Below are 54416 nucleotides of genomic sequence, written 5' to 3' on the forward strand. Positions count from 1 at the left end.
GCGATCAGTGCACCGAGGGCGATCTGCACCAGCGGCAGCGGTATGGCGCGCGGCAGCACACGGCGGATGTAGGCGCTGGCCACCACGGCCAGCAGCATAATCAGCACAACTTCAATTGAATCCATTCCCTTCCTTCTATCCCGGTAGTAAAACGGCTTAAGCTTACACTATTGGCAGTTCGGTAAAAAGTTGGGCGGTACTCTGGCGGAACGGAAATCTTTCTGTCATAATACTGCCTTCTGCGGGAGTAGCTCAGTTGGTAGAGCGCAACCTTGCCAAGGTTGAGGTCGAGAGTTCGAGACTCTTCTCCCGCTCCAGAATTCAGTAGCACATCAAAAGGAAGCCCGTGGGCTTCCTTTTTTGTTGTTTATCGTTCTCCAATACAACATCTTCCCCCTCAAAATGTGACGCGGCCCAGTGGCAAACGTTATACTGGGTGAGGACCACCGAAGGAGACGAAACCCATGAAATCTGTTCAACAGGAAGTTGATGAGCGCAGTAACCTAACCAACTCCAACAAATTCGAACTCCTCCTGTTCCGCCTGGGCGGTGACGCCAACGGCGAACATTCCGAGCTGTTCGGTATTAACGTCTTCAAAATCCGCGAGATCGTGGCAATGCCCGAAGTAACTGCTGTGGCCGGATCCCCGCCACACATGCTGGGCGTAGTGAACCTGCGCGGACAAATCATCACGGTGCTGGATTTGCCAGGCATCGTCGGTGTGACCCCAAAAACTGGTCTGAATATTATGCTGGTCACTGAATTCGCGCGCACCACGCAAGCGTTCGCGGTCGAATCGGTGGATGAAATCGTCCGTCTGGACTGGAGCCAGGTGCTGACGGCCGAAGGTACGGCTGGCGGCAAGGTCACCAGTATCGCGCGCGTCGACGGCGATACCCAGAACACCCGCCTGGCGCAGGTGCTGGACGTGGAAACCATCCTGCGTGAACTGGTGCCGCCGGAACGCGCGGACATCGATCCGGAAACCATTGGCCCGAAAGTGCTGCTGAAACCGGGCGCGGTGGTGCTGGCCGCCGACGATTCCGTGGTGGCGCGCAACCTGATCGAAAAAGGTCTGGAAGCGATGGGCGTGCACTTCATCATGACCAAGTCGGGCAAGGAAGCCTGGGATCGCCTGCAGTCGATTTCCGAAGGCGCCAAGGCCGAAGGCGTGCCAATTGGCGACCGTGTCGCCATGGTGCTGACCGACCTGGAAATGCCGGAGATGGACGGCTTTACGCTGACCCGCCTGATCAAACAGGACCCGCGCTTCGGCAAGATTCCTGTCGTGATCCACTCTTCGCTGTCCGGCAAGACCAATGAAGATCACGTCAAGGGCGTCGGCGCCGATGCGTACGTGGCCAAGTTCTCGGCAGAGGATCTGGCTGGCACCATCCGCAATGTGCTGGGCAAAGCCGCCGCCACCGCGTAATAAAAAAACAAGGTAGTATAGGAGGGCCGCAATGGAAACATTGCGGCCCTTTTCACTTCTCAGAAAGGATCTACCGTGGCAGCGAAAAAGATACTGTTTTTGACGGGCGACTTTGCAGAAGACTATGAAACCATGGTGCCGTTCCAGGCGCTGCAAGCGGTGGGCCATACGGTGCATGCGGTGTGCCCGGACAAGAAGGCCGGCGACACCGTGAAGACCGCCATCCACGATTTTGAAGGCGACCAGACCTATACCGAAAAGCCCGGCCACCTGTTTGCGCTGAATGCAAACTTCGACGACGCCGATGTCAGCAAGTACGATGCGCTGGCGATTGCCGGCGGCCGCGCGCCGGAGTACCTGCGCCTGAAGCCGCGCGTGATTGAGCTGATCCAGCAGTTCGCTGCCGCCAACAAGCCAATCGCGGCGATCTGCCATGGTGCGCAATTGCTGGCCGCAGCGGATGTCATCCGCGGCAAGACCATTTCCGCTTATCCGGCCTGCGCGCCGGAAGTCAAGCTGGCAGGCGCGCAGTATGCCGACATTCCGGTGGACCAGGCGGTCACCGACGGCATCTTCGTGACGGCGCCGGCATGGCCGGCGCACCCCGCGTGGATCGCCCAGCTGCTGCAAAAACTGGGCACGGAGATCAGGCTGTAAGATTGCGCGCGTGGAAGCGCAGGTGGTCTTCGATGAAGGTCGAGATGAAGTAGTAGCCGTGATCGTAGCGCTGGTGCCGACGTAAGGTCAGCGGCTGCGCTGCGGTCTGGCAGGCCGCTTCAAACGCTTCCGGATACAGCTGCTCCTGCAGGAATTTGTCGCCCAGGCCTTGGTCGATCAGGATGCCGTTGGGGAAGGGCGTGTGCGCCTGCACCATCAGCAGGCTGGCGTCGTAGGCCGCCCATGCGGTCTTGTCCTCGCCCAGATAACCGGTGAAGGCCTTGATCCCCCATGGGCACAGCGACGGCGCGGCGATTGGCGCAAACGCGGACACGGAACGGAACACGTCGGGCCGTTTCAGCGCCATCGTCAGGGCGCCATGGCCGCCCATCGAATGGCCGAAGATGCCGATGCGCCGGGCATCGGCAGGCAGTTCCTGGCTGACCAGTTCACGCAATTCGTGAATGTAGCTGTACATGCGATAGTGTCTGGACCACTCGGGCTGGGTGGCGTCCAGATAGAAGCCGGCGCCGAGGCCGAAGTCCCAGTGGTTGGTTTCGCCGTCCACACCGGCGCCGCGCGGGCTGGTGTCCGGCGCAATCAGCATCAGGCCCAGTTCAGCGGCCATGCGCTGTGCGCCTGCCTTGACCATGAAGGTCTCTTCGGTGCAGGTGAGGCCGGCGAGATAGAACAGCGCAGGCACGCGGCCTTGCGCCGCTTGCGGCGGAATAAAAACCGAGAAGCGCATCGGCAGGCCGATCTCGCGCGATTCGTGGCGGTAGAAGCGCTGCACCCCGCCGTAGCAGGCGTGTTCACTGACCATTTCCAGCATAATTGTTTCCTTATGTTTTCCAGCGCACAGTGATAAAGCTGGTATCAGGTCAGAATTGTACAAGTATCTTTAAAAAGGAGAAGTACATGCCGGATATTCAAGCCATCTTGGCTGATCTGGGCTGGCCGCTGGCAATTGCAGTGGCATGGCTGACGGGTGAATTCGTGCATCGCTGGACGCGCCTGCCGCGTATCAGTGTTTACGGTTTGATTGGTTTTTTACTGGCGCAGGCTTTTCCGGAAGCGCTCAGCAGCGGCGCCTCGAGCAATGTGACCATCCTGGCGAATCTCGCATTTGGTCTGATCCTGTTTGAATTTGGTTACCGCATCAATCTGCACTGGCTGCGGATTAATCCCTGGATTGCGGTCAGCGGCCTGGCGGAATCGGCGGCGACCTTCGGCGTGGTTTATCTGATCGCGCATCTCACCGGCATGCCGCCGTTGACCTCCCTGTTACTGGCGTCGCTCGCCATGTCCACTTCGCCGGCCGGCGTGCTGCGCGTGATTAATGAAGAAGACAGTTCCGGCCAGGTGACCGAGCGGGTGCTGCATCTGGTGGCGATCAATAGCGTGATTGCGCTGTTTGTATTCAAGGTGGTGGTGGGGTTCTGGGTGTTCCAGACCTCCGGCAGCCTGACGCAGGCGGTGTCGCACAGCGGCATCGAGCTGCTGGTGTCGGCGGCAATGGGCGCCGTAATGGGCTTCATCGTGCCGCCGGTGCTGCGCCGCCTGGGCGCGCTGGCGCGTGACGGTACGATTGCGTTTGCGCTGGGCGTGATCCTGCTGGTGGCTGCCTCACGCGCGTTTGACGTGTCGCCGGTGCTGGCGACGCTGACCTTCGGCCTGACGGCGCGCCACAAGCGCGTGGCGTTCAGCCGCACCGAGCGTAACTTTGGCGGCATCGGCGAGCTGCTGACCGTGCTGCTGTTTGTGTTTGCCGTCTCGACGCTGGAATGGGAGCGCGTGGTCGATGGCGCCGGCCTGGCGGCCGTGCTGCTGCTGGCGCGCTTTGTGGTCAAGGCGGTCAGCGTGGGCGCGTTCGCGCACGTCAGCGGCATCACCTGGCGCAAGGGCCTGCTGACCGGTATCGCGCTGTCGCCGATGTCGGTGTTTGTCACGCTGCTGCTGGAGCAGACGAAATACATGGGAATCGTGCTGGTGGACGAACTGGCCGCACTGGCGGCGATGACGCTGCTGCTGGAAGTGGTCGGCCCCGTCATCACGCAACGCGCGCTGCACTGGGCGGACGAAACCCCTAAGGAGGCTAAATAATGGCATTGGAAGAATTCAAATCATCGCAGCCGCTCACCATGGGCGTGGAGCTGGAGCTGCAACTGGTCAGCCTGTCGGACTTCGATCTGACGGCGTCCAGCCCGGACCTGCTGCATCTGTTGAACCGCAAGCCTTTCCCCGGCAATGTGACGCCGGAGATCACCGAGAGCATGATCGAGATTAACAGCGATGTGCACACCAATCACACCGAGCTGGTGGCGCAGCTGCAGCTGATCCGCGACACGCTGGTGCAGGCTGGCGAACAGCTCAACATAGGCATCTGCGGCGGCGGTACGCACCCGTTCCAGAAATGGGCGGAGCGGCGGATTTTCTCCAAGCCGCGCTTCAAGGAAGTGTCCGAGCTGTATGGCTATCTGGCCAAGCAGTTCACGATCTTTGGCCAGCACGTGCACATCGGCTGCGCCTCCGGTGACGATGCGCTGTTCCTGCTGCATGCGCTGAGCCGCTACGTGCCGCACTTTATCGCGCTGTCGTCGTCGTCGCCGTACGTGCAAGGTAATGACACGCTGTTCAATTCCGCGCGTCTGAATTCGGTGTTTGCATTCCCGATGAGCGGCCGCGCGCCGTTCATGCAGCATTGGTCCACATTCGAGAACGAGTATTTCTCGAAGATGGAGCACACCGGCGTGATCAAGAGCATGAAGGACTTCTACTGGGATATCCGCCCCAAGCCGGAATACGGCACCATCGAACTGCGTGTCTGCGATACGCCGCTGACGGTGGAGCGGGCGGCGGCGCTGGCGGTGTATCTGCAGGCGCTGTGCCGCTATCTGCTGGAGCGCAAGGAAGAACCACCGGCCGAAGATGACTACCTGGTCTACAACTACAACCGCTTCCAGGCTTGCCGTTTTGGCCTGGACGGCACGGTGGTACATCCGAAGACGTACGAGAGCCTGTCGCTGCGCGAGGATATCCTGACCACGCTGCGCAAGATGGAGCCGCATGGCGTGGCGCTGGGCGGCACGGCGGGCCTGCAGCATCTGGTGCAGGTCACGCACGAGGGCAGCGACGCGCATTATCTGCGCCAGCAGTTCGACAGCAGTGGCAGCGTGGAAGGCGTCGTGGACGCGGCGATTCACCGCTTCCGCGGCCGCTGATCTACCGGAAGGTGATTGCCTTGTTCAGGCGGGCGATCACCTCGTCCGGCACCGCCTTGCTGCACATGATGTAGCGTTCGGGACCGCGCGGCATGTCCTTCAATGACAGCAGGCGCAGGTTGTTGGCATCAGCTGCGTGCTGCTTGAGCAGGTAGCTGCCTTCCTCGTCCGATACGAACATGAGATCGACGGCGCCCTTGCTGACCGATTGCACCATCTTTACGGTGGACGCGGTGGACACTGCCATCACGGGATGCCACTGCCGGATGTACGCATCCAGGCCGCCATACGAATAGTTATCCTTGACCAGTACACGGATGTCGCGCTGCCGCGTGAGTTCGTCCAGCGTGGCGATGCCGCGTGCGGCAAAGGCGTCGTTGGTCAGCACCAGCCAGGTGCGATCACGGTAAATCGGCTTGGTGAACTTGGCGTATTGCAGCCGGTCCGGCAGCATGAACCAGCCGACCGCGCAGTTCAGACTTTTGGCGTCCTTGACCATCGCCAGCTGGCGGTTGGTGGGAACCTTGTGCCACTGCACGGGAATGCCGGCAGTCTTGAACGCGTGGACCGTTGGCGTACCGGTCAGGCCGGATGGCGTGCCGTCCGGCAGCGGCACCATGTACGGTGGCCGCTCGCTGTAGGCGACGTGTATCGTCTCTTCCGCAACGGTGGTCAGCGGAACAAGCAGGCTGGCAAGGATCACAGCGGCGCTACGCAGGCGATTCATGAAAATCCATCCGGTGTCACAACGACCAACAGTCTACACCGGGCGATGGCATAAGATCAAAAGACATTCATTAATTGCATCACTATTAGTCGTTTAAAAGCGTGTCTCGCGCGCGACGCGCAGGAAGTTGTCGAGGATGCCGGTGCAGTCCAGCAGCTCGACGCCGCCGGCGCGGTGGAATTCGGGGTGCCATTGGAGGCCCATCACAAACGGCGCCTTGCGGTAGCGGATGGCTTCGATCATGTTGTCGGGTACCGACAAGGCTTCCACCGACATGTCACGCCCCAGTGTCTTGACGGCCTGGTGGTGGATGGAATTCACGAGTCCCGTGCTTTTGCCTTTGAACATGCGCGCCAGCGAGGAGCCGGCCGGGAAGCTGATTTCGTGGCGGTTGCGGTCGTAGTCGTCGTTGACGTGGGCCAGTGAATCCGGCACATCGGTGGCGATGTCCTGGTACAGCGTGCCGCCAAACGCTACGTTGATGAGCTGGCAGCCACGGCAGATGCCCAGCACGGGCTTGCCCGCTTCGACAAATTCGTGCAGTAGCTCCAGTTCATACATGTCGCGCGCGCGGTCGCCGCCCCATTCAGGCCGCGTCGGCACCTCGGAATAGCTTTGGGGTGAAACGTCCGCGCCGCCTTGCAGTACCAGGCCGTCCAGGTGCCTGGCGTAGTCGCGCAGGCGGATGTTGGACGGGTGGAGCAGGCCATCCGTATTGACGGTCGGGATCATGAACACCAGCACGTCGCGCGACATCACCCATTGTGCAATCGACTCTTCAAGGTATTGCAGGTTCTTGCTGCGCAGGCCCGTGGCGCCAGGCTCGGGATGGAAGATGCGCGCGGAGACGCCGATGTGCAGCGGCCGCTGGATGATGTGCCGCGTGGCCGCCGCCGCGATGCGCCGGTAGCGCGCCATGATGACGCGGCCCCACAGGCTGAACACGGTGTCGCCAGGGTCGAGGTAGCGCGGCGTGCCACCGTCATGACGGGTCTTGCGGTCCTGCTTGCGCCGCTCACCTTGGTCGCTGGCGCGGCGATGCGGGTTGACCTGCTGCGGATCGTTGCTGTCTGGTCCGTCGCTCATGCTGATTCCTGTCTGTCTTGTATGGCATTAGTGTGCCACACGTCGAAGTCATCAGTCGCCCGGTTCAATCGGGATGCCAACCGTCTGGCTCGGCCATTGGTGACCGTGGGTCTGAATAAGCAAGGAATGTCCTACGCGGGCACAGGCTGCATGCCCTAGGTGTACCTGTCCAGAGCGCGCATCATGGCTACTCCCTGGCGTGTGCCGACAAGCGGCCTGCTAGTCCAGGAATACATTCACTTTCGGAGATACATATCATGGCAAACTCAAATCAAGGCAATCAGGGCCAAGGCAATCAAGGCAGCCAGGACAGCAAGCAATCCAAGCAAGGCGAACAGGGAGGTAAGAGCCAGCAGAGTGATACCAGCAACCGTGGTTTTGCTTCCATGGACCCTGAACGCCAGCGCGAGATTGCTGCCGAGGGCGGCCGTGCCGCCCATGCTTCCGGCAACGCGCATGAATTCACGTCGGAAGAAGCGCGCGAAGCCGGTAGCCAAAGCCACAAGAACGACGGCAATCAGCAGAGCGGCAGTTCGAGCGGTTCGCGCAGCTCCAGCGGTGACAGTGGCAGCAGCAAACAATCCGGCGGCAGCGGTAGCAGCGGTAGTGGCACCGGCGGTAGCAGCGACAGCAAATCCGGTTCGTCCGGAAGCACGCGCGGCGGCACCCCGGAACAACACGCAGAGGCAGGCCGTCAAAGCCATAAAAATGACAAATAACCGCTGTTAGTCTCGGTTGAACGGCGGCCACAGGCCGCCGTTTTTACGTTTGGATGGCATCCAGCCCGGCCAACAGTGTGGTGGCAAAGGCGGTGATCAAGGGATCAGCCTCGCGCCGTGTCGCCATGCCGACGGTGGTCATCAAGCGGCCATGCGATAGCGTGATGAAACGTACACCCGGTGGTGCGGTCAGCTGCATGCATTCCGGCACAATGGCAATCCCCAGGCCTGCTGCAATCAGATTTAGCTGCGAGGACTTACGCGACAGCGCACGGGCTGGTTTGGGGAAGAAGCCCAGTTCCAGGCACAGGTTCGCCACCAGATAGCTCAGGCCACCACGGTCTTTGTGCGGTATCGAGATAAAAGCGTATTCGCTCAACTGCGCCAGGTCCACATTCTCCAGTGCCGCGAGCGGCGAGTGCTGCGGCACGGCCACCATCAATTTTTCACTGCCGATGTCCTGCACCTGGATGTGCGGATGGCGGCGCAAGGTGGGCAGGCGCACCAGCCCGATATCCGCGCGGCCTTCTTCAATTTCCAGTGTCTGATTTTCCGACGGCAGCATGGAGACATCCAGCGTCACTCCGGCATGCACCTCCAGCGCTTGAGCCAGCGCGTTGCTGATGCGCGGTGTGAGGATCACCGAACTTGAATGCTGCAAACGGATCACGCCTTGCGCACCTTTGCCCACGTGGCGTGCCTGCACCAGCGTGTCGTCGATATCTTCCAGGATGCGTTTGCCGCGTTCGAAAAACAGCTGGCCGGCCGGCGTCAGCTCGAACTGGCGGGCGTCGCGCGTGAGCAGCGGCGTTTGCAGCTCGTCTTCCAGCTCCTTGATCTGGCGGCTCAGCGCCGACTGGGCGATGTACAGCTTTTCGGCCGCGCGCGAGTAGCTGCCGGCCTCCACGATCTCTATAAAATATTTAAACTGTTTAAGCGAAATCACCGTTATGCCGTTTCGAGATAGATGGCCGCCGTTTTTGATATTGGATCAAATCCGGCCCGGCCGTTAAAGTGAAGTGTCTCTTCTTCATATACGGAACCTGCCATGTTGGGAATGATCGGTGTACTGGGCGTGATCGGCGTGGTGCTGAGTATTGCAGTAAAAATCATCTGCGTCCAGATCGGACGTGCCGGCGGAGTCGACGACCGGGAGGATTAGGCCTCATAATGAGGGCATGACTAAACGATATGTCGTTTTCGCCCTCATGCTACTTGGCTCACTGATCGTTGCGGCATTGGCCGCATGGGGTACAGGCGCGCTGTGGTTCCAGCTGCCCGCGATCCATACCACCAGCGCCATCTTGCGCAAGCTGGCGCTGGCGGTATGGATCGCGGGCAGTCTGGCGGCCCTGGTTTTTCTGTGGCGGCGTAGCTGGCTGCCGCCTGCTGTCTGGCTGGTGGCGCTGCTGGCCATGATGGGCTGGTGGAGTACCATCAAGCCGTCCCACAATCGCCTGTGGGCGGACGATGTCGCCCGCATGGTGACCGGCACGGTGGACGGCAGCATCGTCACGCTGGACCTGGTGCGCAATTTTGACTGGCGCACGGATGACGACTATACGGTCCGCTGGGAGCCGCGCCAGTACGACCTGAATCAGCTGCGCTCCGTGGATGTGGCTCTGTCTTACTGGATGGGGCCTGCGATTGCCCATACGCTGGTGTCGTTCGGCTTTGCGGACGGACGCTATCTGACCTTCTCCATCGAGATCCGCAAGGAGCGCGGCGAAAGCTTTGATGCGCTGGCGGGCTTCTTCAAACGCTATGAAACAGTGCTGATCGCCGCCGATGAACGCGACATCCTGCGCGTGCGTACCAATGTGCGCGGCGAGGATATGTGGCTGTACCGGCTCCGGATGCCGCCGGAGATGATGCGTTCCCTGTTCCTTGCATACCTGGACGAAGGGGAGCAGCTCAAACGTGAGCCGCGTTTCTACGATACGCTGACCGCCAACTGCACCACCATCGTCTATCAGATGGCCAAGCGGATTTCACCAGGGCTGCCGCTGGACTGGCGCTTGCTGGCTTCCGGCTATCTGGGCGATTATCTGAAAGAGATTGGCGCGCTGGCCGGGCCAGGGCAGCACATCACCGACAAGGCCCGTGCCGCCGGCACAGCGCAGAACTTCTCAGACCGTATCCGTCACTGACGCCATTTGCCGGAGCTGGTGCTTGAGGATTTTGCCGCTGGCCGCAGCGGGCAGAGTGGCCATGGCGATGATACGCGCCGGGCGTTTGTACGGCGCCAGCTGGCTGGCCGCATAACGCAGCAACTCGTCCGTGCTGACGGTGTGCTGCGGGGCCAGCTCCACATACGCCACCACCTCTTCGTCGCCATCTCCAAGACTGCGGCCGACGACAGCCGATTGCGTGACGGCGGCATGAGCGTTCAACACAGTCTCCACTTCCAGCGGATAGACGTTGAAACCGGCGCGGATAATCAGCTCCTTGGTACGGCCGACGATGAACAGCGCGCCGTCGGCATCCTGGCGTACCATGTCGCCGGTATTCAGCCAGCCGTCGGCATCGATCACGGCGGCGGTCAATTCGGGTTGTCTGTAGTAGCCGCGCATGACGTTGGGGCCGCGTATCCACAGCTCGCCGGCTTCGCCGCCCGTCACGCGCACTTCGACGCCGGGAATGGCGTGGCCGACCGAGGTATCGCCGCGCGGCTGGTCGAGACGGGTCTGGCTCACGGTGGGCGCGGCTTCGGTGAGGCCGTAGCCATTGTGCAGTGGCAGGCCAAGCAGCTGTTCAACCTGCGTTTTCAATGACGGCGGCAGCGGCGATCCGCCCGCGTAGGCAAAGCGCAACTGCGTCTCGAGTTTTTGCGGTGTGCCGCCCAGCTGTTCCAGCAGGCGCGCATACATGGCGGGAACGCCCTGTACGATCGTCAGGCGGTGTGCCTGCAAGGCATGCAGCAGTCCATCAGGCGTAAAGCGCGGCGCCAGATACAGGCAGGCTCCCGCATATAAAGTCCCCAGCATGACCGATGTCAGTCCGTAGACGTGGGTAATCGGCAGCACGCCATAGGCGCGGTCGGACGGCGTCAGGCCGCGCAGCGTGCTGGAGACGGCGGCGATGAACAGCAGATTGCGGTGGGTGAGCATCACGCCTTTGGGATTGCCGGTGGTGCCAGTCGTGTAAAGCAGCGCGGCGACCTGCCCGCTGCTTGCATCCACGGGCTCCGGCGTGCAATCGGCATTCAATGCGCCCAGCATCCAGGTGCCGAGCGGGGTATCGACGGCGACAGCCGCATTGTGCCTGGCATGGGCGGCGGTCTCCGGCGAGGCGGGCGAGGCGAGGTAGATCGCCAGCCGGGCGTCGCTATGACGCAGCACAACTTCCACTTCGCGCGGCGACAGGCGGCCGTTGATGTGGACCAGCCATGCGTCCACGGCGGCCGCTGCAAAACTCAGCACCACTTGCGCGACGCAGTTTTCACCGACCACGGCCAGCCGGTCTCCGGGCCGAAGTTGCCAGCCACGCAGCTTGGCGGCCGTGTCGTCGATGGCGTTTGCCAGTTCGGCGTAGGTCCAGTGGCGTTGGCCGTCGTGCAGCACGGGCGCTTGCGGGGAGTGCGCGGCCCAGCGGCGCGGAATGTCGGAAATACGGGCGGGCAGGGATGCCAGCAGTTCAGCGGTGTTGAGGGTCTTCATTACCGCGCATTGTGGCCGATACGGCCGGCGGCGATCAAGCCTTGATGTTGATCAGGGTGCCGATATTCTGGTCTGCGGCCTGTACCACCTTGGCCGACAGGTTGAATTGCGCCTTGTAGACCAGTGAATTGGTGGTTTCGGTGGCCAGATTGGTGGCGCTGGGGGCATCCACCTTGAGCAACTCCTGGCCGCGCGTTGAAATCGAGACGCCCGTGCCGGCTGGCGTGTTTTCCGCAAACGTCGCCTGTTGGGGCTGGAAGCCCTGGGTGCCGATGTTGGCGATCGCGTGCGCGCTATTGCCCAACGCGCGTTCAGCGGCGTTGAGACCGGTAACTCCAGAGCTAAGTGCGGCGATGGCCATGTTCGTTATTTCCCTTCGGTAATATCTGTAGTGTACTCCGATGCGGGCTGAAATGCACGGATTGATTAAATTTTAGGCGAGCGGCTGTTGTAACTTTCCGGATAGCTCACACTTTACGATTTGAAACGTTTCCCATAAGAATTGTTTTTGTGCTACCCTTGCGCGCTTTATTGTTCATAAAAAACGCAATGTGGGGAAAAGTGAATGGCTTTGTTTGATTTTCTAGAAAAAGAACGCACCGTTGCCGGTGCAGGTTTTAACCGTTGGCTGGTGCCGCCGGCGGCGCTGGCAATCCATCTGTGCATCGGCATGGCGTATGGTTTTTCGGTGTTCTGGCTGCCGCTGTCCAAGGCGCTGGGCATCAAGGAATCGATTGCCTGCGCGGCTGATATCGGCCTGCTAGAACGCATCTTCTCGGCTACCTGCGACTGGCAGATTTCCATGCTGGGCTGGATGTACACCATGTTCTTCGTGTTCCTGGGCCTGGCCGCATGGCTGTTCGGCGGCTGGCTGGAGCACGCTGGTCCGCGCAAGGCCGGCGTGGTGTCGGCCGTGTGCTGGTGCGGCGGCCTGGTGATCTCGGCGCTGGGCGTGTACCAGCATCAGATCTGGCTGATGTGGCTGGGTTCGGGCGTGATCGGTGGTATCGGCCTGGGTCTGGGCTATATTTCGCCGGTATCGACGCTGATCAAATGGTTCCCTGACCGTCGCGGCATGGCGACCGGCATGGCGATCATGGGCTTCGGCGGCGGCGCCGTGATTGGCGCGCCGCTCGCGGACAAGCTGATGAAGTATTTCGCCACCCCGGCTTCTGTCGGCGTGTGGGAAACCTTCCTGGTGATGGCCGCCATCTACTTTGTCTTCATGATCGCTGGCGCGCTGGCTTACCGCGTGCCGCAGGCCGGCTGGAAACCGGAAGGCTGGACGCCACCGGTGGCCAAGGCCAATGGCATGATTACCAACCGCCACGTGCACGCCAGCAAGGTGTGGGGCATTCCGCAATTCTGGCTGGTCTGGCTGGTACTGTGCCTGAACGTTACTGCCGGTATCGGCATTCTGGGCATGGCGTCGCCGCTGCTGCAAGAGATCTTTGGCGGCCAGTTGCTTGGCGTCGCCAAAACCTTCAATGAGCTGGACGCGGGCGAGAAGGCCAAGATTGCATCGATTGCCGCCGGCTTTGCGGGCTTGCTGTCGCTGTTCAATATCTGCGGCCGCTTCGTGTGGGCCTCGTGCTCGGACTTCCTGGGCCGCAAGGCGACTTACAGCATCTTCTTCGTGCTGGGCATTGCGCTGTATGGCGCGATTCCATCGATGGCGCATAGCGGCAATCTGCAGCTGTTCGTGGCGTTCTTCTGCATCATCCTGTCGATGTATGGCGGTGGCTTTGCGACGGTGCCGGCTTACCTGGCCGACCTGTTCGGTACCCAGATGGTGGGCGCGATCCACGGCCGCCTGTTGACCGCCTGGGCCGCCGCCGGCGTGTTTGGTCCTATCCTGATCGGCTATCTGCGCGAGTATCAGCTGGCCCATGGCGTGGCAAAAGCGCAAGCCTACGATATCACCATGTACGTGCTGGCTGCCCTGCTGGTGGTTGGCCTGATCTGCAACCTGCTGGTACGCCCGGTGGCAGACAAGCACTTCATGACCGAAGCGGAACTGGCTGCCGAGAAGAAACTGGCGCATGAGCGTGATGTCGCTGCGCTCAACAGCACGACGGTGGCGTCGAATGGCAAGACCAGCCCGCTGGCGGTGGTCTTCGGCTGGCTGGCGGTGGGCATCCCGCTGGCCATCGGCATTGCCCTGACGGTGCAGAAAGCTGCTGTGCTGTTTAAATAAACCGCAGTTGTAGCTTGTTCCGACGGGGCCGCTTTGAAGCGGCCCCGTTTTTATTTGCCTGCCTAGGAATGTGGGAAGGGATGGTGTAGGAATTGTCTGGATACAGACGGATCGGCGTCGAATGGCCCCGGCATGTTTGATGCAGATCAAACGAATCGTGTGGCGCTAACGTAGCCTTGGTGTTCGCACCGCACGCGCGGTGTCGAATCTGTTGGACAAATTCCCCTGCCATTTCTCTTTCACTTTAGAGGTAAGTATGTATCCATTTTCTCAGTCTGTTACCCCAGCAGCAAAAAACCATCTGGAAGCGCAACTGTCGTTCTTTAATGACATGTCAAAGTCGCTGTTTCATACGGTTCAGCAATACAGCGATCTGAATCTGCAACTGGCCCAAACCCTGCTGGAAGAGGGGACGCAGGTCGGCCAGACCATCATCACGTCGCACCGGCCAACCGAAGCACTGGCCGCCGCCGCCGCCCATGCCCAGCCGGCAGCGGAAAAACTGCGCGCCTACCAGCAACATTTGTCGCGCATTGCCGCCGATACGCATGTTGACCTGTCCAAAGTCGCCGAAGAGCACATACAGGAAACCAGCCGCACGGCGAAAGCACTGGCGGAGGAAGTCGCCCGTGTGACGTCGGAAGAAACGGCAAAGACCCTGCGCAACCATCAGGATGCGGTCGAAAAATTCAGTGATCCTTTCTCCGTCGGTAATGGCGCCCGCTATGGTCGCGGCAATGAGAGCCGTGGCAGCCAGACCATGCAAAGTGCTACCAACGGCACGGACGGCCGTGATGGCGGTAATGTCCAAGGTGGCCACGCCGTGCCGCCGCAGGCCGCCGCGCAGGGTAGCAAGCAGCCAACGGCCCGCAAGGAGCCTTGAGCAGCCCTGTTACTGATCAAGGGTTGACGTGCCGTGCGAGGGAAGCGAGGTCCCTCGTGCGGCATTTTTTTTGTCCTTGGATTATCATGCTCAGCCTGTACTGAGCTGTTTGGAGATAAACAATGACAACCTCAAGCGCCGCGCAAACTGAGTCGCTGCATATCGTCTGCCCCCATTGCGACGCGGTCAACCGCGTACCCGCCGCCAGGCTGTCGGCCGAGCCGGTGTGCGGCAAGTGCCAGAAAGCCTTGTTCACCGGGGCGCCGGTGGACCTGAGCAGTGCACGCTTCCTCAAGCATATCGAACGTAGCGATATCCCCGTGCTGGTGGATTTCTGGGCGCCATGGTGCGGACCGTGCCGTACCATGGCGCCGTTTTATGCGCAAGCGGCGCAACGGCTGGAGCCGCAGTTCCGTGTGGTGAAGGTCGATACGGAGCAGGCCCAGGATCTGGCAGCGCGTTATGCGATCCGCAGCATTCCGACGCTGGCCCTGTTTAAGGGCGGCCGCGAAATTGCGCGCCAGCCGGGCGCGATGGATGCATCCAATATCATCGCCTGGGCGACGCAGAATATGCGCTAGGTGTCGAGTGCGCGGTCCAGCCATTTGCCGATGCCGTCCAGCGTACGGAAGTCCGCGACCGAACGCGTGGCGATCTGCGGATGACGGTTCTGCAGCATTTTCGATAGCGCGCCGCCGGGGCCAAGTTCCAGCGCGGCCGTGATGCCCGCTTCGGCTGCTGCATCCATGCAGGATAGCCAGCGGATTTTTTCTGCGAGCTGGCGCGAGAGGGTGTCGATGGCCGCGGCGCGCGTGCTGACTGGCGCAGCGCTGATCCCCGCTATCACCGGGGCTTGCATCGCCTGAAATGCGGCTGCGTCGAGCGCTGCGGCAAATGGCGATACCGCGTCCTGCATATACGGCGTATGCGACGCCACGGCCACCGGCAGCCGTTTGCTACGCGCGCCTGACGCTTCAATTGCCTGCTGCAGCGCGTCTGCCTGCGCATCAGGCCCGCCGGTGATGCAGCTGTCTTCGCCCGTTTCTATGCTGACGTGATAGCCGTAAGCGGCAGCCAGTGTGCTGGCGCTGGTCAGCGGCAAGCCGCTGATGGTGACCAGCGCCTGTCCCGGCGCAGCTCGCTGGCAATCGTCCATCAGCTGTGCGCGTTGAGTGGCAAGTGCGATGGCCTGTGCTGGCGTGACCGCCCCCGCCACGCTGTAAGCCGAGAGCTCGCCGACGCTGTAACCTGCCACCAGCGCAGGCGGCGGTGCGATATCGCGGATGGCTTCCCACATGCCCAGCGTTGCGGCCACGATGAGTGGCTGAGCATTGCGGTTGGCGTAGATGTCGGCGCTGCTCATGGCGGCAATGCCAGGCAAGCTATCCAGCAGTGCCGATGCGGCAGGACTGGTGCGCGCCAGATTGAACATGTCGGGATGCTGGTCGCCTTGTCCGGGGCACAGCAGCAGCAGGCGCGGATAGCTCATGGCTTGTCCATTGCCGCAATCGACTGCACTAGGCAGCAGGCCGCCAGCAGATCGGCCGCGCCGCCTGGCGAAAGGCGGTGCCGCACGAAGGTGCGGTGACTGTCGACCGCATGGGCAAGCCAATTGAGGTTGGCGGTGCCGCCCTGGGCCAGGAAGTGCTGCGCGTGTTCGCGGACGATCTGCGCACCGTGCGGCCCGGCGCGGTGGTAGATGTTGCTGTCGCTGATGTGGGCCATCAGCGTGTACAGCGTATCGACGCGTTCTTCGGTCACGGTGGCGCCGCGTTCGCGCGAGGCGAGCATGGCGGGCAGGCCGACTTCAAATACGGATGGCAGGCCCAATGCACCTTCCTCGCGTGCGCCGCTCACCGCATACTGCGCGGCGACGCGCAAGCCATTGCTTGGCGCGGCTCCGGCAGGGGCGGCGTGCATGGCGAGTTCCTCGCCCCAGCGTATCAGCATCGCAGCGCGCAACGCGGCCGGCGTCATGGGCGTACCTTGCGCGCGGGCGCGGCCAGCAGTGGCGCACAGCATGCCGAGGCTGAAAATCGCACCGCGGTGGGTGTTGATGCCGCTGGTCGCCTTCAGCATCGCTGTCTCGGCTGCGATGCCCAGCTGCTTCAGTTGCGCGAACGGTGCGCCATCCCATCCCGCCAGACAGATTTTCCGGAAGTAGTGCCGCAGCGAGAACATGCTGCGCATGAAAGTGCCCGCATCCATATCATCGTGACTGCCGCTGTCTACGGGCGACACCAGGCCAGGCTTGGGATACAGGCATAGCTCCGCGTGCAGGCTGCGCACCGCCAGTCGTGCCACTTCACGTGCAAATGCAGTGCGCTCAGCGTGGCTCAGGTGCGGGGCCGGGGTGACGCGTGGCGCTGGCCGCAGGCTGGATTGAGGTATCACGAGGCCTCCTGCAACGTCGCCAGCAGCGAGGCGGTATCGGCCAGCCGCACGGACTGCAATGCTTTCACCATGACCTTGGCCGGATGCGTCATCGCCAACTGCCATTCTTTCCACGATACGGCCTGGCCGCCGGGGAATACGACTTCGCCATCCAGCGGCAGCGACACAGCATGGCGGACCAGTAGCGCGATGCCTTGATCCAGCTGCTGGCGGCTGGCGGGATGAAACAGCACATCCACATCCGACCTGGGTGAAAGATAAGGCATGCCGGTCAGAGTCTGCATGGCCAGCGATCCATACACGCGCAGACCCAGAGCGCCCGCTTCCTCGCATAAGGCAGCTAAGCGCTCGCGGAAAGGGCTGGCTGATGGCAAACTGCTGCGCAGCGTGGTCGCGGGCCTTGTCTTGGCGATCTCCTCCCGGCGCACGCGCAGCGAAATGCGTATCTTGGCGCCGGTGGCTTCGTCCGGCGGCAAAGGCAGGCCCAGACAGACTTCGTCAGGCGCCGCATCGGCGTCCAGGCGGCGCACCACAAGCGGCCAGTCCTGGCTTTGCCACAGTTTCAGCGCCAGCATATGCTCGTTCTGCGCCGAGCGCATGACCGAGCGCCAGCCGGCTTCTGTCAGCCAGGCCAGCATGTGCCGCTCAACAGATTCAGTGACGCTGGACATGACCGCCAGAGACCACTGCATCAATCACCGGTTGCGCCAGACGACGCCCGCCGCGTTGCAGGCCCAGCGCGCTGCGCTGGTCTCCCTGCGTTTGCTGTGCCAGCGCTGTGCGCAAATGCGCAGCCAGGTCGCCATCCCAGATCGATTCCAGGCCGCCCATGCGCAGGTAGTTCTCCGGCCCTGGTGCAAACACTGGATTGCTCTGCGCCAGTTCAGTCAGCAGCTCTTCCGGCACCTTGGTGATGCGCGCCATGGCGGGCAGGCCCATGACGCGGATGGTCGCATCGGGCAGGGCGTGGCAGGCATCCGCCATCAGGCCGCTGGTGATGAAACCGCCCGACAGCGCCTGGTCATATACCAGACCGATGATCTTATGGCCCTGGCGGCGGGCCAGGTCCACGCACTTGCCCAGATGCGCCATATAGCTGTTGATGCCTAACATTTCATCGCGATGACGCAGGCGCTGGCCCTGCGTATCAATCAGCATCACGATCGGCATGCCGGGGAACTCACGTACCGTGCGCAGGATGGCCGTGGCTTGCGCCAGCGCGATTTCCACGCCGATGGGCGTGTGGCCGGTAGTGCCGATCACCACAACGGCTTTGCCATCCACCTGCGCGCTGCCGCACAGGAAGTCATTCTGTTCAACGATCGCGTGCCCTTCGGGGAACAGGGCATCGGCCAGTTTTTTCCAATCCATCTCAGACTCCCTGGCGGTGGGTTGCCGCCGCCGCGATAAAACTGTCGACGTCCAGCATGGGAATGTTGGACGCATCGGGCATCTGCATTGCGCTCCAGATATCCACCGGATCGGGCAGGGCGCCATAGTTGTTCAGGCGTGCTTCCAGCATCTGCTGTTCTGCTTCCAGCGCCGCCAGCGTCAACCCGGTTGGCGTGCCGTCCAGTGTGGCGACCGCTTCCTGCACGGCAGCGCGGAAGGCCGCCATGTCGTCGGCGACGATGCGCTGGCAATCGCCCAGCAGATAGCGGTGCTTGCCGCCGGAGGTGCGCCACACGAGCGCGCGGTCGCGCGAATCGAATTCCTCCACGCCGCTGGCCGTTTCAATCACTTCCGGGCCGGACATGGCCAGACGTCCTTCTTCCGACATGACGATCATATTGGCGCAGCGCGTGACGATGCCCATGCCGCCAAACGCGCCATTGGCGCCGCCCACCAGTGCGATCACGGGAATGCCGGCGTCGCGCGCATCAAGCAGCGCGCGCATGACTTCCGACACGGCGATCAGGCCGGCGTTGGCTTCGTGCAGGCGCACGCCGCCTGATTCCACCAGCAGCACCACCGCCGCCACCTTGTCGGCAACCGCCTTGCGCAGCAGGCCGACCAGTTTGGCGCCATGCACCTCGCCGACGGCGCCGCCCATGAAAGCGCCTTCCTGTGCTGCGACGTACACCGGCACGCCGCCCAGCAGCGCACGGCCGATGGCCACGCCATCGTCAAATGCCACCGGCGCATTCAACTGTGCCAGGTGCGGGCTGGTGATGCGGGCGGACGGCGGAATGAACTCTTCAAAGCTGCCGGCGTCGAACAAATGCTGCAAACGCTCGCGTGCAGTCGCTTCCTGATAACTGACAGGTCGGCTCATCATGCATCTCCCAGCATGGTTTGCACCGCCTGGTCCATGCGCAGGCTGACCACGGCCGGCGTGGCGCCCATGTCGTTGATCGAGATGCGGGTATCGGCCAGCAGCCAGCGCTGGTGGAAATCGCGCATCACGGCTTCCCAGATCGGCCCAAAGCCGACAGCGGCCGTGCTGATCTCAATGGTGCAGGCGCCGTTCAAGTCAGCTGGCTCGATCAGCACTTCCAGATTGCCCGAGCCGACCACGCCCACCACTTCGGGGGGCGCGGTGAGGCGACGGCTGCCTTGTTCAAATCGATAGTTCAGGGTTTCCATCTTTGTGCTCCTTACCAGTTGCGGAAACGCTTGGGCGGATTGTACAAACCGCCCGATGCGCGCACCAGGTCTTTCATGTTGCGGGCAGCCAGCAGGTCGCGCGTGGCCATGCGCTTGTCGATGCCCAGGTCTTCGGCGCGGGTGATGATGCCACGGTCGCGCAGGTTTTCCGCCATGCGCTGGTCGCGGCCCAGTCCGACCGGCGTGTAGCCCGCCACGCCGCGTATCGCCTGCTCGCGCTCCTCGTCGGTGCGGCACAGCAGCAGGTTGGCGATGCCTTCCTCGGTCAGGATGTGGGTGACGTCATCGCCGTAAATCATCACCGGCGGGATGGCCATTTTGGCCTGTTCCATGAGCGTCCATGCATCCAGCTTGTCAACGAAGGCCGGCTGCATATGCTCACGGAAGGTCTCGACCATCTGTACCACCAGCTTCTGGCCGCGCGGGATGGTGTTGCGGCCTTCGCGCGCCTGCTGGCCGGCTTTCAGCCATGCCGGGCTGGCGTGACGGCGGCCGCGCGCATCGGCGCCCATGTTGGAGGCGCCGCCGAAGCCGGAGATGCGGCCAGCCGTCGCGGTGGAGGAGTTACCCTGCAAGTCGATCTGCAAGGTCGAGCCGATGAACATGTCGCAGGCATAGTGACCGGCGGCCTGACACATGGCGCGGTTGCTGCGCATGGTGCCGTCCGGACCGATGGCGAAAACGTCTGGCCGCGCGTGGATGTAGTCTTCCATGCCCAGTTCGGAGCCAAAGGAATGCACCGAGCTGACAAAGCCTGCTTCAATGGCGGGTATCAGTGCCGGATGAGGATTCAGCGCCCAGTGCTTGCCGATCTTGCCGCGCAGGCCGAGCGACTCCGCATAGGTCGGCAGCAGCAGCTCGATGGCCGCCGTATCGAAGCCGATGCCGTGGTTCAGGCGCTGCACTTCGTATTCTGCATAGATGCCTTTAATTGCCATCATCGCCATCAGCACCTGGATCTCGGAAATCTGCGCCGGATCGCGCGTGAACAACGGCTCGATGTAATAGGGACGCGGCGACTGCACCACAAAGTCCACCCAGTCGCCTGGCACGTCCACGCGCGGCACCTTGTCCACCAGCTTGTTCACCTGGACGATGACGATGCCTTGCTTGAACGCCGTGGCCTCCACGATGGCAGGCGTGTCCTCGGTGTTCGGGCCGGTGTACAGATTGCCGTGACGGTCAGCCGCTTCCGCCGCGATCAGGCACACGCGCGGCGGCAGGTCGATGAAGTAGCGGCTGAACAGCTCCAGATAGGTATGGATGGCGCCGATATTCAGCTTGCCGGCCGATGCCAGCCGCGCCACGCGCGCCGCCTGCGGACCGGAGAACGAGAAATCCAGCCGTGCGGCGACCCCGCGCTCGAAGACATCCAGATGCTCCGGCAGCGCCAGCACCGACTGCAGCATGTGCAGGTTGTTGACACGTTCCGGATTCAGGTGGGCCAGCGCATGGCCGAGGAAATCGGCCTGCTTCTGGTTATTGCCTTCAAGGCAAACGCGGTCGCCGCATTCGATAACCGCATGCAGCAGATCGGCGATGCGCGCTGCTGGCAGGCTTTTGCCATCCAGTTCGCTGCCGAGCGCCGCGCGGGCGCGCTGCAATCGCGCCTCGCGATTTTGCTGCAAGGTGTTCCAGGACATTTTATTTTGCTCCCATAATCATGTCAGGCAGGCCGGTTGCAATCGAGGGGAAGAAGCACAGCAGCAGCACCGCGACCACCATCAGCAACAGGAACGGGAACACGCCCCAGATCACATCCTTGAGCGGAATGTCCGGCGCAATGTTCTTGATGACGAAAATATTCAGGCCGACCGGTGGATGGATCAACCCCATCTCCATCACCACCGTCATCACGATGCCGAACCAGATCAGGTCAAAGCCTGCTTCGCGCAGCGGCGGCAGGATGATCGGTGCTGTCATCAGGATGATGGAAACCGGCGGCAGGAAGAAGCCGAACACGATCACCATGCATAGTATCACCGCCAGCAGCACCCATTTGGACAGGTGCAGGCTGACTACCCACGCCGCGGCCGACTGGCTGATGTGCAGGTAGCTCATCACGTAGGAGTACAGCAGCGACATGCCGATGATCAGTAATAGCATGGTCGATTCCTTGATCGAGGAACCAAGGATGGGCGACAAGTCCTTCGGCTTCCACACGCCGTAGATCACGGCCAGCAGCGCCATGGCCAGCAGCGCACCCAGTCCCGCCGTTTCCGATGGGGTAGCGAAGCCGCCGTACAGTGCGACCATCACGCCGATCAGCAGCACGATGAACGGCAGCACGCGTGGCAGCATCTCCACTTTTTCTTTCAGCGTGAAGTGTTCGTCTTCCAGATAGGCCGATTTCTCGCCGCCTTTCTGGTAGATGTCCAGCGCCATGCGGTATTCCTTGCGGGCGCGGTACACGGCGTAACCGGCAAACAGCACCACCAGCAGGATGCCGGGGCCGATCCCGGCCAGGAACAGGCGGCCCAGCGATTGTTCCGCAGCGACCGCGTACAGGATCATGGTGATCGATGGCGGCAGCAGGATGCCCAGCGTGCCGCCCGCCGCGATGATGCCTGCGGCGAAGCCTGGCGAGTAGCCGCGCTTGCGCATTTCCGGGATGCCGGCCGAGCCGATGGCCGAGCAGGTAGCAGGCGAGGAGCCGGCCATGGCGGCAAACAGCGCGCACGCAAATACGTTGGCGATGCCCAGTCCACCGGGGATCTTGTGCATCCAGGTGTGGATCGCCGAATACAGGTCGCGGCCGGCCGGCGATTTGCCGATGGCGGCGCCCTTCAGAATAAACAGCGGAATCGACAGCAGCGTGATCGACGCCATCTCTTCGTAAACGTTCTGGGTAACCGTATCCAGCGACGATGCCGGCATGAAGAAGTACATAAAGCCGGTGGCCACGATGCCTAGCGCGAAGGCAATCGGCATCCCGGAAAACATCACCACCAGCGTGACGGCGCCGTACAGCGCGCCCAAGGTCAGTTCACTCATGCTGCATGCTCCGGTTTATTGGTGATGCGGGCCAGCGTTTGCAACAGCAGCTGCAAGGTCAGCAGCGTCATGCCGGCGGCCATCATGGAGTAGGGTATCCACAGCGGCGGTGCAAAAGTAGAGGAGGTGGTCTGGCCATCGACCCACGCTTCATGGAACAGCATCCACGACTTCCAGGTAAAGAAGGCGCAGAACAGCGTCGAGGCCAGGTCGACCACGAACAGGCGGATCGCGTTCACGCGGCGCGGCAGCAAGCCCGCAATCGCTTCAATGCCGATATGGCCGCGATGGTACTGGACGTAGGCGGTGCAGAAAAAGGTCACGCCGACCAGCATGAATACCGATGCCTCGTCCTGCCAGTCGGTCGGCGCCTTGAAGAAGTAGCGCGACACGACTGAGTAAGTCAGCACCAGCGCCGTCAGCACCAGGGCGATCATGGACAGCACCATGAGCGCGCGATTGAGCTTGTCCAGCCACGCCGTCAACAAGGCGATGACGGCGTTGTCCGGCGGCGCCGGACCGCGCGATGGCGTGAGTTCGACGCCGTGGCTCACAGGGTTTTCTCCGCCAGCTTCAGCAGGTTGGCGCAGCTTGGATTTTTCTCGCTGTAGTCTTTCCATGCGGTGGCCTTGGCGATGGCCTGCCATTTTTTCAGTGCGGCCGGGTTCATATCCACCACCTTGGAACCAGTCTTCTGGTAGACGTTGGCGACTTGCTGGTCGTCTTCCTTGGACGATTTGAGCGCGAAGGCTTCCAGTTCGGCGCCGACCGCCAGGATCATCTGCTGCTGGTCCTTGGGCAGACGGTCGAAGATGGAACGCGACATCATGAGCGGCTCCAGCATGAACCAGTAGGAACCGGCGCGCGCCGTGGTCAGCGCTTTCGATACTTCCTCAAGCCGGAACGAGATCAGCGAAGTGGAGGAGGTCAGCGCGGCTTCCATCGCGCCGGTCTGCATGGCGGCGTAGATTTCGTTGGATGGCAGCGTGACTACGGCGGCGCCGGCGGCTTTCAGCATCAGGTCCATCTCGCGCGAACCGCCACGGATTTTCATGCCCTTGGCATCGTCCGGGTCCACCACCGGCTTGCCGCGCGAGGCCATGCCGCCGCCCTGCCAGATCCAGCTGACCATCACAATGCCCTTGTCGTACAGGATGCGCGCGAGCTCCTTGCCCACTTCCGCATTCTTCCAGCCGTAGGCCTGGTCATACGATGTCACCAGGCCAGGCATCAGGCCGATGTTCACTTCCGGGACTTCGCCGCCCGCGTACGATAGCGGCACCAGCGACAGATCCAGCGCGCCCTTGCGCATGGCGGAGAACTGGGCATTGGTCTTCATCAGCGAGGAGCCGGGATAGACCGCGAACTTGAGCGCGCCCTTGGAGCGCTTCTCCACTTCGGCGGCAAACATGCGGGTCAGGCGGTCGCGGAAATCGCCCTCGGTGAGGGTGCCGCCGGGGAATTGGTGGGAAATCTTGAGCGCGGTTTGCGCCCAGGCTGGTTGCAACAACAACGGGCTGGTGGCCAGAGCGGCGATGCTTGCCAGAGCGGACCTGCGGGTGATAGCAGTCATACTTTCCTCCAAGGAGTTGATGTCCAGAAATATTATCGATATCGCACTTGATATGCAATCCTCTTTTTCGTGTATACAAGAATAGCGGTTGCGAATACATTGTCAAGCGATATAATGTGACCATGACTACTCACTCCGCCACCTTGCGTGAACAAATCGAAGAGATGATCGCTGTCGGCGAGCTCAAGCCAGGGCAGCATCTGGACGAAACCGAACTCGCCACGCGTTTCGGTGTGTCGCGCACGCCGATCCGGGAGACGCTGATACAGCTGTCCTCGATGGGGCTGGTGGTGATCCGTCCACGGCGCGGCGCCATTGTGGCCGAGCTGGGACCGCAGCAGCTGGTGGAGATGTTTGAAGTGATGTCGGAACTGGAAGCGACCTGCGGCCGCCTGGCCGCGCGCCGCATGACGCCGGCCGAGCAGCAGGCCCTGTTGGCCGCGCACCAGGCCTGCCAGCAGGCGCTGGAAGCGCAGGAGCCGGATGCCTACTACTACAAGAACGAGGTATTCCACGAGGCGATCTACGCCGGCAGCCATAACCAGTTTTTGATCGAGCAGACGCGCGCGCTATATCGCCGCCTGCGTCCTTACCGCCGCCTGCAACTGCGGGTGCGCAATCGCCTGACCAATTCCTACAGCGAGCACGATGGGGTGGTGAAAGCCATCCTGGATGGTGATGGCGAGCTGGCCGCGCAGCTGCTGCGCGAGCATGTCATGATACAGGGCCAGCGCTTCTCGGACTTGATGGCGTCCCTGCCGCAGCTGGCCGCGTAAGGCTCAGGCCTTGGCCGCGCCGCGCATCAGGCGCACCGGCTTGGACTGTGGCTCTTTCGACGGCAGCATGTCTTCCAGCGTCTGCTGGTCCAGCACCGTCAGGAAGGCCTTGGTGGCGTCATTCAGCGTGTGTTTCAACTTGCAGTTGGGCGTAAGCGGGCAGGTATCGCTGGCGCGGTCGAAACACTCGGCCATGAAAAAGTCCGTCTCGGTGGACCGAACCAGCGCACCGATATTGATGTCCCTGGGTTCCTTGGCCAGCCGCAGTCCGCCATTGCGGCCGCGTACCGTCTCCACCAGGCCGGAGAGGCCAAGTTGATAAACCACCTTCATCAGGTGATTCTTTGAAATCACGTGCAGATCGGCGATGTCCTGGATGGTTACCAGTCGGTCCCGATTGGCTGCCAGATAGAGCAGCGTGCGCAATGAATAATCGGTAAATGAGGTCAGGCGCATTCGGTGGTTCAGGCTTTGGCGGGTTAATCTTTTATTTTACATGCTTGAGCGTGAACTTGCGTACCGAAGCATTTCCGGCTTTCCGCCAGACTGGCGCAATATCGAAGGAGGCCTTATGGATAATGAAGATGCACGCCGCCGCTTCATCAGCGAATTGTGGCAGCGTTTCGAGCAATTGCAGGCGTGGGCGGTAGAGAACTGGCCGGATCAGGAACATCCCCTGTCGAGCGCGGATTTTGTCGAGTCACGCAAGGAGATACTGGGACTGCGCAGTCCGTCGCAGGCGCCGGCCGGGCAGCCGGTGGACCGGGAGCCGGAACAGGGCGGGGCGCAGTATGTCGATCTGAATCCCGCGCCCTGGCCCTGATTATTCGTGGACGACCGGCTTGCCGGTCTGCGCCAGCATCCAGGCGATAACGCTGAGGACCAGGCTGGCGAGCACGCCCCAGGCCAGGTTGAGCGCACTGTCGAACAGCAGCGGCGCCACCAGGCCGGACACCAGTGCGAACAGCAGCATCTGGATGAAGGACTGCATCGACGCCGCCAGGCCGCTGTTATTCGGGAAGTATTCCAGTGCGATCAGCGACAGCGGCGTCATGGCCAGCGCCAGGCCGAACGAATAGATAAACAGCGGCATCACCGCCCACGGCACTTCCGCCACAAAGAAGCTGTTGTAGGCGACGTTGATGACGCCTGCGGTAATCATCACCGCAAAGCCCAGCCACACCTGTGCCGTGCGCGAGAACCTGTGTGCGAACTTGCCGGACAGCGCGGAGCCGATCACCATGCCGCTAATCAGCGGCACGAACATCCAGGCGAATGCCGTCTCCGGCAGGTGCAGGATATTCATGACGAAGTAAGCGGCGGAGCCGATGTACAGCGCCACGCCCGCAAAGCACATGCCGACAGCAACCGCCAGCAGCAGGAAGTGGTGATGGCACAGCACCTTCCAGTAATTTTTGGCGATCACGCCCAGGTGGAAGGGATGGCGGTCCTTGACCGCCAGGCTTTCCGGCAGCGCGCGGTACACGGCCAGCAGCATCAGGATGCCGAACGCGCTCAGGAACCAGAACACCGAGCGCCAGCCAAAGCTCACTTGCAGCCAGCCGCCCAGCACCGGCGCAATGGCGGGCGCCAGGCCGAATACCATCATGATATGCGACAGGATCTTTTGCGCGGCGGCGCCGGAAAAGCGGTCCTGCACGATGGCGCGGCCCACCACCGAACCTGCGCCTGCAGCCAGGCCTTGTACGATGCGGCAGGCCAGCAGCACACCGATGGATGGCGCCATCGCCGCCACGATCGAGGCGGCGATATACAGGACCAGCGAAATGATAATCACGGGACGGCGGCCGAACGAGTCGGACAGCGTACCGTAAAACAGCATCATGAACGCAAAGCAGAACAGGAACATCGACAGCGTCTGCTGAATCAGCAGCGGGCTGGCGTTAAATGCCTGAGCGATGGCCGGGAAGGACGGCAGATAGGTATCGATGGCCAATGGACCGACCATGGAAAGGCCGGCCAGCATCAGCGTCAGCAGAATATTCATGAATAGCGTATTGTTCGTTGGACCCGGCATTTTACGCGATATGCGGATGCCGCATAAGAAACGCTGAAAACCTTCGTTCGTGTAGGCGGGCGCAATGGTTAAGCTGTACAGTGGGCGACTACGTCCACGTTTTCCGAATTCGAGACATTATGACTATAGATACTTTTGACGCGGCGTCCGTCAAACCATCGCACTGGAACCTGGCCAGCGTGATCGAACAATTGCGCGTATCGCGCGAAGCTACCCACAACATCCGCCACCATGGCCGTGTGCGTGAGCTGCCGTCGCGCGAGGCGCTGACCACCATCGTCAACGGCTTGCAGGCGGCGCTGTTCCCCACCCATTACGGCCGTCCCAACCTGACCGACGAAAGCATCGACTTCTTCGTTGGCGATACCCTCAATACGACCTTGAACCGGCTGGCGGAGCAGGTACGGCGCGGCCTGCAGTTTTCGGCGGAGGAGGCGATCCCCGATGAGGAGGCGATGACGCGCCAGGCGCACGACATCACGCGCCGTTTTGCGGCCAGCCTGCCCGAGGTACGGGCCTTGCTGGTGTCTGACGTGCTGGCGGCGTTTTCCGGTGACCCGGCGGCGACCTCGGTGGCGGAAATCATGCTGTGCTATCCGGGCACCATCGCCATCCTGTACTACCGCCTGGCCCATAGCCTGCACCAACTGGGTTCGCCGTTCCTGGCACGTCTGATATCGGACATCGCACATTCGTCGACCGGCATCGACATCCACCCGGCGGCGCAGATCGGCGCCAGCTTCTTCATCGACCATGGCACCGGCGTGGTGATCGGCGAAACCGCGATCATCGGCCAGCGCGTACGCCTGTACCAGCATGTGACGCTGGGCGCCAAGCGCTTCCCGGCTGACGAACAGGGTGTACTGATCAAGGGCGTGCCGCGCCATCCTATCGTTGAAGACGACGTGGTGATCTACGCCGGCGCGACAATCCTGGGCCGCATCACCATCGGCGCCGGCTCCACCATTGGCGGTAACGTGTGGCTGACGCAAAGTGTGCCGCCAGCCAGCAACGTCTCGCAAGCGCAGATGCGCAACGACTGAGTGTGCGCGCCTTTCTGTTCTAACGGCGATTGCGGCCGAATAGCTGATGGCGCAGGGTGCCAGGGCTGTAGTCGCGCTGGTAGCGGCCGCGCTGCTGGAGCTCCGGCACGACGAGGTCCACCACATCGCGCATGCTTTCATGGGCGACGGCAAAGGCCAGGTTAAAGCCGTCGATGCCGGTGTCGTCAAGCCAGGATTCAAGCTGGTCGGCGACCTGGCGCGGGTCGCCGACCAGCACCGGGCCGCGGCCACCGAGGCCAATGAATTCGGCCGCTTCGCGCACGGTCCACTTGCGGTCCGGGTCGGCCTGGCTGAAGGAGGCCAGCGCGGAGCGGCCGGCGTCTGAGTCGATGTATTCGATGGTGGCGTCCAGCGGGAACCTGCTGAAATCGACACCGGTCCAGCCGGATAGCAAGGCCAGTGCGGCCTCGATATCGATATGGCGCTTGTATTCCTCGTGCTTGGCGCGTGCCTCTGCTTCGGTGGGCGCGGTAATGATGAGGGCTTGGGCGTAAATTTTCAGATCGCCGCCATCGCGTCCGGCCGCGCGCACGGCGGCACGCAGGTCATCGGCATACTTCTTCACCACCTTTTTGCTTGGGCCGCTCACGAAAGTGCATTCGGCATGTCTGGCCGCGAATGCGGTGCCGCGCGGCGAGGTGCCGGCCTGGTACAGCAGAGGTGTGCGTTGTGGCGATGGCTCGCTCAGGTGGAAACCCGGCACTTTGTAGAACCTGCCTTCGTGATTGATCGGATGGACGCGTGATGGATCGGTGTAGACGCCACGTTCCTTGTCGTTGACTACCGCGTCATCGTCCCAGCTTTGCTCCCACAGCTTGTACACGACTTCCATATACTCGTCGGCCAGGTCGTAGCGCTCATCGTGGCTCAGTTGCTGGTTCATGCCGAGATTACGCGCTGCGCTGTCCAGATAACCGGTCACGATATTCCAGCCGATGCGGCCGCGCGTCAGGTGGTCCAGCGTCGACATGCGGCGGGCGAAGGTATAAGGATGTTCATACGGCAGCGCGCAGGTGACGCCGAAGCCGAGGTGCCTGGTGACCTGCGACATCAGCGGCACCAGCGCCAGTGGATCGTTCAATGGCGCTTGCACCGCGTGGCGCAGGGCGGCATCGGCATTGCCCTGGTAGACGTCGTAGACGCCCAGTACGTCCGCCAGGAAGATGGCGTCAAACCGGCCGCGCTCCAGCAACTGCGCCAGTTCGGTCCAATGGTCGGGATCTGTGTAGCGGTGGCTGTTGTCGCGCGGGTGAGTCCACAGTCCCGGGGACTGGTGACTCACGGTGTTCATCTGAAAAGCGTTGAAGCGTATGAGTTTAGGCATTACTTTTCCAGCGCGAGCTGGTAGTCGGTCTTGGCGTAGTCGGTGAAGTATTTGTTGGTCAATTCCAGGAATTCACGCGAGCGGTAGGCGGCGGCGATATCCTTGGCAAACTGCTTGTCCTTGTCCGCCGTACGGATGGCCACCAGGTTGGCGTAGGCTGGCGAAATTTTCTCCCTCAGCAGCGAGTCTTTGAGTTTCAGGCCCGATGCCACCGCATAGTTACCGTTGATGAAAGCGAAATCGACATCCTGCAGGGAGCGTGGCAGCTGCGCGGCTTCCAGCGGCAGCAGCTTGATTTTCTTGTTGTAGGCAGCGATGTCCCGTTCCGATGCCTTGAGCGGATCGGTCTTCTCGCGCAGCTTGATCCAGCCCTGTTGGTCCAGCAGCACCAGCGCGCGCGCCTGATTGGTTGGATCGTTAGGCAGGGCGATGGTGGTGCCGTCTTTTACCTCGTTGAGCGACTTGTGCTTTTTGCTGTAGATGGCGATAGGCGCGGTCGGTATCTTGATTAGTTCCGACAGTGCCAGCTTGTGATCGGTCGAGAATTTGTTGAGGTAGATGATGTGCTGAAAGACGTTGGCGTCCAGCGAACCTTCCGCCAGCGCGAAGTTGGGCTGGATGTAGTCGTTGAACTCCACCAGTTTCACCTTGTAGCCTTGCTTCTCAAGGATAGGTTTGATGCCCAGCTTGAGCTGGTCCGCATACGGGCCGGAGCTGGTGCCAATCACCAGTTCCTTGGGATCTTTGGCGTGGGCGGAGAAGCTGACGGCGGCGGCCAGTGCGGCCACCAGCAGGGTGCGGCGAGTATTCATGTATTTCCTTGTTTAGCGTTTGTCTATGCGTTTGGCGATGCGGTTGCCAGCGAACTGGATAACCTGCACCATCAGGATCAGGATGGCCACGGTAGCGACCATGATGTCGGTTTCGAAGCGGTAGTAGCCGTAGCGGATCGCGAGGTCGCCGATGCCGCCGCCGCCCACCACGCCGGCAACGGCGGAATAGGACAGGAAGCTGATCGACAACACGGTCAGCGCCAGCACCAGGCCGGAGCGGGCCTCCACCAGCAGTACGCGCAGGATGATTTGCATTTCCGATGCGCCCATGGCGTGCGCGGCTTCGATGACGCCGCGCGGCACTTCGCGCAGATTCTGTTCGACCAGCCGGGCGAAGTACGGCACGGCCGCAAAGGACAGCGGCACAGCGGCAGCCAGCGGACCGATGGACGTGCCGGCGATGACGCGTGTGAATGGCACCAGCGCGACCAGCAGGATAATGAACGGGAACGAACGTACGGTGTTCACCAGCCAGCCCAGTACCAGGGCGGCAGGGCGGTTCTGCAGGGACTGGCCGTCCGCGACCAGGAACAGCAGGATGCCCAGCGGTCCGCCGATCAGCAGCGCGGCGGACAGGCCGATGCCCAGCATGAGCAGGGTCTGGCCCAGTGCTTCCCACATTTCAGGCAGCATGGCGGCGATGGCATTGGCCGACACGGCCAGCGAGGAAATGAGTTCAGACATGGATGGTCTCCGGCTGTGGCGCGATCACGGCCAGTGTGTTGGCGGCGCTGGCGGCGGCCAGCTCGCGGCCCAGGGCGGTCAGGCGCGGCGCTGCGAGGGTGGCGGCGTCGTCCAGCGCAAACTGTTCGGCGATGGCGCCGTTTTCAATCACTGCCACGCGATTGCAGATTTCACTGATGACGTCCAGCTCATGGCTGACGATGACGATGGTCACATCCAGGCGATGGTTGATGTCCTTGAGCGTGGCGAGCAGCGCGCGCGTGGTTTCTGCATCAAGTGCGGAAGTCGGCTCATCGCACAGTAGCACCGCAGGCTTGCTGGCCAGTGCGCGGGCGATGGCGACGCGCTGCTTTTGTCCGCCGGACAGCTGCGCCGGATAGCTTTCTATCTTGTCGCTCAGGCCCACCAGTTCCAGGCAATCCGCCACGCGCGCAGCGATCTGCTGCTTGGTCTGGCCGCCGTGGATACGCAGCGGGAACGCCACGTTCTCAAACACGCTGGCGTTTTGCAGCAGGTTAAACTGCTGGAAGATCATGCCGATGTTGGAGCGCGCGTCACGCAGGTCGCGCTTGGAGAGCGAAGTCAGTTCACGGCCATCGACCGTAACCGCGCCCGCATCCGGACGCTCCAGCAGATTAATTAAACGTAGCAGCGTGGACTTGCCCGCGCCGCTCTTGCCGATCAGGCCAAAAATGTCGCCCTGGCCGACCTCCAGCGATACATCGCGCACCGCGTGGAAGTCACCAAAGGATTTGCTCGCATGTTCGATGCGAATCAGGGGGGTAGTCATCAGGAATACGCAGTAGGTTCAGGCAGCGTACCGTCGAGCGCATAGCGTCCTAGGTCGCGGATTTTATAGTCGACCGGATCGTGCAGCGTGTGCACGCGCGCATTGCGCCAGAAACGGTCAAAGCCAAATTTGATGGAGGTGGAACGGGCGCCCGTCAGCTCGAAGATCTCGCTGCTGACTTCCACGCCGGCGCGGTGCGACAGCACCTTGGCCTCGGCCACGGAGATCGCCAGCTCGCCACGCTGTTGCGCGGTGACGGCCGAGCCGAGACGAAATACGCGCTCCAGTTCCTGCGCCGCCTGGTCGGCCAGCACCGACGCTGGCCGCAGCTTGAGCCACAGCTGGCCAAAGCGGTGCTGCACCAGCGGATCGGCGCCGGCGGAGGCGACACCCGAGGCAAACCAGGGCCGCGCTTCTTTCGCCAGGTACTCGCGCGCCGCTTCAAAGGCGCCTTCGCCTATGCCCAGGTAGAGATTGGCCATAATCAGCTGCGCCACCTGCGAACGCAAGGTAGCTTGCGGCGTGGCCTGCACGCCTGGCGCTTGCAGCACCTGCGTGGACGGCAGCGACACCTGGTTGAAATGCACATTGCCGCTGTCGGTCTGCTTCTGGCCGAAGGCATCCCAGTCCGCCTGCACGGACACGCCATGCTGGCGCGCGGGGACCACGCCGATCAGCGCCGACTGGGTTTCCGCATGCCAGGCCGAGATGGTCAGCCAGTCCGAGCCCACGGAGCCGGACGAAAAACTCTTGATGCCATCGAGCTGGAAGCCGTAGTCCGCATCGGTGGCGGTGGTGCGCTTGTCCAGCGGATTCAGTGCATTGCCCCAGAAAAGGTTCTGCTCCACGGTCTGCGTCAGAAGGCGGCGCTGCTGCTGGGCGCTGCCATACAGCTGGATGCCGGCCAGTTGCAAGTGGTGGAAGCCGAAGACATGCGCCAGCGCGCTGTCGGCACGGGCCAGTATGCGGATCACCTGATAAACCGTCGGCCAGTCCGCGCCCTGGCCGCCAAATGCGGTGGGGATGGACAGGGTAAGCAGACCGGATTCGCGTATCCATTCGCGTTCCTGCGCCGCGTGGCCGCCGGCCTGGTCGCGGGTGTTGGCGGTCGCTGCCAGTCGTTGCGCCAGTTCGGCGGCAACGCTGAGCGGATTGTACGCACTGCCGTGCGACGTTTTTAATAGTGCTTGAGACATGGTATGTCCGTCGTCTTGGTATCGGTGTTTTTAGTATTGCATCCGCACCTAAACGCCGTACACGAAGAATTCCGGCTTTTGATATGCGAAAAACTCATGCAATGGTTTTCGCATATCAAAGCGTAAAACAATTCGTTTTGATTTCAGTAGTGCAGATTTATTCTGGCAGCCACGATTAAAACAAAGGGACAGTACCATGAGCATTCTTCTCCTCAGCGGCAGCCCGGCCGCACCTTCCAGCACCGGCCGGTTGCTGGATCATGTTGGCGACAAGCTGGCCGCGCTCGGCCACCGCCGCAGCAAATTACAAGTCCGCGACCTGCCTGCCAAAGCCCTGCTGCATGCGGATTTCACCGATCTGGCCATCAAGCGCGCCGTGGACGCGGTGGCTGAGGCAGAGGCGATCGTGGTGGCGACGCCTGTTTATAAGGCGTCCTACACCGGGATCCTGAAGGCCTTCCTCGACCTGCTGCCGCAAGACGGCCTGAAAGACAAGCTGGTGCTGCCGCTGGCCACCGGCGGCAGCCAGTCGCACATGCTGGCGCTGGACTATGCGCTGCGCCCGGTGTTGCAGTCGCTGGAAGCGCGCCAGGTATTGACCAGTATTTACGCCACCTCGCAGCAACTGACCTGGAATGACGTCAGCGGCCTGACGCTGGACCAGGCGATTGCCTGGCGCGTGCAGGATGGCGTGGACGCCTTGTCCGCCGCACTGAACGTGCTGCGTCAGCAGGCGGATGATGTATTTGTGACGCAGGCGCAGCCCGTGCGTCTGGCGCGATAAGGAGCCAGCATGAGTATTGACCAGAAACGCGCGGCACGCCGCCATACCTTGGGCCTGTTGTTTGCGGCGGGCGTGATGGCGGCCGGCGGCGCGCAGGCGCAGTCCGTGGCCAAACAGGTAGTCCGCATCGGCTATCAGAAATACGGCACGCTGACGCTGCTGAAAGGACGCGGCACGCTGGAACAGCGCCTGGCTTCCCGCAACGTCACCGTCAAGTGGACGGAATTCCCCGCCGGCCCGCAACTGCTGGAAGGGTTGAACGTGGGCAGCGTGGACTTTGGCACGGTGGGCGAGGCGCCGCCTATCTTTGCCCAGGCGGCTGGCGCCAACCTGGTTTATGTCGGCAATGAGCCGCCGTCGCCCGGCAGCGAAGCGATCGTCGTCCCCAAAGACTCCAGGCTGCGCAGCCTCGCTGACCTGAAGGGTAAAAAGGTGGTGCTGAACAAAGGCTCCAATGTGCACTATCTGCTGGTGAAGGCGCTGGAAAAAGCCGGCCTGGGTTACAAGGATATTGACGTCGTCTACCTGCCGCCCGCCGATGCGCGCGCCGCGTTCGAACGCGGCAGCGTTGATGCGTGGGCGATCTGGGACCCGTTCCTGGCCGCAGCCGAGAAGCAGCTGAATGCGCGGGTACTGGCAGATGGCCAAGGCCTGGTCGCCAATCACCAGTTCTATCTGGCCTCGCGTCCATACGCGGAAAAGAACAGCGATATCGTCCGCATCGTGCTGGAGGAAATCGCCAAGGTAGACGAGTGGGGCGCGAAAAATCCGAAGGAGGTCGCGCGGATCCTGTCGGCGCAGACCGGCCTGGAAGTGGATGTGGTGGCGCTGGCGGCATCGCGCTACAGCTACTGCGTGAAGCCGATCACCAGTGAGGTGCTGGAGCAGCAGCAAAAGGTTGCCGATGCCTTCTCGAATCTGAAACTGATCCCGAAACCGATCGTGGTCAAAGATGCACAGCTGCCGGCCAAACAGCTGGCGGCGCAATAAGGAATCAAGATGTCTCTGAATTTGTTCTGGTTTATCCCGACCCATGGCGACAGCCGCTACCTCGGCACGTCGAAGGGCGCGCGTCCCATCGATGCGAATTATCTGAAGCAGGTGGCGGTGGCCGCCGACACGCTGGGCTACGACGGCGTGCTGCTGCCGACTGGCCGCTCGTGCGAAGACGCGTGGGTGGTGGCGTCGTCGCTGATCCACGTGACGCAAAAGCTCAAGTTCCTGGTGGCGATCCGTCCGGGCCTGACCACGCCTGGGCTGGCAGTCCGCATGGCGTCGACCTTTGACCGGCTGTCGAATGGCCGCCTGCTGATTAACGTCGTGACCGGCGGCGACCAAGGCGAACTGGAAGCCGATGGCCTGTTTGCCGATCACGCCAAGCGCTACGAAATCTCGGATGAATTCATTCGCGTCTGGCGCGCTTCGCTGTCGGGCGAGGGCGGCGACAAGGGTTATGATTTTGAAGGCAAGCACATTATCGTCAAAGGCGCGAAAACGCTGTACCCGCCGGTGCAGAAGCCTTATCCGCCGCTGTACTTCGGCGGCTCTTCCGAACCTGCGCATGAACTGGCAGCGGAGCAGATGGACGTCTACCTGACCTGGGGCGAGCCGCCAGCCGCCGTGGCGGCCAAGCTGGACGACATCCGTGCGCGCGCTGCCAAACATGGCCGCACCGTGAAATTCGGTATCCGGCTGCACGTGATCGTGCGCGAAACCAGTGAAGAAGCCTGGCGCGCGGCCGATGAGCTGATCAGCCACCTCGATGACGAAACCATCGCCAAGGCGCAGGCAGCGTTCTCCAGGATGGATTCGGTAGGACAGCAACGAATGGCAGCTTTGCACGGCGGCCGCCGTGACAAGCTCGAAGTATCGCCCAACCTCTGGGCCGGCGTGGGACTGGTGCGTGGTGGCGCCGGGACCGCGCTGGTGGGCGACCCCGAAACCGTGGCCGCACGTATCAGGGAGTATGCGGACCTGGGTATCGAAACCTTCATCTTCTCGGGCTATCCGCACCTGGAAGAGTCGTACCGCTTTGCGGAGCTGGTGTTCCCGCTGCTGGGCAAAGGCAAGGATCATGGCGAGCAGTCGCTGACCGGTCCTTTCGGCGAGATCATGGCCAGCGATATCGTGCCGAAAAAGAAGGCTGCATAAGATGAAGAAGCAAAGCCTATGGGCGCCGTGGGTGCTGCCTGTGCTGCTGATCGCCGTGTGGCAGCTGTCGTCGCAACTGGGCTGGCTGTCCAGCCGCATCCTGCCGGAACCGTGGGCGGTCGCCAAGGCTTCCTGGAGCCTGGCGGTGTCGGGCGAGCTATGGACGCATCTGCGCACCAGCCTGTGGCGCGCGGCGAGCGGCTTTGCCATCGGCGCCGGTCTGGGCCTGCTGCTTGGCCTGCTCACCGGCAGCTTCCGCAGCGCCGAGACACTGCTCGATACCACGTTGCAGATGATCCGCAACATCCCGGCGCTGGCCTTGATACCGCTGGTGATCCTGTGGTTCGGCATTGACGAAACGGCCAAGCTGTTCCTGCTGGCGGTGGGCGTGTTCTTCCCCGTGTATCTGAACACCTTCCACGGCATACGCTCGGCCGACCAGGGCCTGATCGAGATGGCGCGCAGCTATGGCCTGTCTGGCTGGCCGCTGTACCGTGACGTGATTCTGCCAGCCGCGCTGCCGTCGATACTGGTGGGCGTGCGCTTCTCACTGGGGCTGGTGTGGGTGCTGCTGATTGTGGCCGAGACGATTTCGGCGCAGGCGGGCATCGGCTACATGACCATGAACGCCCGCGAGTTCCTGCAGACCGACGTGGTGCTGGTGGGGATATTGCTGTACGCCCTGCTGGGCAAGGCTGCCGATCTGCTGTCGCGCGGGATGGAGAAGCACTTCCTGCGCTGGAATCCCGCTTACCGTTAAGGAGAACGCATGTTCATATCCACCGCTTTATTCGATACGGGGGCACTGCCGCGCGAAGGCGCTGCGTGGACGTCGGCGCCGCCTGCGCGCCGCCAGGGTGTGGCGCTGGAACTGGATAGCGTCAGCAAGTCGTTTGGCGCCCGCAAGGTGCTCAAGGACATCCAGCTGGAGCTGCGTGCGGGCGAGTTTGTCGCCATCGTCGGCCGCAGCGGTTGCGGTAAGAGCACGCTGTTGCGCGCCATCGCCGGCCTGGAGACGGCGGATGAAGGCAGTATCGCCGTTGGCAAGGGCAGTATCGGCGCCAGCATCCGCATCATGTTCCAGGAAGCGCGCCTGCTGCCGTGGAAGTCGGTGCTGGAGAACGTGGCGCTCGGTTTGCCACGGTCGTTGAACGCAGCGGCAGCCACGCTGGCCACGGTCGGCCTGGCGGAGCGCGCCGATGATTGGCCATCGGCGCTGTCCGGCGGACAGCGCCAGCGCGTGGCGTTGGCGCGTGCCTTGCTGCACGAGCCGCAGTTACTGCTGCTGGATGAGCCGCTGGGCGCACTGGATGCGCTGACCCGCATCGAGATGCAGCAGCTGATCGAGTCGCTGTGGCTGGCGCGCGGCTTCACGGCGGTGCTGGTCACGCACGATGTGCAGGAGGCTCTGGCGCTGGCCGACCGCGTGGTGCTGATCGAGGACGGCCGCATCACGCTGGACCTCAAGGTTGACCTGCCACGTCCGCGCGCGCGCGGCAATGCGGCGTTTGCCGCGCTGGAGCAGCGCCTGCTGGGCCGCATCCTCCATCAAACTCCCGCCGACACGGCCATTGCGGCCGCCGCCTGATTACTGGCCGGCTCATCCGCCAAGGAGAGCCGGTCACACGCCTTAAGACAGATTCCTTTTGCGTAGCGCACCGTTATCATAACGGCATGCGGATATGATCGATTTTATCGATAATAAAGCGGTAAATAATTCGTTTTACAACTTGAAATGGCGCGAGCATAATAGTCCGTACACGAACAATTTTTGTTCCCACATTAGGAGTTTCTAAATGAAAAAAATCGTTGCCCTGCTGATCGCCGCTGGTATCTCGCTGACCGCTGCTGCCGCTCCTGACAACTTCTCGTCGGACGCCAATCACACCTTCTCGAGCTTCAGCTACAGCCACTTCGGCTACTCGACCCAGCAAAGCCGCTTCAACAACACCACCGCCAAATTCACGCTGGACCGTGCGGCCAAGACTGGCTCGGTGGAAGCGACCATCGATGCCAAATCGGTAGACACCGGCTCCAAGCTGTTCGACCAGCACATTCAGGGCGAAGATTTCCTGGACACCGCCAAATATCCAACCATCACCTACAAGTCCACCAAAGTGAACTTCAAGGGCGACGTACCATCGACGGTTGAGGGCAACCTGACCCTGAAAGGCGTGACCAAGCCAGTCACCCTGACCATCACCCACTTCCAGTGCATGGATCACCCGATGATGAAGAAACTGGCTTGCGGCGCCAACGCCACCGCCACCATCAAGCGTACCGAATTCAACGCCGGCAAATACGCACCGCACGTGGGCGATGACGTGACCCTGTCGTTCGCTATCGAAGCACTGAAAGACTAATCCACGGGAACTGGGCTCGCCTCAATTCTCTGACACTGCCGGCGCGGCACTGAACACCGCGCCGTTTTTATTTTCCAGGAGTAGTTATGAAGTTGAAGCAGCCCGCAATTGCGGTGGCGCTCGCCTGCGCGTTCTCCGCCCACGCAACCGACCTGATTATCACCAATGGCAAGGTCGCGACCATGACCAAAGAGGGCGCCTACGCCCAGGCGCTCGCCATCACCGACGGCAAGATCGACGCCGTGGGCAGCAATGCCCAGATCCTCAAACGCAAATCATCCAATACGCAAGTCATCGACGCTGCCGGCAGGACCGTGATTCCCGGCCTGAACGACTCGCACCTGCACATCATCCGCGAAGGCTTGAATTACAACGCTGAAATGCGCTGGGATGGCGTGACCTCGCTCAGGCAAGCCTTGCAGATGCTGAAGGAGCAGGCCGCGCGTACACCGAAAGGCGGCTGGGTGAAGGTGGTCGGCGGCTGGAACGAATTCCAGTTCGAAGAGAAGCGCCTGCCGACGCTGGAAGAAATCAATGAGGCGGTACCGGACAAGCCGGTATTCCTGCTGTATCTGTACGGCCTGGGCTTCCTGAACCAGAAGGGCATTGAAACGCTGGGCTACAACGCCGACACCAGGTTCAAGGACGGCGTGGTGGAGCTGGGCGCTGACGGCAAACCGACCGGCAAGCTGATCGCCAAGCCGAACGCGATGATCCTCTACACCACGCTGGCGAAGACGGGCGCGCTGTCGCGCGAGCAGCAGCTCAATTCGACGCAGCAGTACTACACCGAACTGAATCGCCTTGGCCTGACCAGCGCGATCGATGCGGGCGGCGGCGGCCAGGCGTATCCGGATGACTACGCGGTCAGCCTGGAGCTGGCCAGGAACGGCAAGCTGACGGTGCGTACTTCCTATTACCTGTTTGCGCAAAAGCCTGGCAAGGAGCTGGAAGATTATCAGCGCTGGCTGACGCAAACCCATCCCGACAAGAATGACCATCTGTTCTACGCCAACGGCTACAACACCGAAGGCGGCGGCGAGAACCTGGTGTGGAGTGCCGCGGATTTCGAAAACTTCCTGGAGCCGCGCCCGGACATGCCGGCGCAGATGGAGAGTGAGCTGGAGCCGGTGCTGCGTCTGCTCATCAAGAACCGCTGGCCGTTCCGCATCCACGCCACCTATGACGAGAGCATCGACCGCGATCTGGCCGTGATCGAGAAGGTGAACAAGGATACGCCGCTGAACGGCCTGCGCTGGTTCTTCGACCACGCGGAAACCATCAGCGACAAGCAGTTGGCGCGCGTGAAAGCGCTGGGCGGCGGCATCGCGGTGCAGGACCGCATGTATTTCCAGGGCGAGTTGTACTGGAAGCAGTACGGTGCGCAAAGCCGCCAGATGCCGCCGATTCAGAAAATGCTGGCCATGAAGATTCCGGTCGGCCTGGGCACGGACGGCACGCGCGTTTCAAGCTATGGTCCATGGCCGTCGATCTACTGGGCCGTGACCGGCAAGACCGCTGGCGGCCTGCAGATCTGGCGCGACCAGGATGTGCTGAGCCGCTATCAGGCGCTCAAGCTCATGACCCAAGGCAGCGCCTGGATGAGCGGCGAGGAAAAGCTGAAAGGCACGCTGGCCAAGGGCCAATATGCTGACATCGTCATCCTGCCGCAGGACTATTTCACGATGGACGTGGAGAAGATCAAACAGCTCGAATCCAGCCTGACGATTGTAAACGGCAAGGTGGTGTATGCCGCCCCCGAGTACTCGCAGTTCGCTCCGGCCAGACTGGAGGTGCAGCCGGACTGGAGTCCCGTGAAGCATTACGGCGGCTACCAGAACAAATAGTCAGGCGACCAACCAGCCGATCAGTGCGCCCGCAGCCAGCAGCCACAGCAGGTGGATGCGGGTGCGCCATAGCAGCAGGCCTGCGGTGAGCGCGATCAGCCACAGTGGCCAGTCGGTGGCTGGCTTGTCGTTGCTGGCGGCGAGGATCACGCCGACCGACACCATCAAGCCCACCACCACCGGCGCCATGCCTTGCTTGAAAGCGCGTACGCCCAGCAGCTCGCGGTTGCGGTGTCCCCAGCGCGCGGCCATGTAGGTGAGCGTGGTCGCGGGCGCCAGAATGCCGAGCATGGTGACGGCGACGCCGGCCAGCGCAGCCGCATAGCTGCCGGCGTTCAGGCCCACATTCCAGCCCATCAGCGCAACGAACAGCACATTGGGGCCGGGCGCCGCTTGCGCAATCGCGATCGAATTATTGAATTGTTCCTGCGTCAGCCAGTGGTGTTCCACCACCAGGTAGCGGTGCATTTCGGTAGTGGTGGAAATCGCACCGCCAATCGACATCAGTGACAGCAGCATGTAATGTCCGAACAGACTGAGCCAGTCACTCAAGCTCAGTACGATATGGAGTGGCGCTTGGTTCATCATGCCGGCGTTCCCTTGAGTTTGCGGTAGGTGAGTGCGCAAGCTGCGCCGCCCAGGATGAACAGGGTGTAGGCCAAGGGAAGGCGCAGCACCAGCACGGACACCACGCACAGCGCCGCAATCAGGCCCGTCAGCCAGCGCGGCAGCGGATGCGTGCGCAAGGCGGTCGCCAGCTTGAGGCCGGTCGCTGCGATCATGCCTGCCGTCACGGCAGCCATGCCCCGCAAGGCGCCTGCCACGCCGGGATGGTTGCCGTACTGCGCGTACAGCACGGCCAGCACCAGCACTACCAGCAGCGGCACGCACAGCATGCCGGCCAGCGCTGCCAGCGCGCCGCGCAGGCCGAAGTAGCGGTCGCCGATCATCAGCGAGAGGTTGACGACGTTGGGGCCGGGCATGATCTGCGCGACCGCCCAGTCTTCAATGAACTCTTCCGGCGTCAGCCACTTCTTGCGTTCGACAATTTCGCGCTGGACCACGGCCAGCACGCCACCAAAACCTTGCAGTGCAAGAATGGTGAATGACATGAATAAATCCAGCAGGGAGGCTGGACGGGGGCGGGCGGCATCGGAGGTCATACCACATTATAGAACGGGGTGACTTTAATTGCGGAATGATGGGAGGCTGATATTGACTTTGGCTCATCGTCGTCCATACTCCCTGAGCGCATCACCGATCGGGCGGTAGCCCTCACTCTCACCAAGGATCATGATGAACGTTATGCTAGTCCAAAGCCTGGAATCAGCGCCTCCCACCGTGTTATTCCAGCAGCGCCGCGATGAAGAATGCAGTGCCGTAGTCGAACGCGGCATTACCGTGCAGGACAGTTTCAATACCGTGTGTGCCATCGAGTACTTGAAATCGCACAATGTCAATCCGAAAGTGATCGAACGGGTGTTATTACACCCGGATCAGCGTCGAAAATCCTCGCATTGATCTCGGCAGCCTGCGTTTACTTATGCACAAATCATGTTGACAAGAATTTTTTTGAAAAGTTTTCTTGTTACAATCGAAGACCTTGCAAGCTATTGATTTTAAAGGCGATTGTTTTTGCCTGTTGGATGGGCAGTTTGTCGGAAACCGCGCCGTTACAGGCCGTATGCGTTGTCAATGGGGGTATATCCACATAGATATCCACAAGTATTGTGGATATCCCGAAAAACGCTTATCAATCCGTGACTTAAGCGAAACTTAAAGTGGTTTTTTAAGCGCCTGCAGCACGCTACCGACGATGATGGCGCCGCCATTGTCGCCGGTGACGGTAATGCGCAGGCGGACTTCCTGGCCATCCTTGCGCCACGTGCTGATCACGTCGGTCCAGGCTTCACCCTCCTTCAAGGCCTGCAGGGCGTCCGCCAGTTGGTCTTGCGGGTAGGGCAGGGGATGCAGCAGGTGCGGATCGGCGCCCATCAGTGCTTCCCGGCTGAACTGGAAGACCATGCAGGCTTTGTCGTTGACCGAGCTGATGCGGCCGTGTGCATCCAGCGTCATCATCACCGCGTGCTGGTCCACCGCAGTGAGCAGCTTGCGCGCCTGATCCAGCTCGGCCTGGATCGCCAGCGTATGCTGGTGCGCGTCTTCCAGCCCGGCATACGCGCGCAGCGAGGAAATCACGGTGGTGAACAGCTTGCGCGTGGTCAGGTCGGTCTTGCACCAGAAATCGTTGATGTCGTAATCGAGGATGATGCTGTGCTCGAGCGCCTGGCCCGGCTGGCCAGTGCGCAATACGATGCGTACCAGCTTGTTGTGCAGGCTGTCGCGGATCTGGCGTGCCACCTGCAGGCCGGCATCGCTGGTTTCCATGATGACGTCGAGCAGCACCAGCGCGATATCCGGCGTATTGCGCAGCACATTCAGCGCTTCCTCCCCGCTGTAGGCATGCAGGAAGCTGAGCCGGCGACCCTGGAAGCAGGCATTGCTGAGCGAGAATTTGGTGACGACATGCACATCCACGTCATCGTCCACAATCAGCACGCGCCATGGCGGCGGCGCCGGAGCTGCATTGGCGGCGTCCGTCCTGGTCTGGTTGGCGGGCTGTCCCTCTTCTTCAATCATCCAATCGGTATCGTCGTCGTTCTGATTCATGCATCATCCCAGGGTAAGTCGAAGAGGCCGAGCTCCAGAGTGACACTATTCCTCGCCAGCACATTTGTCAAAGAATTCGCAGTGCAGCGAAACAACGGGCGTCATGCTACCTACTTATGCACATAAAATTTATTTTCAAGCGGCGAAAAAGCCGCCAGTTGGCGACTTTTTAATTTTTCTAAGTTGTTGATTTTATGTGATAAAAAATCTGCCTGTGGATTAGGCAATTTGTTGTGCTGCCCGCCGTTAAAGGCGTTCTCAGCTGTCAAGAGGCGGTTATGCACACGCTTATCCACAGTTGGTGTGGATATCTGAAAAATCCACTTTAGATACGCTGACTTATGCCTTGTTTCTGAGAAAAAGCTTGCGCTATGTCTTCCGACAGATGGCGGCTCATCAAAATCAGGAATACAAGCAAGGCATGCAGTGCCAGTGCGAAGGTGATGGCGACGTTGGCCTGGGCACCCGCCAGGGCGGGATAGGCCAGCACGGCGATGGCCGGCGAAAAGCCGTAGCGGTCTGATTTAAGTAGTTGCTTGGCGTCGAGTCTGGCCCAGGCGACAATGCCGATGCCAAAGAAGGTCCAGCCAGCCGTCTGGTAATCGAAGTTGCCCAGCACAAAGGCCGTCAGCAGGGCAATGGCGCTCAGGGGCAGGGGAAGATTCTGTAGACGTTTCATGATGTGCTTTCGTATGCGGTGGAACGTATGACCAGAATAAAGCGCGGGCAACCATTGGTAAATTTTATTGTTCCTATCTTATCGATAGATTTTAATATTTTGTTTTTTCATCTATGATGTGAGGATGGCAAATCTTTTCCGTATTTTCTGCCTGTTAGCTCTGCTGATTGGCGCTCCCGGCGCCTGGGCATTGGACAGCAAAGTTACCCTCAACGATTACCACCATGACATCTGGACCGGCAAGGACGGCGCGCCGGGTGAAATCTCCAGCATGGCGCAAACGGCTGACGGCTGGCTGTGGATAGGCAGCAGCAACGGCCTGTACCGGTTTGACGGCATGCGCTTCCGTCGCTTCGAGGCCTTGCCGGGCGAAGTGGCGCCCCAGCGGCCCATCACGGCGCTGACTGCGCTGCGCAACGGCGACCTCGTGATTGGCTACATCTACGGTGGTATCAGCGTGCTGAGCAAAGGCCATCTCACGCATTCGCCGTCTATGCTGGGCGGCACACTGCTGGGTCCGGTATCGAGTGCGGCCATGGACCAGAATGGCGTGTTGTGGGCTGCGACCGGCCATGGCCTGCTGCAGCTGGCGAACCATGAATGGCGCAATGTCGGCAAGGCGCTGGGTGTGCCGCCGGGGCGCGTGTCCAACCTGATTATCGATCAATACGATCAGATCTGGCTGGCCGCAGGCCAGCAATTGCTGATGCTGGCCAAGGGCGGCCAGCGTTTCCGTACCGTACTCAGCGGCTACGGCGTCATCAATCTGAGCGAGTCGCCGGATGGCCGCCTGTGGCTGGACACGCGTGACAAGCTGGTGCCCGTGCCGCCCCAGCATCGCGGCCCGGACAAGCCGCGCCCGGCATGGCTGGCGCAGTCGGAAGGCCAGGAGAATGGCTTGTTCGACCGGGACGGCAATTACTGGATGCTGGCCTGTCCCGGCGTCTGCCGCAGCGACGGACTGGGCAGCGGGCCGGCCACCACCCTCACGCCGGCCGCCCATCCCGATAGCCGGTTGGATCAACCATGGCAGCTCAGCAGCCTGACGGGCAACATCCTGTTTGAGGACCGTGACGGCAGCATGTGGGTCGGCACGCAGGCCGGCGTCGAGCGCTTCCGCAACAACCGGCTCACGCAAGCGCGGCTGAATGGCGGCGAGCGCTTCCTGAGCTTTGCGCGCGACAGCAGCGGCCATGTGCTGGCCTGGGCCAAGCCCACGGGCGAGATCTGGCAACTCAGCAAGGACGCGCCGGCGCGCGTGGTCGAACGCGGCGCGGCCGGTAATTTCGGTGTGCTCGGCAACGCGGCCGATGGCGCGCTGCTGGTGGCGGGCGTAGACCATATCGAACGCCGCTATGCGGACAAGACCGAGCGCATCGCCTATCCGCCCGACCCCGACAAGCCCTCGGGCGATGTGCCGGTGGCGCGCATCATGGATGACGGCCGCGCGCTGTGGGTGACGATCTCCCGCCGCGGCACCTTCCGCTGGCACGATGGCCGCTGGCAGACACAGGCCGAGCTGGGCCTGCCGCCGGGGATTTTCTTTGCCGCGCCGGGGGCGCCGGGCGCCATGTGGTTCGGCTATAACGATGGCGTGGTGCTGCATTTCGATCAGGGCCGTATCACGCGCTACGCGCCGCAGGGCGATCACGATGTCGGCGCCATCACCTTCCTGCATGGCGGCGACGAGGTGATCGCTGGCGGCAGCGCTGGCCTGGCGGTGCTGCGTGGTGGGCAGTTCCGCCGTATCGGCGCGATCGATCCGGAGGTGCTGTCGCGCGTGTCCGGCATGGTGATCGCTGCCAATGGCGATCACTGGTTCAACGGTGGCAAAGGCGTGGTGTCTGTGCGGGCGGCCGACTGGCAGGCCGCCGTGGCCGCGCCGGACAAGCCGTTGAAGTATGTGTTGTACGGCGTGCTGGATGGCTACCCCGGCTTTGCCGCCACTGCCATCCGCTTGCCCAGCGCGATTGCCGATGCCGATGGCCAGCTGTGGTTTGCCGGCGTCAGCGGCATCGCGCAGCTGGACAGCACGCGCGTGTATCCGGCGCCTCATCCGCCGCAGGTGAAGATAGAGACGCTGGTGGCGCAAGGTAACCGCTATCTGGACTTTGCGCAGCCGGTGACGCTGGCGCCGGGTACCACCTCGTTCCGCATCGAATACACGGCGCTGAGCTACACCATGCCGGAAGGCCTGCGCTTCCGCTATCGGCTGGAAGGCGTGGACGCCGATTGGCAAGACCCCGGCGCGCGGCGCGCGGTCTCGTACACCAATCTGGGGCCGGGCGATTACCGCTTCCGCGTCGCGGCGGTGAACCAGTTCGGCCAGTGGAACGATGAGGAGGCGTCGATCGCCGTACGCATACTGCCGACCTTCACGCAGACGCGCTGGTTCTACGCCTTGTGTGCGCTGGGCGTGGCCGGCGTGCTGTACCTGCTGTATCTGTTGTGGCTACGCCAGGCCACCATGCGCTTCGCCACCCGCATGGCGGAGCGGGAACGCATCGCGCGCGCCTTGCATGACAGCTTCCTGCAAAGCGTGCATGGGCTGACGATGAGCTTCCAGACGGCGCTGAGCGGACTGCCCGAGGATTCGGTGGCGCGCCAGAAAATCGAACGCGTGCTGCTTTTGGCGGACAAGGTGATGGAAGAGGGGCGCGATGAAGTGCAGGATCTGCGCTCCGGCGCCATGGGGAATGGCGATCTGGCGCATGGACTGACCTTGGTTGGCGAGGTGCTGCAGGAGTCGCATGGCAGCGTGTTCAGCCTGCGCACGGCTGGCACGCCGCGCACGCTGGAATCGCAGGCGGCCTGCGAGGCGTACAGCGTCGCCCGCGAAGCCATCATGAATGCGTTCCGCCACGCGCAAGCGAGCACCATCCAGGTGGAGCTGAACTACGGCGACGACCAGTTCATGGTCCAGGTGCTGGACGATGGCAAGGGCATCGACGCTGACGTCATCCGCAACGGCCGCACAGGCCATTGGGGCTTGACTGGCCTGTTCGAACGCGCCGCCCGTATTGGCGGCCACATCGCCATCGATCACCGCGCAGGTGGCGGAACGCGCGTGATGCTGACTGTGCCTGCGGCTTGCGCCTATGCCGGCCAGGCGCGCTGGAAGCGTTATATACCGCGCTGGCTTAGCCGATAGTCGCCAGCACTTTGCGTATGGCGCCATGCGCCATCACCAGTTCCGGGCCATCGTGCAGCAGCGCGTTGTATTTGGCGCGGAATGCCTGGTCGCCTTCCTCGCAAGGGCCGATCAGCATTTCCAGCGACTGGCGGAACGCTTTGGCTTCCTCGGCGCCGATCTCCGCCTCGTCTTCCAGGCGTTCGTCCAGCTGCGCCATCAGGCCGGACAGCTTTTGAAGCCAGGCGAAATGCGGATGGTTGGTAATCAGCTGCAAATGCTCCAGCGGGCTGCCGACAGCGCCAAAATACTGGGTTTCCAGATGAATCAGTTGCTTGTGCAGGTCGCGCAAGGCGCGCTGCAAAGCGGTCAGTTGGGTGTGTTGGGTGCTCATGGTAGATCCATCTTAGCAGACGCGCGATGCGCGAACAGCCTATATTAAGATGAGTAGTTTTTGCCTGGCGCGCGCCCTAAGATGAGGGTTCCTTTACACCATATGGAACCCATCATGAGCAATCCTAAATTAGAAGTCCTGACCCCGAAAAACAGCCAGCTGATCTTCATTGACCATCAGCCGCAAATGGCTTTCGGCGTACAGTCGATCGACCGCCAGGTGTTGAAGAACAATACCGTCGCCCTGGCCAAGGCAGCCAAGGTGTTTGGCGTGCCAACCACCATCACCACCGTGGAAACCGAAGCCTTCTCGGGCCACACTTACCCTGAACTGCTGGACGTATTCCCGGGACAAGACATCCTGGAACGTTCGTCGATGAATTCGTGGGACGACCAGAAAGTGCGCGATGCGCTGAAAGCCAACGGCAAGAAGAAAGTCATCGTGGCCGGCCTGTGGACGGAAGTCTGCAACACCACCTTCGCGCTGTGCGCGATGCTGGAAGGCGACTATGAAATCTACATGGTGTCTGATGCGTCGGGCGGCACTTCGAAAGAAGCCCACGACTACGCCATGCAGCGCATGATCCAGGCCGGCGTGGTGCCGGTGACCTGGCAGCAGGTGCTGCTGGAATGGCAGCGCGACTGGGCGCACCGCGAAACCTACGACGCGGTAATGGCCATCGTGCGTGAACACTCGGGCGCCTACGGCATGGGCGTGGACTACGCCTACACCATGGTGCACAAGGCGCCGGAACGCACCCACAGCACCCACAAGGTGCTGCCGGCCGTGCCAGCGAAGTAATCAGAACACGCTGAGCAGGCCACGCCGGGCCGCCACGGTGGCGGCTTCCGTGCGGCTGGCAACATTGAGCTTGGCCAGGATGTTATTGACGTGGAATTTGACGGTGCCGACTTCAATATCCGCACTGCGCGCGATCATCTTGTTACTCTTGCCGGTGGCCAGATGCGTCAGGATTTCCAGCTCGCGCCGCGACAGCTGGCTGGCGGCCTTGCGTTGCGCCAGCTTGCTGGCCACGGCCGCAGGCAGGAATTGCTGGCCGCTGGCCACCGTGCGGATGCAGTCGAGCAGCTGGTCCGAGCCGCCATCTTTGAGCAGGTAGGCCTTGGCGCCAGCGCGCAGGCCGCGGTAGACATCTTCGTCACCCTGGTAGGTGGTGAGGATGACGATGCTGGCGCTGTCGTCAAACGCGCGGATTTGCTCGATGGCCTCGACGCCGTTCAGGCGCGGCATGCTGAGATCGAGGATGGCCACGTCCGGCCGGTGTTGCTGATACAAGGCCACCGCCTGCACGCCATCGGCCGCTTGTGCGACCAGCCGGAATTCCGGCATGGCGCCGAGCAGGGAACTGAGGCCAGCCAGTATCAGGGGATGATCGTCCGCGATCAGGATCGAGATGGGGTCCATACGGTGTACTCCTTGAAACTGAGGTGAAAAGCGGCGCCCTGCGGCTGAACTGTGGTGGTCCAGATTTGACCGCCGTGGGCCTGGACGATGCTGCGGCAAATCGCCAGGCCCATGCCGGTGCCGCCCGGCTTGGTGGAGAACAGTGGTTCGAATATGCGTTCTGCCAGTGCGGCAGGGATGCCGGCGCCGCTGTCCTCGATGCTGATGCGCAGCGCGCCATCGGCCAGCAGGGTTTTCAGCGCCAGCGTGCGCGGAGCAGCGCTGTCTTTCAACGCTTCGATGGCGTTCAGCAGCAGGTTCAACATCACCTGCGCCAACTGGACGCGGTCGGCGGTGAGCTGGTACGGCGCGGCTGCGTAGTCTTCGATCATGGTGATGCCGTGCTGGCGCAGCTCACCGCGCATCAGCTGCAAGACCTCGCGCAAGGCATCTTCGACGATGAAGGTGCTGCGCTCGGGCGCCGCCTGGCATGCCATGCCGTGCAGGCTGCGCACCATGCCGGCGGCCGCCGTACTGGCTTGCATCACGACGCGCAGCGCGGCCCGTGCCTGCTCCAGGCGTGGCGGGTCCTGCTCCAGCCATTTCATGCAGGCTTCCGCATTGATGGTCACGGCGGCCAGCGGCTGTTTGACTTCGTGGGCAATCGATGCCGCGAACTCGCCCAGCGCGTTGAGACGTACCGGGCGCAGATCGGGTGAGGGCGGAGGACTGGCCATAGTGGGCTTTACATGATGGTTACGCGAGCAGACATCATGCAACAGTTGGCGGCCAGCGAAAATCCAGCATAGTTGTCATGGCTGGGTCACCCGATCGGGTTAGTCCCTGGGCAGGCTGGCACCCGCCCAACCACAGCTCTACCTGAAGGCGGAGGCGCTTACCAGTGATACACGGCTGAAGCGATGGCCTTGCGCGGTTCGCCATAGAAGCAGTGGTAAGGGCAAGCGGTGATGAAGGTCTTGTCGCTCACGTTGCTGAGATTGAGCGCGAAGCGCCATGGACCGGCGGTGTAGCTGGCCATGGCGTCGAACACCGTGTAATCGCCGCCACGGTATTGGTGCCTTTGGCTGCTTGTTTCGCCGACATAGCGGGCGTTCGCCCCCAGTTTGATCTGCGGCAGGCCGACAGCATCAGCGCGCTCCCCTTGGCTGGTAGCGGATGCCAGTTTCATATTGCTGTCGGCTTGATAAGCGCAAGCGTGAGAAGAAGGCCGGCAAGGCCGGCCTGGCGTGCGGTAGTTGGAATTTCTCGCGGGGACATGAAGGACTGTCAAAAAGTGTCTGGAACTAGGCAGACGTTCCAGCGCCCCATTTGTTCAGGCAATCCTGAAAAGTGAATTCACGCAGCGCGTTGAGAAGCCCCGGCCGGACATTGCTCGAGGAGGATAGAAAACCGGCGATGGTTGCCATCGCCGCATCACCGATCGGTTTAGTCTTTTTGCAGGAAGGCCAGCAGGTCGGCGTTCAGCTTGTCCTTGTGGGTGGTCGGCAGGCCGTGCGGCGCACCTTCGTAGACCAGCAGCGTAGCATTCTTGACCAGTTTGACCGCGGTTTTGGCTGAGGCGTCGATAGGGACGATCTGGTCGTCGTCGCCGTGCACGATCAGGACCGGTACATCAATTTTCTTCAGGTCTTCGGTGAAGTCGGTTTCCGAGAATTGCTTGATGCAGTCGTAAGCATTCTTGATACCGCACTGCATGCCTTGCAGCCAGAACGTATCGCGCACACCTTGCGATTCCTTGGCGCCCGGACGATTGTAGCCGTAGAACGGAATGGTCAGATCCTGAAAGAACTGCGAACGGTCTTTCAGCACGCCGTCACGGATGCCGTCAAAGACCGACATCGGCAGACCGCCCGGATTGCTGTCCGACTTGACCATTTGCGGTGGTACGGCGCCCACCAGAACGGCCTTCTTTACGCGTGCGCTGCCATGACGGCCGATGTAGCGGGCGACTTCACCGCCACCGGTGGAGTGGCCAACCAGCGTGGCGTCCTTGATATCGAGCGCATTGAGTAGCGTGGCCAGGTCATCGGCGTAGGTGTCCATGTCGTTGCCGTTCCATGGCTGGCTGGACAGGCCGTGGCCGCGGCGGTCATGGGCGATGACGCGGTATCCATGGCTGGCCAGGAAAATCATCTGGTCTTCCCAGGCGTCGCCCTGTAGTGGCCAGCCATGGCTGAAGACCACGGCCGGGCCGCTGCCCCAGTCCTTGAAATGAATGCGGGTACCGTCTTCTACGGTGACACTGTCGATGGTCAGTTTGCTATTGCTCATGGGGGCTCCTGTATTCCTGGGTGAGTGAGTAGGGTACTGCCCATACAGTGTAAGCACCGCACGATTGGATGGCTCCTGCCAAAAGTCCAGTTCTGGCTTAGGGTTGAGTTATGGGCGACTCGTCATAGTTAAGCGGCAGCCATTGGTACTCGCCCTGATGCCGGCGGATGTGGCCCAGGCCGGGGAAGGCAATGTGGGCGGCGGCGACGATCCAGTGCTTTTCTGCTGCCTTCTGCAGCAGCATGGCGCGCGTGGCCTGTGCATTTGCCTCGCTGCTATCGTACTTCACGGTGGCGGCAGGATGCGGTAGCTGAATCGGCGCGACGTGCACGATGTCGCCCCAGATCAGTAACTGCTGGCCGCGGCTCTGGATCAGATAGCTCGCATGGCCGGGCGTGTGGCCGGGAGCGGGCAGGGCCTCGATCCCGGCCTCCAGGGGGCCGAATGCACGGAAGGGCTGGAAGCGGCCGGCGGCCTGGTATGGTGCAACGGCAGCCTGCGCCGCATCAAAAAAGGTGGCAAGCAAGGCTGGTGCCCTGGCCTTGTTGTCCGCTGTCAGCCAGTAATCCGCTTCCGCTTGTGACAGGCGCAGCACGGCGTTAGGAAAAGCGGGTGCGCCGCCGGCGTGATCCTTGTGCAGATGGGTGAGGTAGATTTCATCGACTTGCTCCGGCTGGTAGCCGGCTGCGCGCAGATGCGCCACCAGCTTGCCGCAGCAGTCGCCATACAATGCGCCGGCGCCGGTGTCGACCAGTATCAGTTTGCTGCCTGTATTGATCAGGAACGCGTTGATGGAACCCTGGAGTGGCAGCGCAAGATCGGCGTCCGCCAGTTCCTTGATTGCCTGCTGCGGTGTGATGTTGGTCATCACGGTATCGACCGGGAACGGATGCGTACCGTCCGACAGCGCGGTCACTTCAAAGTCGCCCAGCATGATGCGGTAATAGCCGGGTGCCTGATGCTGCGACCGGGGTGCGGCAGCGTAGGTGATACATGGCGCGAGCGGCGCGGCCAGTACGCAGGCCAGCAGGAAATACTTCAGTGTCAGTTTCATGGCGATCCTTGTGCTACAACGGGAGTCACCGATGCTAGCGCAAAGCGCTTCGCCGCGCCCCGGCCGTAAGACCAGCTTCGGCATAAATCATGCGAGCCGCAGCTGGTGGCGATGTCGGGTTGGTGCACTATTTCACATTGGCCGCAACACAGGTCAGGCACAGAGTATTTTCAACTGGTCGAGTTGATCGAGGAAACGTTCAGCGGCGACAGCGGGCGGCCATGGCTCCCACGCAGTGCCGCCATAGATGACTTGCAGCGGGTCTTCACTCAGCGGCGGTACCGTGATCTTCAGCGTCTGGCGGACTTCCTGTGCCGACCAGCCGGCGACATGTACCGCTTCGCTGGCGGCGGCCAGGCGGTCGGCGAGTTTATGGGCGGCGTGTTCCTTGACCGTCCAGCGCGGCAGGCCGTAGCGCAGGAAGACAGCGGCTTCCAGTTTCTGCGATAGCGTCTTGAGGGCGTCGCCCATGAAGGGCTTGAGCGGCGAGACGCAGTCAAATCCCAGCAGGCCTTCTTCCGCATCATGCAGCAGTTCGCGCAGCGCGGACAACGGCGCCAGCGTCAGGCCCGCAGACTGGCAGGCCGCAGCGCGCACATGCATCACGGTCAGCGAGTGCTGCGCTACTGACAGCGGCAGTGGCCAGGCCGAATGCCCGCCCCAGCGATAGGTGCGGGCCAGCCCCAGTGCAAGGTCGCTATCGTCCCAGTCAAAAGGTGTGGGATCGAGCAAATCCAGCCGCCGTCCGGACGGCATGCGCACCCAGGCGCGTTGTGCTTGGTGGTCTCTGGCCATGGCAAATTCTACCTCGAAAATCGTTATTTATTTTAGGCAATAGTGCCTGATCTGAAATACACTGATGGATTACCGACTTCTCTTTCCCGCAACGCCATGGCGACCAGACCTTCCTATATTTATCAGGGCGGCTCGGTGATGATGCACTCACCGCTGCAATTGAAGAATTCCGAGATGTACGGCTTTTTCGTCAAGGGCGAGCTGGCCAAACTCCAGGCGACGCTGGACGGTACGCTGAACGCCGTCGCCGGCCAGCGCATGACGTTCAAGGCGCTTTCGCCGTATGTGCTGATTACTTTCACGCGCGTGAATCATGCGGATTCCGCCGCCCCGGTGGACCATGCCAAGGGCTGGATCACGGAAATCGATATCGTCACCTGGATCATGGTCGGCGCGATGGATGAAGAGGGCGAGCTGGCCCACATCTACTACTACCCGGCGCACATCTTCGTGGATGATGCGATGGCGCTGATTAACGGCCGCGAGCTGTTCGGCTATCCCAAATACCTGTGCGAGTACGAGATCGACGCCAGTCGCTGCGCGCTGTCGGCCAAGGGCTTCCACCCGTTTTCGCCGGACACGAAAATCGCCATGCATCCGCTGCTGGAGGTGAACGCCACGCAGGCCACGGACGGCGAGCGTGAAGTCAGCAGCATCTTCGACATCATCGAGCAGGCGATTGAGCTGTTCCTGTCGATCCCGGACTTCTTCAACATGGACGTCGCGGGCTGGGAAGACATTATCTCGCTGCTGCGCAATCCGCGCATCGACCAGATCTTCCTCAAGCAGTTCCCGGACAGCGCAGGCCTGAAGGCGGTGTACCAGGCGATCCTGGCGGCGCCCGCCACCATCGAGAAAATCCACAGCGGCAAAGTGCTGGGCTACGAGTACGAGGCGGTGCTGCACGCGTTCGACAGCTTCCCGCTCAACGACACGCTGGGCCTGAAACTGGGGCCGCAGCAAGCCATCCTGCCGTACTACCTGAATTTCGATTTCACCGCGCAGCCGGGCGAGGAGCTGGTGGACAACTCGTCGATTGCGCCGCAGAAGATTGCGATACTGGGCGGCGGCGTGGGCGCCATGACCACGGCCTACTATCTGAGCGATCAGCCGGGATGGCAGAACAACTACGACATCACCGTCTACCAGCAAGGCTGGCGCCTGGGCGGCAAGGGCGCCAGCGGGCGCAATGCCAAACTGGGACAGCGCATCGAGGAACACGGACTGCACATCTGGTTCGGTTTTTACGCAAATGCCTTCAAGATGATCAAGGCCGCCTATGCGAGCCTGGACCGCCCGGCCGGTGCGCCGCTGGCGACCTGGCGCGACGCCTTCAAGCAGCATGACTACGTGGCCCTGTCGGAGCAGGTTGGCGACCAGTGGCATAACTGGTCGATCGTGTTCCCGACGCTGCCGGGCGAACCGGGCGAGGGCGATGAAAAGATCACGCTGTGGCAGATGGCGGTGGCCATGGTGGGCTGGATCGAGAAGTGGATACGCAGCCTGGATAAGCTCACGAAAGAGATGGAGCTGCCGCCGCATCCGCACCACACGGGCGTGATTCCAGACTGGCTGTATCACCTGGCGGAAGGCGTGACCTCGTCGGTGCACGAGCTGCTGGATGATGTCTCGCTGCTGGCCAGTGCGCTGACCGGCATGGTGTTCAATATGGCGGAAGATGCGGACCCAGGCCAGCATCTGGCGCTGGCGGGCGCACTGGCGGGCGTGCGCGGCAAGCTGCATTCGCGCTACGACAAGCTGATCGCCAATGCCAACGGCGATGTTGCGGATGATATCCGCCGCCTGTTCATCTGCCTGGACCTGGGCATCACGGTCATGAAGGGCGTGTTTGAAGATGGTGTCATCAAGCATGGCTTTGATGTCATCAACGATATCGACTTCCGCGACTGGCTGCGCAAGCACGGCGGCGACGAAGCACTGTGTGTGAATTCGGCGCCGGTACGTGGCTTCTACGATCTGGTGTTTGCCTACGAGGGC

The 54416-nt window shown here is 61.8% G+C and carries 58 protein-coding genes and 1 tRNA gene (2 of these 59 running past the window's edge); 23 read left to right on the plus strand and 36 right to left on the minus strand.

The genetic code is table 11. The features are described 5' to 3' along the window. Positions 1–125, minus strand: partial view of a Na+/H+ antiporter gene (locus BUA36_RS10070; protein ID WP_072784056.1) — the 5' portion only. It extends 1510 nt beyond the left edge of the window; the window shows 125 of its 1635 coding nt (coding positions 1–125); the start codon lies at positions 123–125; its stop codon lies off the left edge, out of view. Between the two features lie 116 nt (positions 126–241). Here BUA36_RS10070 and BUA36_RS10075 point away from each other — a divergent pair. The 3 genes from BUA36_RS10075 to BUA36_RS10085 all read left to right on the plus strand — a co-directional run bounded on the left by BUA36_RS10075 (position 242) and on the right by BUA36_RS10085 (position 2090). Next, positions 242–317 (plus strand) — tRNA-Gly (locus tag BUA36_RS10075). Positions 318–464: 147 nt separating this feature from the next. Next, positions 465–1433: a chemotaxis protein gene (locus BUA36_RS10080; RefSeq protein WP_072784057.1), complete on the plus strand. Its 969-nt coding sequence runs from the start codon at positions 465–467 to the stop codon at positions 1431–1433. Positions 1434–1508: 75 nt separating this feature from the next. Beyond that, entirely contained in the window at positions 1509–2090 is a 582-nt protein-coding gene (locus BUA36_RS10085; RefSeq protein WP_072784058.1) for a DJ-1/PfpI family protein, read from the plus strand. Here the strand turns inward: BUA36_RS10085 and fghA are convergent. Continuing rightward, positions 2080–2922, minus strand: a complete 843-nt coding sequence (gene fghA / locus BUA36_RS10090; RefSeq protein ID WP_072784059.1) for an S-formylglutathione hydrolase — start codon at positions 2920–2922, stop codon at positions 2080–2082. The two genes, BUA36_RS10085 and fghA, sit on opposite strands and share 11 nt — an antisense overlap. Before the next feature lie 86 nt (positions 2923–3008). On the opposite strand from fghA, the gene BUA36_RS10095 reads away from it, so the two are divergent. Continuing rightward, positions 3009–4193, plus strand: coding sequence for a cation:proton antiporter (locus BUA36_RS10095; RefSeq protein ID WP_072784060.1), 1185 nt, complete (start codon positions 3009–3011; stop codon positions 4191–4193). Further along, complete coding sequence (locus BUA36_RS10100; protein ID WP_072784061.1) at positions 4193–5311, plus strand: YbdK family carboxylate-amine ligase; 1119 nt, start codon at positions 4193–4195, stop codon at positions 5309–5311. The genes BUA36_RS10095 and BUA36_RS10100 overlap by 1 nt, the downstream gene beginning before the upstream one ends. Position 5312: 1 nt before the next feature. On the opposite strand, the gene BUA36_RS10105 is transcribed toward BUA36_RS10100, so the two are convergent. Both BUA36_RS10105 and BUA36_RS10110 read right to left on the minus strand, forming a co-directional pair. Next, the gene (locus BUA36_RS10105; RefSeq protein ID WP_072784062.1) at positions 5313–6038 is read right to left on the minus strand and encodes a substrate-binding periplasmic protein; all 726 of its coding nucleotides are present in this window, start codon (positions 6036–6038) and stop codon (positions 5313–5315) included. Positions 6039–6131: 93 nt separating this feature from the next. Beyond that, complete coding sequence (locus BUA36_RS10110; protein WP_072784063.1) at positions 6132–7124, minus strand: gamma-glutamyl-gamma-aminobutyrate hydrolase family protein; 993 nt, start codon at positions 7122–7124, stop codon at positions 6132–6134. Positions 7125–7381: 257 nt separating this feature from the next. On the opposite strand from BUA36_RS10110, the gene BUA36_RS10115 reads away from it, so the two are divergent. Continuing rightward, positions 7382–7843 carry a KGG domain-containing protein gene (locus BUA36_RS10115; protein ID WP_072784064.1) on the plus strand — a complete coding sequence of 154 codons (462 nt, stop codon included), beginning with the start codon at positions 7382–7384 and terminating at the stop codon, positions 7841–7843. A 43-nt stretch (positions 7844–7886) separates the two neighbouring features. Here the strand turns inward: BUA36_RS10115 and BUA36_RS10120 are convergent, their stop codons facing one another. After that, on the minus strand, positions 7887–8789 hold the full coding sequence (locus tag BUA36_RS10120) for a LysR family transcriptional regulator (protein ID WP_072784065.1): 903 nt from the start codon (positions 8787–8789) through the stop codon (positions 7887–7889). Positions 8790–9021: 232 nt separating this feature from the next. Between BUA36_RS10120 and BUA36_RS10125 the strand changes: the two genes are divergently transcribed. Beyond that, a complete protein-coding gene (locus BUA36_RS10125) occupies positions 9022–9993 on the plus strand; it encodes an Lnb N-terminal periplasmic domain-containing protein (protein WP_072784066.1) in 972 nt (323 codons plus the stop codon). On the opposite strand, the gene BUA36_RS10130 is transcribed toward BUA36_RS10125, so the two are convergent. Beyond that, positions 9973–11502: a class I adenylate-forming enzyme family protein gene (locus tag BUA36_RS10130; protein WP_072784067.1), complete on the minus strand. Its 1530-nt coding sequence runs from the start codon at positions 11500–11502 to the stop codon at positions 9973–9975. The two genes, BUA36_RS10125 and BUA36_RS10130, sit on opposite strands and share 21 nt — an antisense overlap. Positions 11503–11536: 34 nt before the next feature. Then, positions 11537–11863 carry a flagellar basal body rod C-terminal domain-containing protein gene (locus tag BUA36_RS10135; RefSeq protein WP_072784068.1) on the minus strand — a complete coding sequence of 109 codons (327 nt, stop codon included), beginning with the start codon at positions 11861–11863 and terminating at the stop codon, positions 11537–11539. A gap of 204 nt (positions 11864–12067) precedes the next feature. Here BUA36_RS10135 and BUA36_RS10140 point away from each other — a divergent pair, with 204 nt between their 5' ends. The 3 genes from BUA36_RS10140 to trxC all read left to right on the plus strand — a co-directional run bounded on the left by BUA36_RS10140 (position 12068) and on the right by trxC (position 15163). After that, positions 12068–13699: an OFA family MFS transporter gene (locus tag BUA36_RS10140; protein WP_072784069.1), complete on the plus strand. Its 1632-nt coding sequence runs from the start codon at positions 12068–12070 to the stop codon at positions 13697–13699. 256 nt (positions 13700–13955) lie between these two features. Next, positions 13956–14582, plus strand: coding sequence for a TIGR01841 family phasin (phaP, locus tag BUA36_RS10145; protein WP_072784070.1), 627 nt, complete (start codon positions 13956–13958; stop codon positions 14580–14582). A 122-nt stretch (positions 14583–14704) separates the two neighbouring features. Then, complete coding sequence (gene trxC, locus BUA36_RS10150) at positions 14705–15163, plus strand: thioredoxin TrxC (RefSeq protein WP_072784071.1); 459 nt, start codon at positions 14705–14707, stop codon at positions 15161–15163. Here trxC and BUA36_RS10155 read toward each other — a convergent pair. From BUA36_RS10155 to dctP, 10 genes are read right to left on the minus strand one after another with little or no spacing between them, the layout of a single operon-like run. Further along, positions 15160–16071, minus strand: coding sequence for an acyltransferase domain-containing protein (locus BUA36_RS10155; protein ID WP_072784072.1), 912 nt, complete (start codon positions 16069–16071; stop codon positions 15160–15162). The two genes, trxC and BUA36_RS10155, sit on opposite strands and share 4 nt — an antisense overlap. Continuing rightward, entirely contained in the window at positions 16068–16973 is a 906-nt protein-coding gene (mdcB, locus tag BUA36_RS10160; RefSeq protein ID WP_072784631.1) for a triphosphoribosyl-dephospho-CoA synthase MdcB, read from the minus strand. Before mdcB ends, BUA36_RS10155 begins: the two co-directional genes overlap by 4 nt. Further along, entirely contained in the window at positions 16973–17614 is a 642-nt protein-coding gene (mdcG, locus tag BUA36_RS10165) for a malonate decarboxylase holo-[acyl-carrier-protein] synthase (protein WP_084560089.1), read from the minus strand. The genes mdcB and mdcG overlap by 1 nt, the downstream gene beginning before the upstream one ends. A gap of 16 nt (positions 17615–17630) precedes the next feature. Continuing rightward, positions 17631–18347 carry a biotin-independent malonate decarboxylase subunit gamma gene (gene mdcE / locus BUA36_RS10170; RefSeq protein WP_072784074.1) on the minus strand — a complete coding sequence of 239 codons (717 nt, stop codon included), beginning with the start codon at positions 18345–18347 and terminating at the stop codon, positions 17631–17633. 1 nt (position 18348) lies between these two features. Next, positions 18349–19251 carry a biotin-independent malonate decarboxylase subunit beta gene (locus tag BUA36_RS10175; protein WP_072784075.1) on the minus strand — a complete coding sequence of 301 codons (903 nt, stop codon included), beginning with the start codon at positions 19249–19251 and terminating at the stop codon, positions 18349–18351. Beyond that, on the minus strand, positions 19251–19562 hold the full coding sequence (gene mdcC / locus BUA36_RS10180; RefSeq protein ID WP_072784076.1) for a malonate decarboxylase acyl carrier protein: 312 nt from the start codon (positions 19560–19562) through the stop codon (positions 19251–19253). The genes BUA36_RS10175 and mdcC overlap by 1 nt, the downstream gene beginning before the upstream one ends. A gap of 11 nt (positions 19563–19573) precedes the next feature. Continuing rightward, the gene (gene mdcA, locus BUA36_RS10185) at positions 19574–21226 is read right to left on the minus strand and encodes a malonate decarboxylase subunit alpha (protein ID WP_072784077.1); all 1653 of its coding nucleotides are present in this window, start codon (positions 21224–21226) and stop codon (positions 19574–19576) included. Position 21227: 1 nt separating this feature from the next. Then, on the minus strand, positions 21228–22577 hold the full coding sequence (locus tag BUA36_RS10190) for a TRAP transporter large permease (protein ID WP_072784078.1): 1350 nt from the start codon (positions 22575–22577) through the stop codon (positions 21228–21230). Continuing rightward, the gene (locus tag BUA36_RS10195) at positions 22574–23131 is read right to left on the minus strand and encodes a TRAP transporter small permease (RefSeq protein ID WP_072784079.1); all 558 of its coding nucleotides are present in this window, start codon (positions 23129–23131) and stop codon (positions 22574–22576) included. The genes BUA36_RS10190 and BUA36_RS10195 overlap by 4 nt, the downstream gene beginning before the upstream one ends. Then, the gene (gene dctP / locus BUA36_RS10200; protein WP_072784080.1) at positions 23128–24150 is read right to left on the minus strand and encodes a TRAP transporter substrate-binding protein DctP; all 1023 of its coding nucleotides are present in this window, start codon (positions 24148–24150) and stop codon (positions 23128–23130) included. Before dctP ends, BUA36_RS10195 begins: the two co-directional genes overlap by 4 nt. 122 nt (positions 24151–24272) lie before the next feature. On the opposite strand from dctP, the gene BUA36_RS10205 reads away from it, so the two are divergent. Next, positions 24273–24926, plus strand: coding sequence for a GntR family transcriptional regulator (locus BUA36_RS10205; RefSeq protein WP_072784081.1), 654 nt, complete (start codon positions 24273–24275; stop codon positions 24924–24926). A gap of 3 nt (positions 24927–24929) precedes the next feature. Here the strand turns inward: BUA36_RS10205 and BUA36_RS10210 are convergent, their stop codons facing one another. Then, on the minus strand, positions 24930–25382 hold the full coding sequence (locus BUA36_RS10210; protein WP_072784082.1) for an RrF2 family transcriptional regulator: 453 nt from the start codon (positions 25380–25382) through the stop codon (positions 24930–24932). 115 nt (positions 25383–25497) lie between these two features. Here BUA36_RS10210 and BUA36_RS10215 point away from each other — a divergent pair, with 115 nt between their 5' ends. Further along, on the plus strand, positions 25498–25749 hold the full coding sequence (locus tag BUA36_RS10215; RefSeq protein WP_072784083.1) for a hypothetical protein: 252 nt from the start codon (positions 25498–25500) through the stop codon (positions 25747–25749). Here the strand turns inward: BUA36_RS10215 and BUA36_RS10220 are convergent, their stop codons facing one another. After that, positions 25750–26934 (minus strand): multidrug effflux MFS transporter, encoded by a 1185-nt coding sequence (locus BUA36_RS10220; RefSeq protein ID WP_072784084.1) that lies wholly within the window; start codon positions 26932–26934, stop codon positions 25750–25752. A 149-nt stretch (positions 26935–27083) separates the two neighbouring features. Here BUA36_RS10220 and epsC point away from each other — a divergent pair, with 149 nt between their 5' ends. Further along, positions 27084–28007, plus strand: a complete 924-nt coding sequence (gene epsC, locus BUA36_RS10225) for a serine O-acetyltransferase EpsC (protein ID WP_072784085.1) — start codon at positions 27084–27086, stop codon at positions 28005–28007. 19 nt (positions 28008–28026) lie between these two features. Here the strand turns inward: epsC and BUA36_RS10230 are convergent, their stop codons facing one another. The 5 genes from BUA36_RS10230 to BUA36_RS10250 are packed head-to-tail and all read right to left on the minus strand — an operon-like array spanning position 28027 to position 32855. Next, the gene (locus tag BUA36_RS10230) at positions 28027–29352 is read right to left on the minus strand and encodes an LLM class flavin-dependent oxidoreductase (RefSeq protein ID WP_072784086.1); all 1326 of its coding nucleotides are present in this window, start codon (positions 29350–29352) and stop codon (positions 28027–28029) included. Next, positions 29352–30164 (minus strand): MetQ/NlpA family ABC transporter substrate-binding protein, encoded by an 813-nt coding sequence (locus BUA36_RS10235; protein WP_072784087.1) that lies wholly within the window; start codon positions 30162–30164, stop codon positions 29352–29354. Before BUA36_RS10235 ends, BUA36_RS10230 begins: the two co-directional genes overlap by 1 nt. A 12-nt stretch (positions 30165–30176) precedes the next feature. Then, complete coding sequence (locus tag BUA36_RS10240) at positions 30177–30869, minus strand: methionine ABC transporter permease (RefSeq protein WP_072784088.1); 693 nt, start codon at positions 30867–30869, stop codon at positions 30177–30179. Further along, positions 30862–31659: a methionine ABC transporter ATP-binding protein gene (locus tag BUA36_RS10245; RefSeq protein ID WP_072784089.1), complete on the minus strand. Its 798-nt coding sequence runs from the start codon at positions 31657–31659 to the stop codon at positions 30862–30864. The genes BUA36_RS10240 and BUA36_RS10245 overlap by 8 nt, the downstream gene beginning before the upstream one ends. Beyond that, the gene (locus BUA36_RS10250; RefSeq protein WP_072784090.1) at positions 31659–32855 is read right to left on the minus strand and encodes an acyl-CoA dehydrogenase family protein; all 1197 of its coding nucleotides are present in this window, start codon (positions 32853–32855) and stop codon (positions 31659–31661) included. The genes BUA36_RS10245 and BUA36_RS10250 overlap by 1 nt, the downstream gene beginning before the upstream one ends. A 196-nt stretch (positions 32856–33051) precedes the next feature. Between BUA36_RS10250 and ssuE the strand changes: the two genes are divergently transcribed. The 7 genes from ssuE (at position 33052) to BUA36_RS10285 (ending at position 40000) form a co-directional block, all read left to right on the plus strand. Then, positions 33052–33639 carry an NADPH-dependent FMN reductase gene (gene ssuE / locus BUA36_RS10255; RefSeq protein ID WP_072784091.1) on the plus strand — a complete coding sequence of 196 codons (588 nt, stop codon included), beginning with the start codon at positions 33052–33054 and terminating at the stop codon, positions 33637–33639. 9 nt (positions 33640–33648) lie between these two features. Beyond that, positions 33649–34629: a sulfonate ABC transporter substrate-binding protein gene (locus tag BUA36_RS10260; protein ID WP_072784092.1), complete on the plus strand. Its 981-nt coding sequence runs from the start codon at positions 33649–33651 to the stop codon at positions 34627–34629. A 15-nt stretch (positions 34630–34644) separates the two neighbouring features. Beyond that, complete coding sequence (gene ssuD, locus BUA36_RS10265; protein ID WP_208861881.1) at positions 34645–35790, plus strand: FMNH2-dependent alkanesulfonate monooxygenase; 1146 nt, start codon at positions 34645–34647, stop codon at positions 35788–35790. 1 nt (position 35791) lies between these two features. Next, positions 35792–36550: an aliphatic sulfonate ABC transporter permease SsuC gene (gene ssuC, locus BUA36_RS10270; RefSeq protein ID WP_084560090.1), complete on the plus strand. Its 759-nt coding sequence runs from the start codon at positions 35792–35794 to the stop codon at positions 36548–36550. Positions 36551–36559: 9 nt separating this feature from the next. Beyond that, positions 36560–37378, plus strand: a complete 819-nt coding sequence (locus tag BUA36_RS10275) for an ATP-binding cassette domain-containing protein (protein ID WP_072784098.1) — start codon at positions 36560–36562, stop codon at positions 37376–37378. 208 nt (positions 37379–37586) lie between these two features. Further along, complete coding sequence (locus tag BUA36_RS10280; protein WP_072784100.1) at positions 37587–38153, plus strand: YceI family protein; 567 nt, start codon at positions 37587–37589, stop codon at positions 38151–38153. A gap of 86 nt (positions 38154–38239) precedes the next feature. Continuing rightward, positions 38240–40000, plus strand: a complete 1761-nt coding sequence (locus BUA36_RS10285) for an amidohydrolase (protein ID WP_072784102.1) — start codon at positions 38240–38242, stop codon at positions 39998–40000. Here the strand turns inward: BUA36_RS10285 and BUA36_RS10290 are convergent, their stop codons facing one another. The 5 genes from BUA36_RS10290 to BUA36_RS10310 all read right to left on the minus strand — a co-directional run bounded on the left by BUA36_RS10290 (position 40001) and on the right by BUA36_RS10310 (position 43349). After that, on the minus strand, positions 40001–40585 hold the full coding sequence (locus BUA36_RS10290; RefSeq protein ID WP_072784634.1) for a chromate transporter: 585 nt from the start codon (positions 40583–40585) through the stop codon (positions 40001–40003). Further along, positions 40585–41112, minus strand: coding sequence for a chromate transporter (locus BUA36_RS10295; RefSeq protein WP_229255662.1), 528 nt, complete (start codon positions 41110–41112; stop codon positions 40585–40587). The genes BUA36_RS10290 and BUA36_RS10295 overlap by 1 nt, the downstream gene beginning before the upstream one ends. 664 nt (positions 41113–41776) lie before the next feature. Then, positions 41777–42670, minus strand: a complete 894-nt coding sequence (locus BUA36_RS10305) for a PAS domain-containing protein (RefSeq protein WP_072784109.1) — start codon at positions 42668–42670, stop codon at positions 41777–41779. 110 nt (positions 42671–42780) lie between these two features. Continuing rightward, the gene (locus BUA36_RS30685; protein ID WP_167544275.1) at positions 42781–42954 is read right to left on the minus strand and encodes a hypothetical protein; all 174 of its coding nucleotides are present in this window, start codon (positions 42952–42954) and stop codon (positions 42781–42783) included. A gap of 41 nt (positions 42955–42995) precedes the next feature. Continuing rightward, entirely contained in the window at positions 42996–43349 is a 354-nt protein-coding gene (locus BUA36_RS10310; RefSeq protein ID WP_072784111.1) for a hypothetical protein, read from the minus strand. 124 nt (positions 43350–43473) lie between these two features. On the opposite strand from BUA36_RS10310, the gene BUA36_RS10315 reads away from it, so the two are divergent. After that, on the plus strand, positions 43474–46500 hold the full coding sequence (locus BUA36_RS10315) for a sensor histidine kinase (protein WP_072784112.1): 3027 nt from the start codon (positions 43474–43476) through the stop codon (positions 46498–46500). On the opposite strand, the gene BUA36_RS10320 is transcribed toward BUA36_RS10315, so the two are convergent. After that, complete coding sequence (locus BUA36_RS10320) at positions 46490–46873, minus strand: hypothetical protein (RefSeq protein ID WP_072784115.1); 384 nt, start codon at positions 46871–46873, stop codon at positions 46490–46492. The two genes, BUA36_RS10315 and BUA36_RS10320, sit on opposite strands and share 11 nt — an antisense overlap. Before the next feature lie 114 nt (positions 46874–46987). On the opposite strand from BUA36_RS10320, the gene BUA36_RS10325 reads away from it, so the two are divergent. Beyond that, complete coding sequence (locus BUA36_RS10325) at positions 46988–47674, plus strand: hydrolase (RefSeq protein ID WP_072784118.1); 687 nt, start codon at positions 46988–46990, stop codon at positions 47672–47674. On the opposite strand, the gene BUA36_RS10330 is transcribed toward BUA36_RS10325, so the two are convergent. From BUA36_RS10330 to BUA36_RS10355, 6 genes are all read right to left on the minus strand, one after another. Beyond that, entirely contained in the window at positions 47675–48298 is a 624-nt protein-coding gene (locus tag BUA36_RS10330; RefSeq protein WP_072784120.1) for a response regulator, read from the minus strand. It lies immediately after the preceding gene. Further along, positions 48277–49014 carry a sensor histidine kinase gene (locus BUA36_RS10335; RefSeq protein ID WP_072784123.1) on the minus strand — a complete coding sequence of 246 codons (738 nt, stop codon included), beginning with the start codon at positions 49012–49014 and terminating at the stop codon, positions 48277–48279. Before BUA36_RS10335 ends, BUA36_RS10330 begins: the two co-directional genes overlap by 22 nt. Positions 49015–49172: 158 nt before the next feature. Beyond that, positions 49173–49466, minus strand: coding sequence for a TonB-dependent receptor (locus BUA36_RS10340; protein WP_139260469.1), 294 nt, complete (start codon positions 49464–49466; stop codon positions 49173–49175). A gap of 257 nt (positions 49467–49723) precedes the next feature. After that, positions 49724–50569, minus strand: a complete 846-nt coding sequence (locus BUA36_RS10345) for an alpha/beta fold hydrolase (protein ID WP_072784125.1) — start codon at positions 50567–50569, stop codon at positions 49724–49726. A 97-nt stretch (positions 50570–50666) separates the two neighbouring features. After that, complete coding sequence (locus tag BUA36_RS10350) at positions 50667–51623, minus strand: MBL fold metallo-hydrolase (protein ID WP_072784127.1); 957 nt, start codon at positions 51621–51623, stop codon at positions 50667–50669. 153 nt (positions 51624–51776) lie between these two features. Further along, complete coding sequence (locus BUA36_RS10355; protein ID WP_072784129.1) at positions 51777–52418, minus strand: phosphohydrolase; 642 nt, start codon at positions 52416–52418, stop codon at positions 51777–51779. A 96-nt stretch (positions 52419–52514) separates the two neighbouring features. On the opposite strand from BUA36_RS10355, the gene BUA36_RS10360 reads away from it, so the two are divergent. Continuing rightward, positions 52515–54416, plus strand: the 5' portion of a protein-coding gene (locus tag BUA36_RS10360) for an NAD(P)-binding protein (RefSeq protein WP_072784131.1). 1200 nt of this gene lie beyond the right edge of the window; the window shows 1902 of its 3102 coding nt (coding positions 1–1902); it begins with the start codon at positions 52515–52517; its stop codon lies beyond the right edge, outside the window.

Origin of the sequence: Duganella sacchari (genome assembly GCF_900143065.1) — a bacterium.
Lineage (GTDB): Bacteria > Pseudomonadota > Gammaproteobacteria > Burkholderiales > Burkholderiaceae_D > Rugamonas > Rugamonas sacchari.

Bases quoted from the DNA above. Each gene is read 5' to 3' on its own strand.
- BUA36_RS10350 (WP_072784127.1), bottom strand. From the start codon at position 51,623: ATGAAACTGACACTGAAGTATTTCCTGCTGGCCTGCGTACTGGCCGCG.
- BUA36_RS10210 (WP_072784082.1), bottom strand. From the start codon at position 25,382: ATGCGCCTGACCTCATTTACCGATTATTCATTGCGCACGCTGCTCTAT.
- BUA36_RS10080 (WP_072784057.1), top strand. From the start codon at position 465: ATGAAATCTGTTCAACAGGAAGTTGATGAGCGCAGTAACCTAACCAAC.
- mdcC (WP_072784076.1), bottom strand. From the start codon at position 19,562: ATGGAAACCCTGAACTATCGATTTGAACAAGGCAGCCGTCGCCTCACC.
- BUA36_RS10100 (WP_072784061.1), top strand. From the start codon at position 4,193: ATGGCATTGGAAGAATTCAAATCATCGCAGCCGCTCACCATGGGCGTG.
- BUA36_RS10205 (WP_072784081.1), top strand. From the start codon at position 24,273: ATGACTACTCACTCCGCCACCTTGCGTGAACAAATCGAAGAGATGATC.
- BUA36_RS10275 (WP_072784098.1), top strand. From the start codon at position 36,560: ATGTTCATATCCACCGCTTTATTCGATACGGGGGCACTGCCGCGCGAA.
- trxC (WP_072784071.1), top strand. From the start codon at position 14,705: ATGACAACCTCAAGCGCCGCGCAAACTGAGTCGCTGCATATCGTCTGC.
- BUA36_RS10335 (WP_072784123.1), bottom strand. From the start codon at position 49,014: ATGGCCAGTCCTCCGCCCTCACCCGATCTGCGCCCGGTACGTCTCAAC.
- BUA36_RS10140 (WP_072784069.1), top strand. From the start codon at position 12,068: ATGGCTTTGTTTGATTTTCTAGAAAAAGAACGCACCGTTGCCGGTGCA.
- fghA (WP_072784059.1), bottom strand. From the start codon at position 2,922: ATGCTGGAAATGGTCAGTGAACACGCCTGCTACGGCGGGGTGCAGCGC.
- BUA36_RS10110 (WP_072784063.1), bottom strand. From the start codon at position 7,124: ATGAGCGACGGACCAGACAGCAACGATCCGCAGCAGGTCAACCCGCAT.
- ssuE (WP_072784091.1), top strand. From the start codon at position 33,052: ATGAGCATTCTTCTCCTCAGCGGCAGCCCGGCCGCACCTTCCAGCACC.
- BUA36_RS10325 (WP_072784118.1), top strand. From the start codon at position 46,988: ATGAGCAATCCTAAATTAGAAGTCCTGACCCCGAAAAACAGCCAGCTG.
- BUA36_RS10115 (WP_072784064.1), top strand. From the start codon at position 7,382: ATGGCAAACTCAAATCAAGGCAATCAGGGCCAAGGCAATCAAGGCAGC.
- BUA36_RS10285 (WP_072784102.1), top strand. From the start codon at position 38,240: ATGAAGTTGAAGCAGCCCGCAATTGCGGTGGCGCTCGCCTGCGCGTTC.
- BUA36_RS10330 (WP_072784120.1), bottom strand. From the start codon at position 48,298: ATGGACCCCATCTCGATCCTGATCGCGGACGATCATCCCCTGATACTG.
- BUA36_RS10250 (WP_072784090.1), bottom strand. From the start codon at position 32,855: ATGTCTCAAGCACTATTAAAAACGTCGCACGGCAGTGCGTACAATCCG.
- epsC (WP_072784085.1), top strand. From the start codon at position 27,084: ATGACTATAGATACTTTTGACGCGGCGTCCGTCAAACCATCGCACTGG.
- BUA36_RS10355 (WP_072784129.1), bottom strand. From the start codon at position 52,418: ATGGCCAGAGACCACCAAGCACAACGCGCCTGGGTGCGCATGCCGTCC.
- BUA36_RS10345 (WP_072784125.1), bottom strand. From the start codon at position 50,569: ATGAGCAATAGCAAACTGACCATCGACAGTGTCACCGTAGAAGACGGT.
- BUA36_RS10320 (WP_072784115.1), bottom strand. From the start codon at position 46,873: ATGAGCACCCAACACACCCAACTGACCGCTTTGCAGCGCGCCTTGCGC.
- dctP (WP_072784080.1), bottom strand. From the start codon at position 24,150: ATGACTGCTATCACCCGCAGGTCCGCTCTGGCAAGCATCGCCGCTCTG.
- BUA36_RS10245 (WP_072784089.1), bottom strand. From the start codon at position 31,659: ATGACTACCCCCCTGATTCGCATCGAACATGCGAGCAAATCCTTTGGT.
- BUA36_RS10125 (WP_072784066.1), top strand. From the start codon at position 9,022: ATGACTAAACGATATGTCGTTTTCGCCCTCATGCTACTTGGCTCACTG.
- BUA36_RS10220 (WP_072784084.1), bottom strand. From the start codon at position 26,934: ATGAATATTCTGCTGACGCTGATGCTGGCCGGCCTTTCCATGGTCGGT.
- BUA36_RS10305 (WP_072784109.1), bottom strand. From the start codon at position 42,670: ATGAATCAGAACGACGACGATACCGATTGGATGATTGAAGAAGAGGGA.
- mdcG (WP_084560089.1), bottom strand. From the start codon at position 17,614: ATGCTGGCCTGGCTGACAGAAGCCGGCTGGCGCTCGGTCATGCGCTCG.
- BUA36_RS10230 (WP_072784086.1), bottom strand. From the start codon at position 29,352: ATGCCTAAACTCATACGCTTCAACGCTTTTCAGATGAACACCGTGAGT.
- mdcA (WP_072784077.1), bottom strand. From the start codon at position 21,226: ATGTCCTGGAACACCTTGCAGCAAAATCGCGAGGCGCGATTGCAGCGC.
- BUA36_RS10130 (WP_072784067.1), bottom strand. From the start codon at position 11,502: ATGAAGACCCTCAACACCGCTGAACTGCTGGCATCCCTGCCCGCCCGT.
- BUA36_RS10175 (WP_072784075.1), bottom strand. From the start codon at position 19,251: ATGAGCCGACCTGTCAGTTATCAGGAAGCGACTGCACGCGAGCGTTTG.
- BUA36_RS10280 (WP_072784100.1), top strand. From the start codon at position 37,587: ATGAAAAAAATCGTTGCCCTGCTGATCGCCGCTGGTATCTCGCTGACC.
- BUA36_RS10190 (WP_072784078.1), bottom strand. From the start codon at position 22,577: ATGAGTGAACTGACCTTGGGCGCGCTGTACGGCGCCGTCACGCTGGTG.
- BUA36_RS10260 (WP_072784092.1), top strand. From the start codon at position 33,649: ATGAGTATTGACCAGAAACGCGCGGCACGCCGCCATACCTTGGGCCTG.
- BUA36_RS10310 (WP_072784111.1), bottom strand. From the start codon at position 43,349: ATGAAACGTCTACAGAATCTTCCCCTGCCCCTGAGCGCCATTGCCCTG.
- mdcE (WP_072784074.1), bottom strand. From the start codon at position 18,347: ATGGATTGGAAAAAACTGGCCGATGCCCTGTTCCCCGAAGGGCACGCG.
- BUA36_RS10315 (WP_072784112.1), top strand. From the start codon at position 43,474: ATGGCAAATCTTTTCCGTATTTTCTGCCTGTTAGCTCTGCTGATTGGC.
- BUA36_RS10215 (WP_072784083.1), top strand. From the start codon at position 25,498: ATGGATAATGAAGATGCACGCCGCCGCTTCATCAGCGAATTGTGGCAG.
- BUA36_RS10295 (WP_229255662.1), bottom strand. From the start codon at position 41,112: ATGTCATTCACCATTCTTGCACTGCAAGGTTTTGGTGGCGTGCTGGCC.
- BUA36_RS10135 (WP_072784068.1), bottom strand. From the start codon at position 11,863: ATGGCCATCGCCGCACTTAGCTCTGGAGTTACCGGTCTCAACGCCGCT.
- BUA36_RS10290 (WP_072784634.1), bottom strand. From the start codon at position 40,585: ATGAACCAAGCGCCACTCCATATCGTACTGAGCTTGAGTGACTGGCTC.
- BUA36_RS10235 (WP_072784087.1), bottom strand. From the start codon at position 30,164: ATGAATACTCGCCGCACCCTGCTGGTGGCCGCACTGGCCGCCGCCGTC.
- BUA36_RS10155 (WP_072784072.1), bottom strand. From the start codon at position 16,071: ATGAGCTATCCGCGCCTGCTGCTGCTGTGCCCCGGACAAGGCGACCAG.
- ssuC (WP_084560090.1), top strand. From the start codon at position 35,792: ATGAAGAAGCAAAGCCTATGGGCGCCGTGGGTGCTGCCTGTGCTGCTG.
- BUA36_RS10105 (WP_072784062.1), bottom strand. From the start codon at position 6,038: ATGAATCGCCTGCGTAGCGCCGCTGTGATCCTTGCCAGCCTGCTTGTT.
- BUA36_RS10240 (WP_072784088.1), bottom strand. From the start codon at position 30,869: ATGTCTGAACTCATTTCCTCGCTGGCCGTGTCGGCCAATGCCATCGCC.
- BUA36_RS10340 (WP_139260469.1), bottom strand. From the start codon at position 49,466: ATGAAACTGGCATCCGCTACCAGCCAAGGGGAGCGCGCTGATGCTGTC.
- phaP (WP_072784070.1), top strand. From the start codon at position 13,956: ATGTATCCATTTTCTCAGTCTGTTACCCCAGCAGCAAAAAACCATCTG.
- BUA36_RS10095 (WP_072784060.1), top strand. From the start codon at position 3,009: ATGCCGGATATTCAAGCCATCTTGGCTGATCTGGGCTGGCCGCTGGCA.